We start from the raw sequence: 43440 nt of genomic DNA, 5'->3' as shown, positions 1-43440 counted from the left end.
AGCGCACGGCGGGTGCGGCTCCCGCACCGAACCGCGCCCCGCACCGCGCCGCGCGGTCCGCACCGCGCGCGTCGGCGCCTGGGCGCGCGGCCTGACGGTCTGTGGTGTCGATCACGGACATTCCGGGAGGACAAGGCCCACGACCTGGGCGAATCGGGCGGGACAACACGCTGGTCAAGGGGTTCGGACAAGGGGTTCGGTCAGGCCGCGGACAAGGGGTGGTGTGCATCGTCGGCCGCACCCGGGCGCTGGTCCGGGTGCCGGAGCCGACCACCGTGCCGGATCCGGCTTCCTGCTGACGGAAGGCCAGTTCGATGACCACCACCTCGCTCGCCGCGCCCGGACCGGACGATGGCGACCAGGCTGCCGACCACCCGACCGACCACCCGGCGAAGGCCTCGCCCGGCCGGGACAAGGGGCCCGGCACCGCCTCCACGGTCACCCCCGCCGGCACCTCCGTGCCCCCGACGGCCGCTGAGCCTGTTTCCGCAGGCCAGCAGCTTCGGACACGGGGCCGAGCCCGTGGCGACAACCCTCTTCCTGCCGCTGCCGCTGCCGCTGCCGCTGCCGCTGCCGAGGTGCGGTGGAAGGCGGACTCGACGGAACCAGGGCGGCGTGGGGTCTTGGTGTCGCTTGCCCTGTTCCAGCGCGCCACGGCGAGGGAGCTCTGGCACCTGGTCCTGCCCGGACAGCGCAACGACAAGGCGACCCGCGACGCCCTCGTCGACCTGGAGGCCGCCGACCGGTGCGCGAGGAGCGGCGCCTGCCGGACAACCGCAAGCTGTGGTGCCTGACCGCGGCCGGGCGCCGCGAGGCCGCCGGGCTGCTCCCGGCCGGGACGAAGCTGTCCAAGCCGCGCCCGAGCGCGACGGCCGACCGACGGCGTTCTCCGAGCACGCCTTGGACGTCGCCGCCACCGCCGGCCTCCTCGCTCGCGCCAGGTTCGGGCACCTGGAGGCGTTCACGACCGAGGTCGAGCACCCGATCCCGCACCGCCGCTCGCTCTTCACCGACCTGGTGCTGCGCGACCCCGGTACGAACGTGCCGGTGCTCCTGGTCGAGGTCGACCGTGAGAACGAGGGCGTCGGCACGCTCGTGGAGAAGCTCACCTCGCACCGGGCCTGGTGCGAGCTCCCGGCCAAGGGCACGGCGAAGGCCGCGTTCGAGGCCTCGCTGCGCCGCCCCGGGCACCGGACGCACGAGCTGCGGCTGTGGCCGACCATCTACCCGCCGACCGGCCGCGAGGGGCTGCCGCCGGTCGCCCTGGTCCTGGAGGCCGGCCGCAAGCGCGACCAGCCCGGAACCAAGCGGCTCACCCCGCAGCAGAAGGCGGAGAAAGCCGAGCGGGACCACGAGCGACAGTAGCTGCACAGAGGTCCCGCGATCCGATCGACCGGATCGCGGGACCTCTGCGCAGTCTTGGCTGGATGTGTTGTGGCTGTGGCGGGCCAGCTTTCCAGTGGTGGTGGGTGGTGATGGCCCCCCATCCGGTTGGATCCGTCGGGCGTCGGTGGATGGGGTGCGCGTTGCTCGCAGCTGGTTCAGGGAGTGGTCGCTGCTGCGCTGTCCCGGCGGACGTCATCGAGGGCAGGGTGGCTGGGCCTGTGGAAGGATGGCCATGTCGGTGCCCCGGCCCGATTACGGCGGGCCGGGGCTCCACGGTATGCCGTTGGATCAGTTCTTCTTGTCGTGCTCGCCGAAGCCGAGGTCGTGGTGCACGATCCGGAAGCTGCCGACGACGCCGTCCTCGACCTCGAGACCCTCGGTGTGGCGCGGGCGCACGCCATCGCTGAAGCTGTGCGGCCCGACGGTGGCGATGGGGGCGCCGTTGTCGCAGACCGCGCCGCTGAAGAGCTCGATGGTCCGGTGGCTGTCGTTGCGGACGTTGAGCGACTTGGCGCCCAGGCCGCTGACCACGGTGATGCAGCCGAAGTCGTCGGCGGAGAACGTCCGCTCGTTGATGTGGATGACGCCCCGGTGCTCGCGGCGCTCGTCGCCCTTGCTCGTGGTGTTCTTCGTGCCGCCGTCGAGCGGCAGGGCGGGAGCGGCCGCCAGGGCGGCCTTCTCGACGACCGGGGCCGACTTTGTCACGGGCTCGGAAGCGGCTGACGCGTAGGTGATACCGGTCACGGCAACGGCCGCCGACGCCGCGAGGACAATGGCGGTGGTCATCTTGTTCATGGACCTTCTCCTGATTTCCTGTTTCTGGACTGGGTCGGCTTGGCGCCGACAGGAATGAACGTACGGACCGTCTAAGTGACTGTCATATTATTCAGCGCCAAATGGTTGACGCCGTGGTCTAAGTAGACGTCAGATGAGCTGCCGAACCGCTTCCCAGGGCTGGTTTCGGCTGGCTTGCCCATCTACTTAAATCGCTTGGAATTTAAGGGAGTTGACGATTCGAGGTAAAGCCATTGGTGTGATGTCTGACTTCCGCTCACTCATCTGGCCTCATCTCGGCATTCGTCCGGGGAAGTGGGGGTCTGAATGACGGTCAGCCAGGTCGCTGGATCGGGCGGATGCGTCGAGGGGCGGGCGGCCGCGGCGGCCCTGCCGGGCTCCGTGCCGGTGGAGGACTCGGCCTCCTCAGGGCGGGCCCGAAGCATCCCGTTGGCGTGTACGCGCTGGGCTGTTCGGCTTTCGCTGCGGTTGAGAGGCCCACCGCAGCCTGAGGGCGCTCGGAGGCCTGTCTGCCACCCCGTCCGCCCTTGGTGCGATACTCGCCGGCCTCACCCGCAGTGAACAACTCTCTTGCTTTCACGGAGCATTGACGGGGGTCCCTGTCTTGATGACCGAAGGTTGGGCTGGGCCGGACGAGCAGGGCGGCCTGACGAGGCGCGGGCGTGGGCTGGGCGCCCGGGTCGGATCGCTTCAGTCGTCGATCTGCCCGGCGCATTCGGCCGGAAGGGCTGAATGCGTACAGATTGAGGATGTCGGGCGGATCAGCGAGGCCGGGGCCGCCGGCCTGGACCCAGGCGGTGATGTCGCGGATGGCGTCGGGGTCGTTGACCAGACCCAGCCAGACGGGTCGTCCGCTGGCCTTGCGGCCTTCGGCGGAGGGCTGGACGACGATCACGTTGGCCTGCTCGCAGGCGTCCAGGCAGTCGGTGGGCCGCACGGTCGCCACGCCGGCGAGGGATTCGCGCCGCCTGGAGGAGCTGCGCGCCATCGCCACCCGGGCCTGGCTCGCCCCGAAGTCGGCCGTCACGGCCAACGCCACCGCCTGACCCGGTCTGGGCACGGGTTGCCTCTGAGGTTGCTTCTGCCGGCTGATTCTCGGGCTTGCTACTCGGGGGTGCGTCAGGCGGTTGACAGCGGCCAGCAGGATTTGGCTCTGGCGCGAGTTCCGTGAAAGCGACCCAATGATCTTGATGATTGGCGATCATGTCGGGTGTCTGTTGCTGATCTTCTGGCCGTCCTGTTCCCTCAGTTTGCGCTGTTGCACGTCGAGTTGGTCAGATTGGCGGGCGGGGCGGTCCGTGTTCATGCCCGGAGCCGGGCGCCAGGTGCGCCGTGCCCGGGCTGCGGAGGCTGGTCCGAGCGCGTGCACAGCGGCTACGAGCGGCGGATCTGCGATTCGGCGGTTGGTGACCAGGAGCTCGTGTTGCAGCTGCGGGTCCGCCGGTTCTTCTGCGACGACGCCGAGTGTGGGAGGCGGACATTCGCCGAGCAAGTCCCGGGGCTGACCTTCCGGTACGGCCGGTGCACGATGGGGCTGCGGAAGGTCCGCGAGGCCGTCGCTCTGGCGCTGGGCGGCCGGGTCGGGGCTGCTCGAACCCCTCCAGGGCGGCGTGCCGGGCGGCGTCGATAGCGGCCGGCGACCACGGCGGCGGGGTGCGGGGAGCGCGGACGGTGTCCGAGAGGACCCGGCCGGCGCCGGGCCCGAGCGCGCGTCGGGGCCCGGCCGGTGACGCTCATCCGAGGGCATCGGCGGCGCGAGCCGCGTCGACGGTGGCGTTCATGAGGCGGCACAGCTGCGGCAGCGCGCCGACGCCCTGTACCACGGCGGTGGGGAAGGCGGTGGCGACGGCGGCGAGGGCGGCCAGGGCCACCGCCTCGACGCGGGACAGGTCCGGGCCTTTGTTCACGCCGGCCGGACCGAGCAGCACGTAGGCGGTGAGGCGGTGGCGGACCTCCTCACTCACCCCGCCCAGTTCACGGTCGGCGGGATCCAGGTCCGCTCCCGCGGCCGCGACGGCGCCGGCGAAGTCCTCCAGCACGGCGCGGTGCCCGGCCCGGGCCTGGCGCCGCGCGAGGTCGCGCACCCACAGCGCGGCCCGCGCCGCGGTCAGCCCCGCGCCCGTCAGCGCGCTGCGCTCATCGAGGACGCCCGGCTGCCCGACGCCGGTCCGGCCCACCTGCTTGGATGGGGAGAACGTGCTGCCGACGCAACCGCGCAGCGACGAAGAGGCTGTCATACCGGCTCAACCGAGGAAACGTCCGACCCGTCACGGGCAGCAGCCGCTGCAGCGTGCAGCACCGCTGCCGTCCGCTGCCCGAGCAGCGGCCGCTGATGTAGCAAGGGTGCCCTTGCTACACCCAGCAGCAGCGGGCCTGTAGCAAGGCGGCCCTTGCTGCGCCCGTCGGCGACCGGTGCTGCCCGCCGCTGCGACTGCGACCGCCCGCGCAGTCGTGCCGCCCGCACTGCGACGGCCGTCGCAGTGCGGGGTGTCGGGGTGCGCAGGCGCCGGTGAGTTCGGCGTCCCTCGGGTGCGACGCAAACTCCCCACCGCAGGTCACGGCCGGTGCGAACGGGATCGCACCCCGCCCGCCGCAGGCCTCGGCCCGGCCCGCCGCCCCGGTCGCCGGCGCCGCCGACGGAACTCGGTGCGCAGCGACGGACCCGGCCCGCTGCACACGCGCAGCGGCCGGTCGCAGCGCTGCACGCGCATCCGCGTGCAGCGCTGCGCATGCGCAAGGCCGATTGCGCAGCGCTGCGTAACTGCTGCGACGGGCCACTGCTGCCTGCCGGAGCGCGGTGTTCCACCCCGGGGCAAAAGTCGACACCGCGCCGAACTAGCATCCCGATCATGAGTTTCTCCCCGGGGCAGAAGTCGATGGCCGAGCCGATGCTGTTCGGCGCGCCGACCTGCACCGTGTGCGGGAAGGAGATGGAGCCGAGCGCTACGGGCCGCCCGAGGAAGTACTGCTCGAAGGCGTGCTCGTCGAAAGCGGACCGGGCGCGCGAGCGCGAGCGGCAGGAGCAGGCGCTCGCCGCGGCCACCGAAAACCCCCGGGGCGAAACTCCGCCCCCCGCCGTCCTGCCTGCCGACGGCCCGGCCGCCGGGCTGCTGGAGCTCGGCAAGGCACTGCGCCGGCACGACGAGCGCTTCCTCCGCCAGCTGGAGCGCGCGGAACGCGAGAGCGACGGAGCCTTTGCCCGCCAAGCCCTGGACGACCTTCTCCGTGCCGCCGACGGCCTGGCCGCGCGCCACCGGGAGCTCGCCGAGCGGATCCTGAGCGCCCACCCCACCCAGACCGCGGGCCCTGACGGACGTGCCCCGGAGCCCCTGGTTTCGCCCCGGGGCGAAACCACGGCCTCGTCCGGCACCCCCGTGAGTACGGACGCTGTCCTGTCCCGGTGAGCGTGGCGGAGTCTCGGTGATCGTGGCGAGTTCGGCCTCGTGCGTCTCGGTGAAGTTGGCGAAGATGGCAGATGCGCTGCCGTGCCGGCGGTGGGCTTCGGAACGTGGCTCGTCGATGCAATAACGGATGGCCTACTACGTCCTGCTTGGCTAGGCTCCGCGGATGCGACACGCAGAGTTCCGCGAACCGCGCCTGGTCCAGGTGTATGACGCTGAGTGCCCGTGGTCGCGCGAGGATGACTTCTTTCTGGCCGTCGTCAATGAGACCCCGGGTTCCCGCGTGCTGGATTTGGGCTGCGGAACGGGTCGGCTCGCGCTCGGTTTGATCGCTGCTGGCCATGAGGTGACAGGGGTCGATCCGGCGCGGGCGTCGCTCGAGGCGGCTCGTGCGAAGCCGAGCGCCGAGCGAGTGACCTGGATCGAGGGCACTTCATCGATCCTTCCTGCTGGATCGTTCGATGTGGCGGTCATGACCAGCCATGTCGCGCAGTTCTTCGTAGGAGACATCGAGTGGGCGGGTGCCCTTTCCGACCTCGGACGCTCTCTCGTGCCGGGTGGCCGGCTGGTGTTCGACAGTCGCGATCCCCAGGCTCGCCGGTGGGAGCGGTGGAATCCGGTCGACTCCCGGCGTCGCATCATGCTGCCAGACGGTCGTGCCGTTTCGGCGTGGACTGAAGTGACCGCAGTGCAGGGCGGTGCTGTCAGCTTCACCCATCACTACATCTTCCCGGACGGCGAACGCCTCATGAGCACCGCTACCCTCCGTTTCCGCACCGAGGAGCTGATCCGATCCTCGGTGGAGGCTGCGGGCTTCGCCATAGAGGCCATATACGGGGGATGGAACCGCGAACCCGTCGGAGTGGGAGATGGAGAGTTCCTCGTGATCGCACGCCGCAGCTGATCAGTGGCGTGCGCCACTCGTCTCGGTGAAGTTGGCGAAGTTGGGGGACAGGGGCCTCTGCGTCTGATCATCGCGGTGGCGTGACGGTCGCTCAGAGTGTTGCCGGTGGATTGCCGGCGGTAGTGCGGGGGTTCGAGGTCGCGTATGTCGACCGGGAGGGTGGCGAACACCGCGTGGCGTTGGCTGACGCTGCCGGGGTGCGGTTCGAGGATGGACGGCCGGTACGGTCGTTTCCCTCGTGGCGAGGGCAGCGCAACCATCCCGGGCTGTGGTGGTCTTCGACGTCCGGCCGGCACGTCGGCTACGAGTCATGGCTCGAGCGCGACCACGCGATGCTGCTGGACTTCGACCAGCAGGTCACCGGCTTCGCGTCGCAGCCGTTGTGGCTGTTCTGGCAGGAAAGCGGAAAGCGGAGGTCGCACGCGCCGGACTGGTTCGCCCGTCGTGCCGACGGCTCGGGGCTGGTGGTTGACTGCCGTCCGCTGGACCGGATCAAGCCGAGGGACGGGGAGGCCTTTGCGGCGACGGAGCGGGCCTGCCGCGAGATCGGCTGGTCCTACCAGGTGGCCGGAGTCGTGGAGCCGGTCGTGTTGGCCAACATCCGGTGGCTGGCCGGCTATCGCCATCCCCGGCATGCCGTGAGCCGGTTCGTGGAGCCGCTGCTCGGCATGTTCGTCCGGCCGACGCCGATCCGTTGGGCGGTGGAGCGGGTCGGTGATCCGATCGCGGTGCTGCCGGTGGTGTTCCACCTGCTGTGGTCCGGGGTGCTGGTCGCAGACTTGTCGGTGGTGCTCGGCGAGGCCGCGCTCGTCAGCGTGGCCGAGGGAGTCGGGCGGTGACGGGCCTGGCCCGGCCCGGCGTTCTGCGGGTGGGTGATCAGGTGCGCTTCGACGGCGGAGAGCACACCGTGGTGGCGATCGAGGGCATGTCGGTGAGGCTGTTGGGCACGGACGGCGCCTCGCGGGTGGTGCTGCTGCCGTTCCTGCTGGCGGACGAGGACTTCGCCCTGCTGGGGGCGGCCGGGCCTCTGCCGGTCTTGGCGCCGACGGGGCTGCTGGAGGCCGCGCCGGCCGAGGCGCTCGCGCAGGCACGGTTCTGGGAACGCCATGTTGTCGAGATCGAGACCGGCCTGCCGCCGGACTCCCCGCCCGGGGCGGTTCCGCGGCCGGGCTACGACCCGGCGACCACCACGCTCGCCGAGCGTCAGAGGACGAAGGCCGGGGAACTGGCGGCGGTCGGCCAGCCGGTCGGGGAACGCACGCTGCAGCGGATCCGCAGCCGCTACCGCGAGCAGGGCCTGCTCGGCCTGGTCGACCAGCGGACGATGCGTTCCTCCTCGCCGACCGGGCGGACCGATCCGCGGGTGGTCGAGGCACTGCTCCGGGCGATCGGCGAGGAGACCGAGGTGTCGACCGGCACCCGGGCGAGGCTGATGCGCCGGGTCGAGCGGGACCTGGCCGACGAGTACGGCGAGGAGGCGGTGCCGCTGCCGTCCCGGGCGGTGTTCTACCGCCTGGTCGACCGGCTCACGACCGGGCGGCACACTTTCGGGGCGGCCACGACCCGCCGGCAGAACGCGAACCGGCCCGAGGGCCCGTTCACACCGAGTGCCGCGGGCCGGCCGGGAGAGCAGGTGCAGATCGACACCACGAAGCTGGATGTCCTGGTGGTCCTCGATGATGGAAGCACCGGGCGCCCGGAGCTGACGATCGCCGTCGACATGGCGACGCGCACGATCTGCGCGGCCGTCCTGCGGCCGGAGACCACCAAGGCGGTTGACGCCGCACTGCTGCTGGCGCGGATGCTGGTGCCCGAGCCGATGCGGCCGACCTGGCCGCACGCACTGGCCGCATCGGCCTCCCTGCTGCCGCACGCCCGGCTCCTGCGGATCGACGCCCGGTTCGCGCAGGCCGCGGCCAAGCCGGTGATCGTCCCGGAGACCATCACCACCGACCACGGGGCGGTCTACCTCTCGCGGACCTTCACCGACGCCTGCCGGCAACTGGGCATCTCCGTTCAGCTCGCGCACCCGGGCACCCCGACGGACAAGGCCGTGGTCGAGCGGACATTCTCCTCAATTAACAGCCTGTTCTGCCAGCACGTCGCGAGCTACACCGGCCGGGACGTCAGCCGCCGGGGCACCAACCCCGCTCGCCGGGCCGCCTTCAGCCTGCCCGAACTCGACGACCTCCTCCAGGAATGGGTGATCGCCGGCTGGCAGTTGCGCCCGCACGAGGCGCTGGCCCATCCCTTCCTGCCGCGCCGGTCGCTGTCGCCCAACGACGCCTACGCGCTGCTGGTCGCATCGAGCGGCTACCTGCCCATGACCCTCGGCCCGACCGACTACATCGAGCTGCTGCCCGCGACCTGGCGGACCATCAACGACTACGGGATCCGCATCGACAACCGCACCTACGACGCGCCCGAACTCGTCCCCTACCGGCGCCAGCTCTCCGGGGTCAGCGCACAGCGGGGCCGCTGGGAAGTCCACTTCGACCCGCACGACGTCTCCCACGTCTTCGTACGCGACCACCGCGCCGGCGGCTGGATCACCGCCGAATGGACCCTGCGCAAGACGATCACCCGGCCGTTCTCCGACAGCCTCTGGCGCCAGGCCCGCCGGACGGTCGCCGCCCGCGGGCACGACGACACGGACCAGGCGCAAGTCGCCCGCGCGCTGGACGACCTGCTGCGGCGCGCCGGCCGCCGGCCGCACGCGTCGCGGCCTGCGGTTCCCGAACCCCGCCTGCCGCAGGTCCGGGTTGCCGGGGCCTTGCCCGCGACCGGGGCCGACCACGTCGACGAGGCGGACGTGGACGACGCTCCGCTGGCCGAGGTGATCCCGTTCGGCATCTTCGACCCGTTCAGCGAGGACGACTACCGATGAGCACGGAACAGGAACTCGCGCCCGGCCGGCCCGCCCTGACGACCAAGGAAGGATGGGCCAGGTTCGTCGACTACCTCCCCGCCACGGTCACGCTACTTCGGCCCAAGGAGTTGGCCGCTCTCAACGAGGTCGAACGCGCACTCTACGACGAGGCCCGGATCGAGCACCACACCGAGGTCCTGGTCGCCAAGACCCCCACGATGATGGAGATCATCCGCACCGGCCGCGAACTGACCCTGCTCAACCGGCGGCAGGTCTCCGCCCGGCGCGGGCTGATCGTCACCGGCGAGCCCGGCACCGGCAAGACCACCGCGATCACCCAGCTCGGCAAGGCGCACGAACAGCACGTCCGACGCCGCCTTCCTGCCGGGGCGGGCCCACGGATGCCCGTGGTCTACGTGACGGTGCCGCCCGCCGCGACCCCGAAGATGCTCGCGATGGAGTTCGCCCGCTTCCTCGGCATCCCTCTGGTCGGCGGTCAGAACCAGGCCCAGATCACGAACGCCGTCTGCGAGGTCTTGGCCGAACTGGGCTGCGAGCTGGTCCTGGTGGACGAGATCCACAACCTCAACCTCACGACCCGGGCCGGAGCGGAGGCTTCCGACCAGTTGAAGTACCTGTCCGAGCGGATCACCGCGACGTTCGTCTATGCCGGCATCGACGTCGAGCAGGCCGGCCTGTTCACCGGGACCCGGGGCAAGCAGATCGCCGGACGCTTCGTGAGCGTGGCAGCCAAGCCGTTCACGACCGCCACCGCAGCCCACAAGGCCCAGTGGCAGCAACTGCTGGCCACCATGGAGCAGTCGTTGCGGCTGCACCGGCACCGGCCCGGCACCCTCGTCGACCAGTCCGACCTCCTGCACCACCGCACCTCCGGGATGATCGGCAGCCTCGCGCACCTGGTGCGGGCCGCCGCGGTCAGGGCCATCCTCTCCGGCACCGAGCGGATCACCGTCCCGATCCTGGAAGACATCCCGCTCGACACCGCCGCGGAAGCGAGTGCCCCACGTCGACGGACGGCCAGAGCCGCCGGAACCCGCCAGCGCAAGGCCGCCGCATGAGCGACACGCGAAACGCCCACCAGGCCCCGGCCCGCTCGCTGCCGATCCCCATCCGCCCCTGGGGAGGCGAGTCGCTGACCTCGTTCGTCCAACGCCTCGCCGCTGCCAACCGCACCCGGGACACAATCCTCTGGAAGACCATCGCCAGACCGGAATCCTCGTCCCTGGGCAAGCACCTTGAGTTCTTCGAAGCCCTGCTCAACCCGCCGGCCGCAGAACGCTTGGCAGCGATCAGCGGCCTGCCCCTGGGGCGGCTGTCAGCGGCACTGCCGGCCCTGGGCTGGGCCCGCCAGCACGCGCCGGACCTCATGGAGAAGAAGACCCCGGCGGTCCGGTTCCAAGCCGCTATGGGCTACACCCGCCGGGCATGCCCCCACTGCGCGATCCGGCGCAACACCGCGCCGCCCCGCCTCCATCTGCCCATTACCCGGGTCATCTGCACCCGCCACCAGCACTGGCAGAGCGTCACCATCAGCGGGTCGTGGACGAATGCGACCGAACGGCCGCCGTTCCCGCCACCGGTCGATCTGAGCCCCCTCGCCGGCATGGCCGCCGCTCAGAGACGACTGGCCCAGATCCTCCGCCGCTACGGCCCCGACGTTCTGGTCATGAGCGTTCGCGACGCCCGCTCGATCGCCGAGAAGTGGACCACAGACCGATGGGCGGAACCAGCGATAGTGCAACGCTGGCAGACACGCGCACGCAAACTGGACTGGCCAGCCGAGGCGGAGACGATCACGCAGAACAGCGAGGCCGGCGCGATCGTCTCGCACCCTGAAGTCGCGACCCTGGCCGCCTTCCTGGCGCCCTTGACTGTCGCCCCGACCGAGTTCTTCTACGCGGAGAACAAGGACGAGATCCACGTGCTGGTCGACCGGACCAGAGCGGCACTCCGGCTGACACCCCTCACACACGCTGATTGCCAGTGGCCGTGCAGTGCCCCCCCGCAGGCCAGCTGATGCGATCTGGAACCACATCGACCAGATCCGACAGTCGCGCGGGCGTCACCGGTGGCGCCAACTAAGAAGTGCCATGATCCCTGAGCTCGCTATCCCCGATCCGTCTCACCAAACCTGGCAATCCGCAGCTCGACACAGCCGCGTCCGCCATGATCAGTGAGACCGGACACCAAGGCCAAGGCCCGCGAAGCAGCAACCGGTCCCGCTACACCGCCAGCTGCTCCGGACGCTGCACCCGGCCCCGCTGCTACACCGGACGGCGCTGCTGCACCCGCGGCCGCCATCCCGGCCGACGACGACCTCGCCCGCTGGGGAGAAGACGGCCGACACCCCCTCGGCCTGGCCGACGCGATGCGCCGCAAGCTCACCTCCTTCCTCCTGGAGATCGAAACCGGCGCCGACCCGGTCGCCGCCTTCGAGGAGCTGGCCGCGCGGCTGCCCTCCTACAGCACCCGCGCCTACATGGCCGCGCAGGAGATCCGGGACAAGGCCCGCTGGCCCGACCTCACCGACTCCGAGCGGCTTACCCGCCGCATGCTTGAGCGCGCCGCCCGGTGGGGCGACGACAGCGTCGACCCGGCCGACCAGGACGGTGACGGTTCCGCCTCGCGGGGCGAAACTGCGGCCGCCGACCACGACGACCAGGAGCAGCCCGGCCCGGCCGTCCCGGCCGCCTTGGCTGACGTCGAACCGGCCCGGCAGACACCGCCGGCGCTGCCGCGCCAGCAGGACGTGGGGCCGCTGCGCCCGCCGCCCCAGCCGTACCTGCGCGGCCTGGGCCGGTTCGACCTCATCCAGAACGTGGGAAGGCACGCTTCGACACTGCCGCCTGGGAGGGCGGCGAGAGGAGCGCCCCAAGCGGCTGAACCGCAAGGGGCTGAGTACCGTCGCGAAGGGTGCTGGCGGACCGGCTCGTAGTAGTGCTGAGGCTCCTGTAACGGGGGTGGAGCGAAGCGGCCGGGTCATCCGTGGCTGTGTGTATCTGGTCAACCGGACGTTCCCCGGGAGGAGCTCCCAGGCCGGGATCACCATCCAGCGCGTCCTGACCGACAACGGCTCCTGCTACCGCTCACGGCTCTGGCGCGATGCCCTCGCAACCGAGGGCATCGCGCACAAACGCACCCGCCCCTACCGGCCCCAGACCACGGCGAAGTCGAACTCTTCAACCGCACTCTGCTCGACGAATGGGCCTACGCACAGCCCTACCGCACCGAACAGGACACCTACAATCACCGCCGCGGACACACCGCGCTCAAGGGCCAGCCACCCGCCAGCCGCGTCCCCAACCTCACGGGTCAGAACAGCTAGTGCTTCAACGCGTCCTTGGCCTTCTGGCCGGCCTGCGCCATGTCGCCCTTGACCTGCTTGGCCTTGCCCTTCGCGACGAGGCGCTCGTTCCCGACAGCCTTGCCAGTGGCTTCCTTGATCTTGCCCTTGGCGGTCTCGGTCGTGTGTTTGATCTTCTTTCCCGCGCTCATGCGATCCTCCTCTGCCGAGCTGCGGTCCCTCTACATCACGGGAAGCACGGCCCGCCCCTGTCAGCGGTTGTCGTCGCCGTCCTCCTCTTCCTCCTCTTCCGGTCCTTCAGCGTCTTCCTCGAATTCGCTTTCGTAACCGCCCTCGTCGTCTTCCGCGTATTCGTCCTCGGGTTCGTCGTCCTCGTCGTCCTCGTCGTCCTCGTCGTACTCGAGTTCCTCGTCGTCGTACTCGCCCTCGGGTTCGCCGCCTTCGTCGTACTGCCCCTCGTCGTCCTCCTCGTCCCCGGGCTGGTTGTCCTGGGCGGCTTCTTCCTCCTCCATGGCCTCGTCGTGGGTACGGACGACTTCGCCGTCGCGGATTTCGCCGCGCCAGCCCTCCGCCTCGTCGTTGGTGAGGGAGACGTGCCGCTGGAAGTTCTTGAAGTCCAGGCGCAGGCGCCGGCCCTGGGCACGCCAGATGTTGCCGGTCTTCTCAAAGAACCCGCTGGGGTAGTACTCCACGACCAGGACGATGCGGGTCAGGGTCGGAGTGATCTCGTGGAAACTGACGGCCCCGCGGGTGCTGCCCTTGGCTCCTTCTGAGGTCCAGACGATGCGATCGTCCGGTATCTGCTCCTGGACGGTCGCCTTGAAGCTGCGTTTCGAGGGTCCCACTTTGACCTTCCAGTCGGTGGTCACCTCGTCACCCTGGGAGACGCTCTGGACGCCTTTGGCAAAGCCGCTGAAGTCCTCGTACTGCGTCCAGTGGTCGTAAGCGGTCCGCAGCGGCACGCCGACGTCCAGGGTCTCGACGATGTTCATCGTCTTCTTGCCGGCCTTGCGTCCGGGCTTTCCACCCCCGCCGAAGGTCTCTTTGATCTTGTCGACGGCGCTGTCCTTGACGGCTTTGGCCTTTTCCGCGAGGAACGCCTTCGCCGGTGAGTCGCCTTGCAGGACGCGGGCACCCGCTTTGGGCAGGACGCCGCCGTTCTCGACGACATCGCCCAGGGTGCCGGTGAGGTCCGATACCTTGTCGCCGGCCTTCTCGACCAGGTGCTCCAGCTGGGCGCCGAGGTAGTTGACGGCCTCTTCGCGCAGCCGGTCGACGCCCGACTTGTCCGTCGCCTTCTCTTCCGTGGCGGCCATGGGTCACCTCCGCCGGGTACGTGTCGACGGCTTGGTGGCGGTGCTCTTGGTCGCGGAGGTCTTCTTGGCTGCGGTCCTCTTCGTCGCCGGTGCCTTCTTGGCCGGCGCGCGTTTCGCCGGTGCGGCTGCCTTCTTGCTCGCGGGCTGCGAGGCGGCGGTCTTCGAGGCGGACGAGCGGGCTGGTGTCCGCTTGGCCGCGGACGTGGTCTTGGCCGGGGCCTTCTTCGCAGCCGGAGCCGCCTTCTTGGCCGCCGGCGCGGCCTTCTTGGCCGCCGGCGCGGCCTTCTTGGCGGGCCTGCGGGCGGCCTTCGGTGCGGACTCGGTGGATGTCGCTGCCCGGGAGGCCCGCGACCGCCCGCCCGTGGCGGGGCGGCGGCGGGACGCCCTGGCCGGACGCTCCTCCTCCTCGGGCGGCTCTTCCTCCTCCTCGTCCTCCGGTTCGTCCTCGGCCTCTTCCTCTTCTTCCGGCTCCTCGTCCTCGGGGCCGGCGTCCTCGGGTTCCTCCTCGTCGTCCTCCGACTCGTACTCGTCGTACGGCTCTTCGTCTTCCTCTTCCTGATCCTCGTCCGACTCCTGTTCCTCATCCGGCTTAGGCCTGCCGATGTTGAGGGTGCGCTCCCGCAGGGAGTCGGCGAAGTCGCCGATGCGACGGTCGGCTGCTGCGGCGATCGCCTTCTTGCCGGCTTCCAGCAGCTCGCCGCGGACCTGTTCGTTCAGCTCGGCGACCTGGGGGACCTCGTTGAGCCTGCGTAGGCCCTCGGTGGCGAGCTGGCGCGGGTCCAGTCCGAATCTGCGCCCGGCGAGGTAGGTGGCGGCGGCGAACGCGAGGCGGCCCTTCTTTGCCCGTCCCAGCACGTATCCACCTGCGATGGCGGCTGCCAGGGCAACCTTGGTGGTGTCCTTCATGGTCATCCCTTTCCGGCACTCGCCCCTGCTGGAGGGATCGGCACCAGCGAAGGGGCCCTTCTGACGTCGTGACCGGGCGCACGCACGACCTCAGAGCGTCCGGCCGGCGGGCGCACGCCCTGCCGGTGGTGCCTGCCTGCGGCAAGGCATCGGGCTGCAGCAGCCCCCGCCGCGTCCGGGGCTCTGGCCGGCGTGCTCCCGGGGGCGAGTCCTGTGCCCGCTTCGCAGGCCCTGGCGGCGTTGGCGTCCCGCCTTTCCAGTCTGGCAGCATGCCGGGCGGACGCACCTGGAGCCCCGCACCGGGCATTCCGCTTGGCGCTGCTCAACCGGACGCCCGGCTGAGCAGCGGGGCGCGCTGACGGCGTCGCGGCGCTGCCCTCAGCCAGGAGAGCCCGCCGAAGGTGCGGAGGAGCCCTTTTGCGGGAGTGGCCGACGGATAATATGGAACATATCGGGCATGTGCGAGCCTGATGGACACAGCAGGTCGTCTTCGATCCGAAGAAGGAACATGGCCGCAGGCAAGGAGGAGGGCGCGAGGCCCAGGAGGGCCGTCGCGCACTCGACCACCTCGCGCACCGGCGCCACTCGGCGCCAACCGAGCGAGGCCCCGAGGCACCCCCGCAGACCCGTCTCGGCGATGCGGGCGATGCGCAACGCCTCCGAGCAGCTGGCTGAACTCCTCGGCCGGGTACCCGAGTCGGTCTCGGCGCTCAAGCCCACCGAGGAGGGCTGGGAAGCCGATGTGGAGGTGGTGGAGCTGGAACGCGTTCCCGAGACGACCAGCGTTCTGGCCAGCTATCGGGTGACGCTCGACGAGGAGGGCGAACTGCAGTCGTACCAGCGAGTGCGCCGCTACACCCGCGGGCAGATCGACCGCCGCCCCTGAGAAACCCCCCCGCCGCGACGAAGTGAGCGCATCCGCGTCCACCGCGACGACGGGCCGACGAAGGGAGGCACCCCGTGACTGTGGTGCCGCAAGGCGCAGCCAGTGTTTCCCGGAGCGGGAACACCGGAAATCTCTACGACATCCTCGAGCTGATCCTTGACCGCGGCCTGGTCATCGACGTCTTCATTCGCGTCTCCCTGGTCGGTATTGAGATCCTCAAGATCGACATCCGTATCGTGGTCGCCAGCGTCGACACGTACCTGCGCTTCGCCGAGGCATGCAACCGCCTCGACCTGGAATCCGGACGCAAGGCCCCGACCCAGCTCACCGACATCGTCGGGGAGGTCACCGAGGGCGGCGCACACGGCAAGAGCAAGGGCGCGCTCACCGGCGCGGTCGAAGCCGTCACCGACTACATCGGACGCGACAAGGACGAGGACCGCGAGGAGGACGAGGAGCAGGCGGAGAAGGAGCCCGCGCCGAAGCGCACCAGGCCCACTCGTCGGCCCACCAGACGGCGGGAGGAGTGACATGGCCGTCTACGTCTACTCCATCACCGCGGCCGACCACACCCGCAACCTGGACGGTCTGGAGGGCGTGGGGCCCGCTCCGGCCCCACTTCGCACCGTCAGCGCTGGCCCACTGTGCGCCGTCGTCAGCGACGCCCCCCAGGAGCTGCGGGCCAAACGCCGCGACCTGATGGCCCATCAGGCCGTCCAGGAGCGCCTGATGGCCGACGGCACGGTCCTGCCGCTGCGCTTCGGCCTCACCGCCCCCGACGACGCCGCCGTACGCGCCGCCCTGGAGCAGCGCCGCGACGAGTACACCCAGCGCCTGGCCGACCTGGACGGCTGCGCCGAGTACCACCTCAAGGCCGCCGTCGACGAGGACGTCCTGCTCCGACAGATCCTGCAGGAATCGCCCACGGCCCGACAGCTCAACGACGACATCAAGGCCGGCAACGGCGGCCCTGACCTGCCGCTCGCCCTCGGCGAACTCGTCGCCCGGGAAGTCCTGGCCCGCCAGGAGGCCCTGGCCGCCGGCATCGTCGAGGCGCTGCGCCCCCACGCCCGCCAGGAGCGGGCCTCCGAACCCACCGGGGAGGACTTCCTGAACATCTCCTTCCTGGTGGACCACGCGCATCAGGAGCTGTTCCTCACCGCGGAGAAGGGCATCGCCGGCGAACTCGGCGCCGACTGCGACTTCCGGCTGAACGGCCCCCTGCCCGCCTACAGCTTCGTCTGAAAGGCGCGAGACCATGGGCCTGATCTCCCAGATCCTCACCCTCCCGCTGGCACCCGTGCGCGGCACCGTCTGGGTGCTCGAGCGCGTCGTCGAGACCGCCGAGAACGAGTACTACGACCCCGCACCCGTCGAACAGGAACTCGCCGCCCTGGAACGGGCTCTGCTGGCCGGGCAGATCGACGAGGAGACCTTCGACCGCCGTGAGGACGAACTCCTCGACCGTCTCGACGAGATCAGAGCCCACGCTCAGCACCGGAACCCGTGACCGCACGGCCGCGGGACGAGCAGAGGAGGGCAGCACACCGTGACAGACCCGATAGCCAACCGTCTCGGCTCCTTTCCCTCCCGGTCCGCCCCGCCCTACGACCAACCCTCCTCCGCCAACCTCGCCGACATCCTGGAACGGGTCCTGGACAAAGGCATCATCATCGCCGGCGACATCCAGATCAACCTCCTCGACATCGAACTGCTCACCATCAAGCTGCGCCTGCTCATCGCCTCCGTGGACAAGGCCAAGGAGATGGGCATCGACTGGTGGGAACACGACCCCTCGCTGTCATCCCGTGCCGGCAAGAGCCCCTCCTCCCTCGAACAGGAGAACCGGCGGCTGCGCGAGCAGATCGAGACCTTGCGCGCCGACGCCGCCCTGCCACCTGCGGGCACGGGCGAGGAGAGCGCCGCCGCGCCGTCCGAGACGACCAAACCGACCAGTCGCCCCCGGCCCACCACCCGTCCCCGGCGGACCCGAGGTGACCCATGACCAGCGGGTCGCTCACCTACGCCTACGCCGTCGCCCGGGACTGCGCCCTGCTGCACGCATCGGGCGCGATCACCGGCATCGCCGGCGCGCCCGTCGGTCTCGTGCCACCGGACCAGAACGCCGACCAGAACGCCGGCCTGGTCGCAGCCGTCAGCCCCGTCCCGGAGAACGACTTCCACGAAACGGCACTGCGCGAGCACCTCGAGGACCTCGGCTGGCTCGAGACCCTCGCCCGCGCACACCACAGCGTCATCGAGGAACTCGCGGCCCGCACGACCGTCCTCCCCTTGCGCCTGGCAACGGTCTATCTCGACGAGGACCGGGTGCGCGCCATGCTCCGCGAGCGCCAGGCGCTCTTCCTGGACAGACTGGAGCACCTGGCCGGCCACGTGGAGATGGGCGTCAAGCTCTACGTCGACCTCGCGCACGAGACAGCCGCGGCGCCGACGCCCTCCCCCGAGCAGCCGCTCAGCCCGGGGCGCGCCTACCTGCACCACCGCCGAGCCGAGCAGGACTCGCGCGACGACGCCCGCCGGGCAGCCGAACAGGCGGCCGAACGGATCGCGACGATCGCCCGCGACCACGCCGTGGAACGGGCCCGCCACCATATCCAGGAAGGCGAGCTGGCGACCGGACCGGGAGCCAACGTCAGCAACGACGCCTACCTCGTGCCCACCGCCCATGTCCCCGCCTTCCGCGCGGAATTGACGCGCGCCACCGACGGCCTCACCGGCGTCCGCGTCGACGTCACCGGCCCCTGGGCCCCCTACTCCTTCGCCACCCTGCCCGACCCGGGCGGGAGTTCGTCGTGAACCCCGAAGGCGTCCCGGCCGCCTCCAGGACGCCCCTGCCGCAGCAGCAGGTCGCCCTCATCGACCTGCTGGACCGGCTGCTCAGCGGCGGGGTGGTCGTCACCGGCGACCTCGTCCTGTCCATCGCCGACATCGACCTCGTGCGGATCTCGCTGCGCGCCCTCATCGTGTCGATCAGCGAACAGAATCCCGCCCCCTGGGGCATCACCGGCTCCACCAGGCGAACAGGGCCGCCATGACCGCCGGCCGACCCGCGCACCCGGACCGCCCCAGCCGCTACGACGAGATCGCCCAGGCCGCCGCCCGCGCGTTCCGGCTCCTGCCGGCCACCCCCCACGACAGCTTGCCCGCCGACGACGGCTCGCCGCAACCGATCCCGCGCAGGATCAGCACCGACCCCGAGACGGTCGAACGGGACCTCATGAAGCTGGTCCTCACCCTCGTCGAACTCCTGCGGCAGCTCATGGAGCGCCAGGCCCTCCACCGAGTCGAGGCCGGCGATCTCACCGAGGACCAGGAGGAGGACCTGGGCGCCACCCTCCTGGCCCTGCACGACCGCATGACCGAACTCTGCACCCGGTACGGACTGACCCTGCAGGACCTCAATCTCGACTTGGGACCGCTGGGTCCCCTCCTGCCACCGGGCGACTGACACGCGGCACTTCCGCCCGCGAAGACGAAGGGCTCAGTGATGTCAGTTGCGAAGCACCGGTGTGAGCCGGAGGTGTCGCCGGGGAGGGTGAAGCCGGGCAGAGCGGCGTTGTGGCGGACCAGCGGGTCGTAGGTCCAGGTGACGCGCCGCAGACCGCGGTCCAGCGCCCAAGGTCAGCAAGACTCCCGGAGGTTCGGACCACCATGGCGACCACAGGCGGCTATCTCCTGCGCACGTTCACCAGCGCGGTCGCGGTGGTGTAGCGTGGCCCGCCGACTCGCCGCGGACGAGGAGGTCGCCGCGGTGGCGACCGGCGATCTGCTGCGGCGACCGGCGGTGGTCGCCCGGGTCGCCCCGGTCGGGACACCAAGTCCGGGAAGAACGACCAGCGCCCGGAGCTGAAGGCGTGCGATGCCTTCCTGCAGCGCGGCGACACCTTGGTGGTGCCCGCGCTCGACCGCTACGGCCGCTCGCTCAAGGACTTGGTGAACATGGTCGGCGAGCTGCGCAACCGCGAGGTCGGGTTCACCTCGCTGCACGAGCAGCTCGACACCACCACCCCCGGCGGCCGGCTCGTCTTCCACGTCTTCGCCGCCCTGGCGGAGTTCATCCGCGAGCTGATCGTGGTCGGACCAACGAGGGCCTGGCCGCCGCCCGCGCCCGCGGCCGTACCGGCGGGCGGCCGACCGACGCCACCGAAGAGCTGATCCGCGCCGCGCGCGACATGCTGCCCAACCCGGAGAACAGCCTCGAGACGATCGCCAAGCTCCTCGGCGTCTCCGTCGGCACCCTTCTACAACCACATCCCGGACCTGCGTGGCATTAACGGCTCGAGTTGGCCCCACTCTTCCGGTCCGAGTTGGCCCCACCGGTGGGGCGTACGGGAGCGTTCGGGGGTTGTTCCGGCTTGAGTTGGCCCCACCCCGGCCGGTTGGCTGGGACGCTCGGTGCAGGTCGCCGTGAGGGGGCGATGCCGGGTGGCGTCCTCGAAGGAAGAGCTGTTCCTGCAGATCCGCCGAGACTCCTGGCGGCAGAGATCCACAATCTGGCCACCTGCGAGTGGATCAGGAAAGGCGAGCCGCTCTGCCTGATCGGCGACTCCGGCACCGGCAAGTCCCACCTGCTGATGTACCCGATGCTCGACGACCGCAACACGACCGACTCGAGCCACGAGATCACCGACATCGGCATCTGGGACCGCGCGACCAACATCCTGGCCTGGAAGTCGATCCTCGGTGACCGCGTGGGCACCGACGACGTGACGTCCTACTGCGCCGCCTCCCGGGCGACCGAGCTCGCCGGCCTGCCCCCGACTTTCATCGGGGTCGGTGAACTGGGCCTCTTCCGCGATGAGAACCTCGACTACGCGGCGCGCCTGCGCGCCCAGGGCGTCCCCGTGAAGCTGCACCTCTACCCCGGCGCCTACCACGCGTTCGACCTGTTCGCCCCGCAGTCCCAAGAGCTTCCACCACACGTTGAACGACTACATCGTCCGACACTTCGCGAAGGCTCCGGAAACGGCGATCGCGTAGCAACCCGCAGGCCTGAAGGCCTGCAGCCTGTGCGAAATCCCGCCGGCGCCTCCGATCCGATGACCCACACGGCTCGGCTCGCAGGCGCGTTTCCGAAATAAACTCGAGTAATCCCATGCGCATTGGAGTCCCTTGCAAACCAGCAGGGAGACATGCGTCGCCGCGACACTGGCGGAGGGTCGGACAACTGACAGCACTCGGGTACGACAGTGGTGATCGAGTCGGTGCCGGGTCACTCTCCGCCTTCGCCGATGAGTCGTACGTGGAGGCGGGGCGCGGATCGGCACGGGCGAGGAGGCGTGGGGCCCCGCTGACTTCCAATTCTGTCCGTCGCGAGTCCAGTTCGGCCGTCATAGGCCGTTGGTGGCCGCCAGGGCGAGGACGGTGGCCATGTCGTTGGTGGGGCGGCGGGTGGCGATGTAGCCGTCGGGGCGGATGAGGACGAGTTCGTCGCCGGTGGTTCCGTAGGCGTGGTGGGCGAGGTCATCGGCGTCGATGACGGTGTCGGCGCCGGTGGCGGTCAGGTCGGTGGTCACGCGGATGGTGCGCGGGCCGTCCGGGGTCTGCTGGACGGCGGTGCTCCCGAAGGAGAGGAGGGTCCAGTGGGGGCCGCGCAGCAGGTCGAACAGGCGGGTGGGGCGGCCGGTATCGGCGTTGCGGCAGGGTGCGTCGGGGGCGCGGACTCCCGTGCCGGGGCCGTGCGTGAGCGGGCTGTCGGTGTAGGCGACGCCCAGGCCGGTGGTGCGGTCGTCGGTGAGTCCCTGCTGGGCGGAGGCGCCGGCGCTCTCGGCGACCGCGCGCATTACGTTGGCGAGGCGGGTGGTGCTGTCGTCCAGGACGTTGCGGGCGACGGGGCGGCGCTCGTGCTCGTAGGTGTCGAGCAGGGCGGGGTCGGCACCGTCGAGGAGGGCGTCGAGTTTCCAGCCGAGGTTGTAGGCGTCCTGGATGCCGGTGTTCATGCCCTGGCCGCCGGCCGGGGAGTGGATGTGGGCGGCGTCGCCGGCCAGGAGTATCCGCCCGTTGCGGTAGTGGTCGGCGAGGAGCACGTTGATCCGGTAGAGGGAGAGCCAGGCGACATCCTGGATGACCACGCCGGGGACGCCGGCGCGCTCGGCGAAGACGCGGCGGAACAGTTCCAGCGACGGCTCCTCGGGCTCGGTCCGGTCGGCGGGAATGGAGGCCTGGAACTGCCACAGGTCGGTGCCGGGCAGCGGGAACAGGGATAGCAGGCCGTCTTCCTTGCTGGTCCACAGGTGCTGGCAGTGGCGGGACAGGCCGGTGACGCGGACATCGCCCAGGTGCCAGCGCTGGTCGGTCAGGGAGGTGCCGTGCAGTTCGATGCCGGCCAGTGCGCGCACGGTGCTGCGTCCGCCGTCGGCGCCGACGGCGTAGCGGGCGTGGACGGTGCGGCTGCCCGCGTCGGGCCCGGCGGCGACGGTGGCGGCGACGCCGTCACCGTCCTGCTGCAGGTCGGTGACCTCGCTACCCCAGCGGACGGTTCCGCCGAGCTCGGTCAGGCGGTCGCGCAGGATCTGCTCGAACCGCGGCTGGGAGAGCCAGACCGGCGGATAGGGGGCATCCGTGGTGTGCGCCCCTGCGGCGAGCTCCACCGCCTCGGAGACCACCCGGGCGCGGTCGTAGCGGCGGGTGGCGACGTTCACTCGGCCCTCGCTCAGGACGCGCCCGGCCACGCCGAGGTCGTCGGCGACCTCCATGGTGCGGGGCTGGATGGTCTTGGCGCGGGAGGCGGTGCTGGGTCTGGCGGAGCGCTCCAGGAGGAGGAAGCTGACGCCGCGTCGGGCCAGGTCGCAGGCCAGTGTCAGGCCGGTGGGGCCGGCGCCGATGATCAGGACGTCGGTCGTGGTGACGTTCGCGGCGGTGGGGGCGGGTTCGTTCATGACACTACTTACCTACCTTAGGTATCATGTTTGACGACGGCCCGATCTCCTGCGAGGTCGGCTTCCGAAAGAGACAATATACCTACGTTAGGTATCTATCAAGGGAGTGTGGGACGTGGATCCGCTCAGTGACGCGACTACCGGGCTGCTGCCGCACCTGCTCCAGCTGCGTACCCTGCTCAACCGCGGGCAGCTCTACGAGCAGGCCGTCAAGGACGCCGGAGTGGCACTGGACCGGCCTGCCATGACGATCCTGGTTATCCTGGACGCCGCCGAACGTCCGCTGCGGGTGGGTGAGATCGCCGCTCGCATGCAGGTTGTCGGACCCCACGTCACCCGCCACCTCAACAGCCTGGAAGAGCGGGCGATCATCAAGCGCGTCCCCGATCCCGAGGACCAAAGGGCCCGCCTGATCGCCCTGACACCCTCCGGGCAGCGGATCATCGACCGGTACACCGCCATCGTCAACGGCTGGTTCACCGCGGCGCTCGCCCAGTGGTCGGACCAGGACCGCACCGAACTCATCCGCCTGCTCACCCGCCTGACCCGCGACCTGACCACCCAATTCGACGCCGTCGCCGCCGCCGGTGGCACCCCGGCCCAGGGTGAAGACTGACCAAGGCACTGCGCCCGGCCCCACAGCCCCCTCGCCCGTCATCGCCGGCGGTGGGGCCCGGCAACTGGCTCCGGAATGGGGCCCGCAGCTCTTCAAGGCCAAAGATCACCGCCCGCCAGGATGCGGGGCAGCCTGACGCACTTCGACCAGCCGGTGAACTTCGATGTCTCACCCCGCGTCGGTGGTGCGCGGGTCGCGCAACGGCCGCATCCCGCCGGGTAACTCCGGGAGCTGGAAGGTGATTCAGCCGAGATGTCGACGTGGTGGCGCACGAAAGGTGAAAGCCAGGCCACGGGCTGGCGCCAGCGCATTGAGAGGATGTTCACAACGCTGACGTGCAGGTTTGCCAGCTGGTCAAGCAGTCGGAGGAGGTGCGGGCCGAGTACGACGAATTCGCGGTCGCCGAACGGGCCTGGCAGCGGATGGCCGTACAGCTCACCGCGGAAATGGCTGCGGCGGCACCGCCTGCTCCGCAGGTGGCGGGCGGCGCAGTGCCGCTGGTCCCGCCCCGCGAGCGCGGCGTGGCCGAGGATGCGCTGCCGCCGGACTACCAGAAAATCCGCTCGATTGTGCGGGGCGGGGAGGATCGGTTGCGACCAGCCGGGCTGGCGAGGTGCTGGGTCTGGAGGTGGCGGTGCGGGGCAAGCTGGAGCCGTTGCGAGGGAAGCTGTCCAAGCTCGCTGGACGGGGCTGGCTGCGCAAGCTGCCCGACGGCCGCTTCACCGTAACGCCCGGGCCCGGCGCGGCCACCGGCTGACGTAAGTTTGGTGCCCCCGGCGGCCGTTGAGCGAGTTCGAGCGCACCGTCAGAAAAGTACGAGCTCACCACCATCAGACGGCTAGAGCCGCATAAGGAATGCCTCTACGAAACCAGGGGATTGACATTACTGAGGGTGCCCACCGCATTCATGCCACTCCCTCCTGGCCTGTGGAGCTCACGTCGTCGGTGGTGGCGACGTGTTCGGCGGGTGCGATGAGGTGCCTGGTGGTGTCCAGGGCTTCCTGAAGGTGCTGGGCGAGTGAGTGTCGGTCGGGGTCGTTGACCCAGCGTTCGAAGGCGACCTTGAACGTGGCGATCCCGATTCCCGCGGCGAGTGCTGCGGTGGTGGTCTCCAGGCCGCGTTCGCGCAGCGCGTGGGCGAGCGTGGAGGTGAGTGCGGCGAGTTTGGCCAGTTCGCGTTCCTGGAGTTCGGGGTTGGCGGTGATGACGGCCTGACGCTGCCGTGCCAGGTCTGCGCGTTCTTCGAAGAGGGGAGCGGCTTCGGTCAGGGCGTGGGTGATCACCCCGAGCGGCGGGAGCGGGGCGGGGGCGGTGGCCGAGGCGTTCGCAAGGATCTCGGCGAGGGGGCTGTCGCCCGGGAAGAGGACTTCCCGCTTGTCGGCGAAGTGCCGGTAGAAGGTCCGTTCGGTGACCCCGGCGTGGGTGGCGATCTCCGCGACGGTGGTGGCGTCGAAGCCCTGGTGGCTGTAGAGCTCCAGCGCCGCTTTCTCCAGGCGGCCTCGTGCGTCGGGTTTCCATCGGCTCATGTTGCGATCCTACCCCGCGATGACAGGGTCTGACATCAGAGTGATGGCAGAGGCTGACGTCACTGCTACGGTGATGTCACGAACTGACATCAAGCTCCCCGCCCCGTTGGGGAGCCCACAGCAGGAAGGCACGCATCATGCGCGTATTCGCCACCGGAGCCTCCGGACACGTCGGCTCCGCCGTCGTTCCCGAGCTTCTCGAAGCGGGACACCAAGTCATCGGCCTGGCCCGCTCGGACAAGTCCGCCGCCGCGCTGACGGCTGCCGGAGCCGAGGTGCACCGAGGCGACCTCGACAATCTCGACGGCCTCGCCGCGGCCGCCGCCGCGGCCGACGGCGTCATCCACCTGGCCTTCAAGCACGACGCCATGTTCGCCGGCGACTTCGAGGGCGCGGTGGCAGCGGATCTGCGCGCCATCGAGACGCTCGCAAACGCGCTCGCCGGCACCGGCAAGCCTCTGGTGACCACGTCGGGAACCATGCTGCTCGCCTTCGCGGGGCTGGAAGACGCCGCCACCGAAGCCGACGCGATCGACGCAGGGCCGCGGATCGATGCCGAGAACGCAGTGGTCGCACTCGCGGAACGCGGCATCCGGTCGTCCGTCGTCCGGCTGGCTCCGACCGTGCACAGCACGCTGGACCACAACGGCTTCATGCCAACCCTGATCTCCCTCGCCCGGTCCAAGGGCGTCGCCGCCTACGTCGGCGACGGGGCCAACCGCTGGCCCGCCGTGCACACCCTCGACGCGGCACGCCTGTACCGGCTGGCGCTGGAATCCGCGCCCGCCGGGTCACGGCTGCACGGCGTCGACGACCAGGGCATCCCCTTCCGGGAGATCGCCGAGGCCATCGGCCGCAGGCTGAACCTGCCCGTGGTCAGCATCCCCTCGACCCAGGCCGACGCCTACTTCGGCTTCCTCAGCGCCCACGCCACAGCCGACAACCCGTCCTCGAACACGCTGACCCGCAACCTCCTCGGCTGGAAGCCCGTCCAGCCCGGCCTCATCGACGACCTCGGCCAAGGCCACTACTTCGACGTCCCGGCAACCCCCACCAACTGAGCCCACCCCCAACTCCATCCCACCCGGTCCCCGCGTCACCTCCCGGCCCTGCTCAGCTGGTCACCGAGCCACCTGGGCCCGCTCGAAGACCTGAGGTGCGGCGACCACCTTGCCGCACCGACGGCCTGCCCCCTCCCATGCCTTGACACAGACCCCACCCAGGAAGAAACCATGCCCCGCTTCCGTCCCGCGATCGACAGCGAACTCGCAGCAGCACTCCAGGCCATGCCGATCGGCCCCAACGGCGTCTTCGACCTGACCGACATCCCCGCCACGCGCGAGGCCGTCCGCACGCTCGCCGAAGTCATCGCCCGCACCATCCCCGACGAGCCCACCGTCACCGCCCACGAGATCCACGTGCCGCGCGCAGAAGCCCCCGATGTCCCAGTCCTCCTGCTACGTCCGCAGAACGCGCACGGACCACTGCCAGTCATCGTGTGGTTCCACGGCGGTGGGCAAGTGCTCGGCTTCGCCGCCCAGGACGCACCCTGGCTCAAGCAACTGTCTGCGGCACTCGGCTGCGCCGTCGTTGCCGTCGACTACCGCCTGGCCCCGGAAACCCCCGCGCCCGGCGCCGCCGAAGACGGATACACCGCCTACCGGTGGATCGGCGACAACGCCACCGATCTCGGCCTCGACCCCACCCGGGTCGGCCTGGCCGGCCAGAGCGGAGGCGGAGGCATCGCTGCCGCCACCGCCCTTCTGATCCGCGACCGCGGCGCAGCGACACCCCTGTTCCAGCTGCTGCAGTATCCGATGCTCGACGACCGCAACACGACCGACTCAAGTCGGGAGATCACCGACCTCGGCATATGGGACCGCTCGACCAACCTCCTTGCCTGGCAGGCGATCCTCGGCAGCCGCGTCGGCACCGAGGACGTCACGCCCTACGCCGCCGCCTCCCGGGGGACCGACCTCGCTGGCCTGCCCCCGACCTTCATCGGCGTCGGTGAACTAGACGTCTTCCGCGACGAGAGCCTCGACTACGCCGCGCGCCTGCACGCCCACGGCGTCCCCGTCGAACTGCACCTCTACCCCGGCGCCTACCACGCCTTCGACCTGTTCGCCCCGCAGTCCCAGCTCGCGGAGAGCTTCCGCCACACCTGGACCAGCTACCTCGCCCGGCACCTCACGAAGGCCCCGGCAACACCGACTGCTCCGTAACACGCAGGTCTGACGGCGTGCCGCTTGTCCGGAATCCCACCAGCGCCGCCGAGCCGAATGCCACCCTGTCGGCTCTGGCCGTCGCGCAGTCCCGCAAGGGACGCCGCCGACGCCCGCCTGCGGCGTCCACGCACAACACCTCGACGTACGGTACAGCCCCGTCCGCCCGGCCGGGTATGTCAAGTTAACGGCTGATCTTGGGCCGTGGAGTTGCGGCCGAAGGCCTGATCGCCGCCTCCGCCGGCACCGCTGGCGTCCACACCGGGCGACTTCCACGTGCCGGATTCGGCGGGGGTACGGGTAGCCGTCCCGTGAGGTGGGGGGCGTTAAGCGGGGTCGGCGGCGCGGTGTGTCGCCGGCCGGGAACCGGGCAGGCGCGTGGGAGGCATTTCCACACGTGAGGACCTCTGTCATGACTTCCAGGAAACCCAGTGCGCACAAGTCCATGGAGGATGGCCAGGCCAGCCGCCACGATGGCGAGCAGCACGGTTGGTCGGGCGACATCGACGCCGAGGAGCAGCAGAGCAACGACAGCGCGCACCGCTCCTTCCACCCCGACGAGTACGCTCCACGGCCCGGGCCCGGGCGCGAGCCCTCACCGGAGGAGGAGGGGGAGGTGCCCGGCCAGACGGTGAAAAGCGACGGGCCACGGGGCGAGGACCAGGGCCCGTCCCCGCACCGGCGCGATCACGGCCCGCAGGGCCCGTCCGGCCGTCCGGCCGGCGGCTACACCCAGGAAGCCCGGACAGGCGTGGACCCGCAGGAGCCGGACACGCCCTGATCTGGCATCGTCGTCCTGGCCGCGGACGGGGCGTCGAGCGTGGCGGACCGGCGGGCAACGACCGGCCGATCCGCCAGCACGCTGATGCAGCAGCCGGGCTGGGACCTGGCCGGGTGGCCCCGGGTCCCGGGCCTGTTCTACGTCCGCAAGGCCGACCGGGCACTCGCCTGGATCGAGCATGGTGCGGCCCGCCTGGACGGCTGGACCGTGGTGATCGAAGGCCGCTTCGTAGCCGACCCCGCCGACCGGAGCCGCCTGCTGGTCACCAGCACCGTCGAGCTGGCCGCCCTGCCGGTGCGCCGGGACGAGCGTGACCTGGCTGGAGTGGCGGCGCCCGGCCCGCTCGCGGGGCAGCGCCCTGCTGGTCACTGGGCCCTTCACCGGCCACGACGGTTTCGCCGGGGCCGCCCGCGCCCGCACCCTGCGGTTCCTGGTCGTCCCGCTGGCCGGCCTCGGCAGGTGAACCGGGCTGGTCAGGGCATCGGCAGGGCGCGCAGACAGGCGTGGCGACCGGGCGCCGGGTCGAGCGGGCGGGCCACCCCGTGGGCGACCTCGACCCGCAGCGTCCCGGCCGCATCCGTATAGACCGGTTCGCCGTCCGGGCTCACCTCGCCGGTAGCCTGCACGACCACGACCCTGGGCGGGGCATGGCTGCCGGTCGGCCCGGGCAGGGTGACGGCGTAGCGCAGCGGCACCTCCACGGTCCTCACCGTCCCTTCGGCCGAAAGCCGTCGGCGAGTGCGGCGGGGACGCTGGGGCGAATGGTGAACAGCTCCTGGGCGCCGGTGACGTCCAGCAGCCGCAGCAGCTGCGCGGTGGGGGCGGCCAGCAGCAGGAGCACGCCGGCGGCATCGGCGTCCAGGCGGGTCTGGAGCAGGGCGTTGAGTCCGGTGGAGTCGCAGAACGTCAGGCCGGACAGGTCGACGACCAGCCGGGGCGGGCCGACCTTGACGCCCTGGGCGAGCGCCTCGCGCAGCTGCAGTCGCCGGTGCTGGTCGACTTCGCCGTCCAGGCGCAGGATGCGGGCCTTGCCGGGGATGGTCGTGGTGGTGATCCGCAGCGGTGGCAGGGGCGTGCCGGTGTACGCGCGGAAGCCATGCCGGATGGACATGAGCGGGGCCTTCCTTCCGGCAGAGAAGCTGTCCGTCTTCGATCCTGCCTCGCCCCGCGCCGGCAGGCCACCCTCTGCCGGGTGCCGGCGGGGCCGGCCGCTCACAACCGAACCCCGCCGACACCCGGCGCCTGACCACGGCCCGGCTGCGCCAAACCCGCCCACGGCCAGGTCGTGTCGCTCGCCCCACCACCGGCCGCATGGGCGGGATGCTGTGCGGATGCCGCACCAACGACTTCGGCGAAGCCGCCGCCGCTCCCGCGCCAACGCCCTGGGCCTGTCCGTGGCCGAGCTGGAAGCCCGGCCCCGCACCCGGCCGGCGCCCACCGTTCCCGCCCAGCAGCCGCTGCCGGCCCGGGCCTTTGCACCCGGGTGCTGCCCGGTGGCCACCGAGCGGCGCGTCACTTCGGGCGGCACCATGATGTTCCTGCACCTGCACCATGTGGACTGCCCCGTCTGGTCACCGCGCGGCGCCGGCGGCTGAGCACCCGGCTCAGGCGCTGCGCCGGCGGGCGGGGGCGGCGTGTTCCAGGCCGTCGAGCCGTTCCTCGACGACCGCGACACCGTCGTCGCGGAGGAGGCACTGTGTGCCGCTCTGGTGTTCGCGGAACACCCCGGCCTGGCCGGGCACCGTGACAGCCTGGCCGACCGCGCCCGACGCCTCCTGCTCGTCTGCGACACACGGTGGCGTCGTTGGCAGGCCCTTGATGCCCTGACCGCGTGGGGCCACGACACCACCGGCTTTGCCCGGCCTGGCGACGACGACCGCAGCCCGTACCTCCCTAGTGCTGTGACCGCATACGTTCACCGGGTCGGTGATCCGTGACGTCAGGAGCCGAGCCTCTAGACACGAGCCACCATGTGTTCATGGCCCCTCCTACAGGCCGAACAAGCGACTCGGGGCGGCGGTCATCAAAGCGTGAGTTGGCCCCAGGTGCTCAGCCGACCGGTCCCGTCATCGTGTGCGGCCCTACCGCCGGTTCGAGCAGCGACAACGTCCGCTGCCGCGCATCGAGGCCGACGCGGATGCCGACCGGCATCGGCAGATTCGGGCCGGCATGCCCGAACTCGACGTTGCCCAGGACTGGGATGTCACGGTCGCCGAGGACGTCGAGGACGATCTCGGGCAGGGTCGGGGAGGTGCCGGGCTCGAGTCCACCGATCTCGCGTGGAACGCCCACGACCATGCCCGAGATCCGATCGAGGATGCCGCAGTGTCGCATCACCTGCAGATAGCTCCACACGTACGATGCCAGGCCGCCCATCTCCTCCCAGAACAGCACCGCGCCATTGAACTGTTCGAGCGGCAGCGCGAAACGCGTCGCCTGCGCCAGCACGATGCGGTTGATCACCCCGCCGATCAGTCGGCCTTCGACACGACCAGGACGCCAGCACTCCCATGATGGGCTCGCGGGCAGTGCACCGATCGCCTCGGTGCCGGTCAGCAACTTGGAGTAGAGCTTTTCGAGTTCTGCTTGGCGCGCCGCTGGCGCGGACTGCCAGTTCCCGCCAAAGCCAGGGACGGCCATGTCGGCATGGAACCCGACCAGGCCCGTGCGCGCGTAGAGCACCAGGTGCAGCAGTGAGATGTCGCTGTAGCCGAGGATGGGCTTGGGGTCGGCCCTGATCGCCTCGACGTCGATCAGGTCGAGGTAGCCGAGCGCCGTCTGGCCGCCGTCACTTGCGACGATTGCGCGCACCTCGGGATCGCGCAGAAGGCAGTTGAGCTCTCCGACGATCTCCGCCGGCGTGGCCGCGCTCCACCAATGATGGCGTCCTACTTCGAGTAGCGGAGCCCGACGCACGCGGAATCCCATCCGCTTGAGCACAACCACCGTCTGCTCGACGTTGGGCTCGTAAGCGGCTGGCAGCGGACCGGACAGCGAGGCGATGACAACGAGATCTCCGGACCTCAGGGCACGCGGTCGAAGCAGTTGAGGCAGCGCGGAACCGGTCATGGCGTCAGTGTCGCCGGTGCCATTCGTAGGGTCACGCGATTTTCGCTGGTCGTCCGCCCCAGCGGATGCCCTTCTCGCTGCGGATGCGGGCGCGTTCGCGGCGTTGGGCGGTCAGGAGTTCGGGGTGGCGGGCGTTGGCGTTGCGCCAGCGCAGGTAGGCGTGCAAGGCCCGGGTCTGGACCGTGTGGTTCGGGTGGTTCGAGTTGGCGAGGGTGAACTGCCGCAGTGGTCCGAAGTGCGCCTCGATCGGGTTGGCCCAGGAGGTGTTGGTGGGGGTGAAGCAGAGGTGGACGTTGTTGTTCTTCGCCCAGCGCAGGATCTTCTTGCCGTTGTGGGCGGAGAGGTTGTCCAGGATCACGTAGACCGGGGCGCCGTCCGGGCGTATGGCGCAACATCAACCCCTCCACCCTGTGGGAGGGCACGGGAGTTCGGGGCACTTCCCCCGATCCAGCGACCCCGGCACCGTGCTGATATCCCGCTACCAGCCGTAGCGGGGCTGTACAGCCAGCCGGTCCTAGAGCATGGGCCGGCCGCCGATCAGTAGAGGCCACCCTGGCCCCAGGCCGCCACTGAAAGAGACTGGCCCGCGACGGGCCGGGGCGATGTGTCCGGGTCGGCCGCTAACCTGTTGGAGGTGACCTACACATCGCTGCACCGCGCTCTGGGCGTCCCGGCTGGCTCTGTCACCGAGGAGATGATCGTCGCCGCCGTGGCCGCGAACGTCGTCGAGAGCGAGGACCTGGACTGGAAGCGGGATGTTGACGAGATCAAGGACGCGAAGGAGTTCGCCAAGGACGTGGCCGCGATGGCCAACACCGCTGGCGGCCTCATCGTCTTCGGTGTCGGCGAGGACGGCGCCGACCACGCGGACGAACTGGTCGGCATCGAGAACCCGAAGCCGCATGTCCAGAGCCTGCGAGGGAAGGCCGGCATGGTTCGGCCGTTCATCCCGGCGCTGCGTGTCTACAGCATGCCCCTGACCGCGCTGCCGGGCCGGCACCTCATCGTGGTCGACGTGCCACGAAGCCCCGAGGCTCCCCACCTGGTTCCGCAATCGAAGGAGTCGTGGGGGCTGCCCCGGCGCCGCGACAGCGACACCGACTGGCTGGGGGAAAGCGACCTGGAGGCCGCGTATGCGGGCCGGTTCCGGCGCCGACGCGCCGCAGAAGAGCACCTGGCAGCGCTGGCGGAGGAACTGGACGACCGCCTCTGGGGGAAGGAGCACGAAATCTGGGTCACCGTCACCGCTGCCTGCTCAATGCCCTCGATCGCCGACACAGAACAAGCTGTCAACCAGACTGCTCCCGAGCCGAGCATGCTCGACGCGATCCAACTCCTCCAGGACGACGGCGAACTGCGCCAAGCCTTCGACGGTGGCACCGCAATACCGAAGGTCGGTCTGCGACGTGCGGTGGTCAGCAGCAGCTCGCCCTACGCCGGCTTGAGCGACAAAGGGCATCTCGAGCTCTTCCACGACGGCGCCTTCGCCGGCGCCTTGAACGTGGCTCACACGCCTCCTGTCGGAGGAATTCGCTACCTGGCTCAGAGCCGAATGGAGGGCGCGATCCGGGACCTGGTGACGGTAGTGGCCCTGCATGCTCACCGCCGCCAGGCCGACGGAGTTCTGCAGATCCGCGCGACCATAAACGTCCCCCCACCTGGGCAAGTCTCCGCTAGACGCCTCGCCCTTACCCACCAGCACTACATGACGAGTACACCGGAACCCGCCCCCGCCAGCATCGTGCTTGAACGGGTTGCCCAGTGACCGGCGAGATCCCCTTGACCGACGCGGTCTCCTCGAACGAGGCGCGGATGCGGATGGTCCGCCAGCTCGCGCTCGACCTTATCCACCAGTTCGCGGTGGCCTCACTCAAGACTCTGTAGCTCCCGTCCCCGACCTCCTCGGCGACCAGCTGCTGGCTGAGCACGGCCCCCTCGGCCCCGTCTGGTGGCGCTACGGCCGCCCCGGCCGGCACTCCCGGCTCGACGCCCTGGAGAGCCCGAACAACCGCGCCGCCTACAACCAGCGCCAGAAGGCCCGGGAGAAGAAGGCCCGCCAGGAGCACCGAGAGTGGATGCGCACCCTCGCCTGCGCCGACTGCGGCAACGTCCCGAAGAAGGAGAGCACCTGGCACTACGGCCGCGACGGACGACAGGTGGAGTGGACCCGCCAACCCGGCGGCCGCTGCTGGACCTGCCACCAGGAACACACCGAGCGCCTGGAACGGGAGGTCGAAGAGCAACTGGAGGCCGCCCGCACGGCCAACGCCGCGCTGCCGGGCAGGCCGAGGCGGAGCGGGCCGGGGCCGGGTCCCGTGCGCGGCTGGCGGCCGCGCTCCGGCGGATGCTCCCCTTCCTGGAACCATCCGCCGGCCAGCAACACCGGGCCCGGACCACCTGTCATCGAGATTTCATGACGATCACTCGCCACCTGCGGAAATGAGTGATCTTTCGCCGTTCTTCCGTGTCGGCCTGGCCCGTGCGGGATGATGCGAGGCCAAGGGGGGCAGTCGGAGCACGGACAAACCGGCACCGCACTGACGGCGCTCGACGGCGGAGCGGAACCCCGCGCGTGGCGAAATGCCGCGAGACGCGCGCAGCTTCGCGCTGCTGCCGGGGCCTCACACCTGCACGGCCGGCCCCCGCGGGGCCGGATGGCGCTTCCCAACGAGTGGAGTCGACGTGCACCAGGAGGGGCGAATGCTCGAAACGGGCGGGGTGCGATGATGCGGGACCAGCTCCTCGGGGGCCGCTACCGGTTGGTGCGGCAGCTCGGCGAGGGCGGCATGGGGCAGGTGTGGGAGGCCCTGGACGAGACGCTGGGCCGCAGCGTCGCGGTCAAGGTGATCTCCCTGCTCGCGGGCGACGGAAGCCGCGGCGACGAGGCCCGCGCCAGATTCCTGCGCGAGGCGCGCATCACCGCCCAACTGCAGCATCCCAACATCGTCACCATCCACGACCTCGGCGAGACCGGCACGGGCACCGAACGGGCCCCGATCCTGGTGATGGAACTCGTCCCGGGCGAGGACCTGGGCACGACGGTGCGCCGAGGTGCCGTCGCCCTCGCGGACGCGGCCCGGTGGGGCGCGCTGATATCGGACGCGCTCGCCGCGGCGCACGCGGCCGGGGTCACGCACCGGGACATCAAACCGTCCAACATCATCATCACGCCTTCCGGCACCGTGAAGGTCCTCGACTTCGGCATCGCGAGGGCGGCCGACCCCTACGCGACCGGGGACCGGCTCACCCAGACCGGCTTCATCGTGGGCACGCCCCCCTACATGGCGCCGGAGCAGGCACGCGGTTACCCGGAACCGCGCAGCGACCTGTACGCTCTCGGCTGCCTCCTCTTCGAGATGATCACCGGCCGGCTCCCCTTCCAGGCCCCCGACGCCGTGGGATACCTCACGGCACACCTCACCCAGGAGCCGCCCGCACCCAGCTCGGTGTCCACGGGTGTCCCCACCGCGTGGGACGACCTGGTGCTGAAGCTGCTGGAGAAGGACCCCGACCAGCGGTACGCGAGTGCCACTGACCTCTCCCAGGCGCTACGACGCCTGGAGGGCACGCCGGAGCCGGCCGGCGGCCTCGCGCCACTGGAACGGCCGGCCGTCCAGCCGTCCACGGCGGCGACGGCCCCGCTCCCGCCACCGGCCCCCACCCGCAGAGAGCACAGCCCCCGACCAAAGCCGGACGCCGAATCGACGCACGCGCTGGACCGCTACGACGTCGCGGCACGGTTCATTATCCTGGGGCAGGCCGTCCTCTCGATTGTGGTGTGGGCGTGGTTCCTCCTCACGGCTTTCGGTGTGGGCGGGCTCTTCGCCGTTCCGGTCGCCTGGATTTACACGGCGGTACTCAGGCCTCGCTCCACCGGTCTGACGCGCGGGACGGGGCGCATGGTGGCAGTTGCCGTCGTCACACAAATCCCGGTGTTCGTGATCGGGATAGCGGAAGGCCGTCCACCGGTCCCGTATCCGTGGCTCTACCTCCCGGTGTTCGTCCTGACCATCGCGGCGTACCTCTGCCGCGAAATAAAGACCAGACGAGCAGCGCCCATCGGAACTGCCACGACCGAGATCACACCACCTCATAATCCACCGCAGACAAGAGCCTTACCCACCGAGGTGCCTGACCCACCGGCCAGCTGGCTCTCCAGGCGCAGAACCGTGGTGGCAGTGGTGGCTCCCCTCCTGCTCGCGGCCGTCGCCGCATTCCCCTACGCGCTCTCCCGGGACCGCGGATCCGCTGGGCAGCAGCTGGGCGCAGCGAGCTCCCCGGCCACACTTTCTGAAATTCCCAGTGCGACACCGACACCGACACCGACACCAACACCAACACCAACACCAACACCAACACCAACACCGACGGTCACTGTGCGCTACCACAGGATCCCCGATATCTGCGGCGCAGTGGGCAGCCGATCCGGCACGATCATTCCCGATATGGACACCGGGACGGAAACTGACAAGTCGCCCGGCGCTGATCTCTTCACCGGCATCTCAGAGTCGCACGGCTGCCGGTGGGCCACGCAGGGCTACTGGGCCGACCATCCGTGGGGCGCCGACGTCGACGTTTCCATGTTCCGATTCTCGTCCGGCACCTACGGATCAGCGGCCTACGAAAAGGAGCGCACAGGCACCTTCTACGGGAGCGCCGTGCGGCTCCATGACTTCGCCGACGATCTGTGTCTGTCCAACCCGACAGGCAAAGACTACGGGTACGCCCACGTGATGTTCCGCATCGACAACCTGCTCGTGCAGGTGTGCTACGAGATACTCATAGAAACCTCGGGTCCGTCCGCCCCCTCGCCCTCGGAGGCGAGACCGCGCGGCCTGGACATAGCAAAATATGTATACGATGCACTGGCTGCCAGCCCGTAGCCGGGGTGCGGCGGGCCTTCAGGGACGACCGCTGCGCAACACGACCCACCGCCCTCCCCCTGGTCCTAGCCGCCCCCATCGCGCGGCACGATGTGGCTGCGCTGGACCCGGCATGACGGCATCCGCACCCTTCACCACGGCGCCAGCCTGGCCCGCGGCTGGGTGGAGAAGGACGTGGACGGCCTGGACGGCTGGGTGGCCCTGGTCGAGGGCCGGATCGTCCGCAGCGCCAGCCAGGGCCTCGCCGTGCCGGAGCTCGTCGTGCACGCCGAGGCGTGGGAGGCCGGCGCGACGCTGCACGCCGCCCTCGCCCAGCACCCCGCCAACGCCGACCACTACGACCCGTTCGCCGAGGACGGCGAGGACGAGCCCGACGACCAGGAGCACGGGCTGCTCGACGCCGTCCGCAGCCGGGTCCGCCGCCAAGCGGCCGGGATGACCCTGGAGAACATCCAGCAGGCCCTGCACCGGGCCCGGGACGACGAGCGCGCCGCCGACCGCCACGCCGACGCCGGAGACGAAGCCGCCTACGCCACCGCGGCCGACACCTGCGCCGAGTGGCAGCGCGTCCACGACCACACCGCCGAAACCCGGGCCGAGCGCTACGACCCCGACCACGACACCGCCCTCCAGCACGCGCTGCGCCGTGAGCGCCACCAGCAGGACGTCGCCGAATGCGCCCGCGAGGCTGCCCGCCAGGCTCGCCAGAGCACCGACGCCGCCCACCGCCGCCTCGCCGGCCCCACTGCCCAGCCGCTCTACACCGCCCTCGACCGCGCCGGCCTCTACACGCTGACCGACGACGACCACCAGGCCGTCCGCGACCTCACCCAGCACCTCGACCCCGCCACGCTGCGCCAGGTCACGAGCTGGCTGGAGCGCACCCGCGCCGCAGCCTTCGCGCTGCGCGGCACCGAGCAGGCCCCGCCCGCCCGTCCCAGGGCGCGCCGCAGCCAGTTCTGACGATGTCTGGGGGCTCGTCAGGCAAGCGCGGCACGCAGGTCAGGCGTCGGGGCCGGGGGTGCCGCTGGGAGTGAGCTTCGAGGTTCGCTTCCGGTTCGGCAGGGCGCGCGGCCGCCGAGATGCCGTCGCTGTACGAACTTGAGTGGCTACAGAAAGTAAGATAGCGGTATTGCCTTGCCGAGGCGGACGCGACGTCCCGCGCCCCGGCATCCGACCCGGAGGGCATCCGCCCTCCGCCCCCGGAGGGAATGCCATGAGCACCACCGAAAAGCAGGCCGCCGACGCGTTCACGTCCGGCGCCCCGATCATCCTGGCCCCCGGGCCGCGCACGACCGACCGCACCGCGCCCACGCCCGACGCCACCTGGGAACTCCCCCACGGCACCGCCCGGGTCTACTACGGCGAGGGCAACAGCAAGCTCACCCGCCCGGTCCTGATCGCGGACGGCTTCAGCTCCGGCCCCACCGACATCAACCTCACATGGGAACTCCTGGAGCACGGCCCGTACCCGCTGTTGAGCGAGATCCGCCGCCGGGGCCGCGACGTCGTCCTCATCGGCTACCACGAGCGCAGCGCCCCGATCCTGCAGAACGCCGAGACGGTGGTGGCCGCCGTCACCGAGGCGAACAACCGCCGCGACGGCGAGCACCCGCTGGCCGTCGGCGGCTTCAGCATGGGCGGCCTGGTCACCCGCTACGCCCTCGCCAAGATGGAGACCACCGGCGAGCAGCACCAGACGCAGCTGTACTTCTCCTGGGACAGCCCGCACACCGGCGCCTGGATCCCCATCGCGCTGCAGGCGTTCGCGCACTACATCAAGAAGATCAACCCGGCCTTCTCGGACCAGATCAACAGCCCGGCGGCCCAGGAGCTGCTCTCGCAGCACATCGCGAACTGGGACGACAAGCCCGCCCCCAGCGAGCGGCGCATCGCGTTCCTGCGCGCGCTGGAGGCGGTCGGGAACTGGCCCCGTGCGAGGGAGCTGCGGCTGATCGCCCTCGCCAACGGCCCGGACACCGGCGTCGGCAACGGCATCCGCCCCGGAGCCGACGCCCTCACCGGCAAGGGAGCCACCATCTCCGGCACGAAGCTGCGCACCCAGTCCGAGGGCGAGAGCCAGGTCGTCGCCAACCTCCGGGTCCTCACCGCCCCCAACCGGGAGGTCCTCACCAGCGGACTGCCCGACATCGACGGAGCGCCCGGCGGCACCCTGGCCGGCTTCGGCATCCTCGCCGACAAGCTGAACGAGCTCCCGCCCCTGCTGGGCTTCGGCGTCACCAACCCGATCCGCGAGCACTGCTTCGTCCCCGCCGTCAGCGCCATCGCCGCGCGGGAGCCGGCCACCCACGACGACCTCTACACCCCGATCAAGGACGAGGACCTGGACAGGTCGCCCTTTTTCGCCGTCAAGTTCGCCTCGCAGAGCGAGATGCACACCCTGGTCACCGAGGAGCTGTCCACCTGGTTCCTGGGCCAGCTGCCGTAAGCGCTATCGTCCCGCCGCCGAATCATGTCGGTCACCCACAGCGGGGCCGCGGCTCTCCGACTTCGCTAGGAGGTCGTTCAGGGGCCATCGGCAGGTGAGACCTCGTCGTGGGTGCCCGCTGCATGCGGGCACCCACGACGACAACACCCCTTGGGGTGCCCGGGTGACGTGCCTTACTTGACTTACTGCTCTCCAAGGCCCTGGCCAGCGAGAACGGGCCGGACCACCAGATAACTGACGGGCCGTCGGGGCCCCAGGCCCTGCCACTTCTGAGCGCGGCCAGCCGGAAGTCACCAGCTGGCCGCGTTGCAATCCGGTGCTGATCAGCCGCCAGGTGCCCAGGCGGAGCGACCGGAAGGGTCAGGCCTGAGCCACTCTTCGATCGTGTCGCAGACCGGCCTGGGGCAATCCCTTGCGGCGAGCACGTTGGTGGCGGCATAGGCGGTGGAGTACACCGCAGTAACGAAGGTGGTCTCGATCATCGAGCCGTTGGCGGGGGCGGAGGAGACTTTGATGAAGCCGCCCGGCTTGAACGGCAGGAAGTAGGTGTCGAGCAGCGACTTCGTGGTGTGTGTGCCGCTGACCGACATCACGCGGTAGATGAGGTAGAGCGGACGGAAGTTCTCCTTGCCAAACCCCATCTGGGGCGCCCATTTACTCAGGGAGTCGATGATCTCTGAGACCGGTAGCCCCTGTGCCTCCAGCTCGCCGAAGCTAGCGATCACGGCGTCGAGGTCGAGCCCTGTCGGGGTGAGCTGCGGGACGTGCGGTATCGCGTGCGGCGGCGTCGGTGGCTTGTCGGGGGCGCTCTCGTTTCGCTTGGCGATCCCGGAGTTGGCCCGCTCGACCTTGCGCACTCTCTTCCGTGCAGCCTTCTTGGCCGTGGCCAGCCACTCGTCGAAGTCCTTGGCCTCTTGATCGATCCCTTCGAGGCCGTGCCGGGCGGCCTGTGCCAGACGACGAACCGCCGGGTAGCCGCCGAAGTGGATGTACAGGCAGACGAGCCACGCCTCCATGTGGGCGCGGCCGAGAAGCCGGACCGCCAGTTCCTGGCCGGATTGGACCGCCGCCTCGATCTCGCGCAGCAACTGGGCGCAGTGCCGTAGTGCAGCAGCGTTGTAGGCGAGCCACTGGACTCGCTCGGTACCCGTATCCAGCAACTGCCAGCGCCTGGTGCTAAAGGCTGCGTCGATCTCCGAGAGGATCAGGCGAGTCGCTTCGCTGAGGTGTTCCATCGTTGGCGCGGGCGAGTCGGCATCCATGCAGAAAGGCTAGACCAAACGGGGACATAGAGGTCCGAGCATTCCGGAGGCTGCTGGTCGCCCTGCTTTGGGCCCCGGACGATCCGTCGTGGGAGGAGCGGGTGCTGCACGCGAAGCTCTACCTGACGAAGAATCGGAGGGCATGACCTGGGTGACGAAATCCCGTCATGGTTGGACAGGTGAGGTACGGCGGAGAGTCCGGATTTCGGTAGGCCCCGCTTTCATGCCGGACAACTACACACGAGTGCAGAAAAATACCGTGTGTAACACGGCCGCGTACCTGGACGAACTGGTCGTTTAGTACCGCCCGCCGAGGCCTGTCCGGGAGTGGCGGGCAGCGCTAAACGACCGTTCTAGGCTCTGTCCATCTTCCACCAGGCGTTGGTTCTGCTGGTGTCTGGTGGCCTGTCCAGGAAGGGGTTCGTGGTGGCAGAGGACCGTAGTCGTGCGGGTGGGCTGGCGCATCGCTCGCGGCGTTCGCAGACGCCGGCTGGTGGCGTGCTTGTGCCTTACCGCTGGTTGGCGGGGGTTGTTGATGCCGGGGTGGCGGGTGGGCTGGTGTGGAGCGGGTTGAGCCCGTTTCAGGCGTGCCTACTCGCCGTCGGGCTGCTGGTTGTGCCCGGGTTGGTCGTTCGGGGTGTGCTGGCCCGGGGAGCCTCCGGGGCGCAGCACTGAGTTGGCCTGCGCCGACTGCGGCAACGTCCCGAAGGAGGAGAGCACCTGGCAGTACGGCAACCACGGCAACGAGCAGTGGACCCGTCGGCCCGGCGGCCGCTGTTGGACTTGCCACCAGGAACACACCGAGCGGCTGGAACGGGAGGCCGAAGAACAGCTGGAGGCCGCCCGCACGGCCAACGCCGCGCTGCGCCCGTGCTGGACGTGCCGGGGCTCGATCGGGGGGGAAGGAGGGCTCGAAGCTGGAGCTGACCGAGAAGGCCCGGCCGGACCGGCTGGAGTGCCCGACGTGTGTCCGCGCTCATTGATTGTGACCAGGCGTGGTGCGTCTGAGCTGGTGTTATCAGGTAGGTGATCGGTGCCTGTCCGTGGGGTTCCTCGTGTGGTGGCGGCGCTGCCGGTGCTCTGACCTGGTGTTGGTCAGTCGTGTTGAGCGTTGGTCAGATGAACTGGGAGCGGATAAGGCAGCGGTGGGATGCTGCGCGGTGGCATGTGACCTGCACTGTGCGGCTTGAGGGCTGAACCGCTTGAAATGGGGCAAATGGCCGCTACAACCAATATTTGTCTAGACCACATGTTCCCCTGCGCCGGGGCCGCCAGGCCCCCTTGCTGCGCACCGTCGTTCTGGCCCGCGCCGGGCCCGCACACCCTCACCGGTGACGACCACCATGCCGTCGTGAGCTGTGACCTGTGTTCGTGATCACGGAGCGAAGCGGCTTAAAACTGGGCAAAGCGCCACGATGGCGCGAAGTTGTCTAGACCGCAATGCCCTCTAGAGTGGATGTGCTGGGAGCCTCTGCTGGTGATTACGTTGCGTGTTGGGGCGGCCGGGGAGGCTGCCGTGGACAGGTGGTTAGGTGGTGTCGGTTTCCCGTTCGACTGTCGGGGGGCTTGTATTCGGGCGGGAATTCCGTTCGGTTGTTTTTGTGATGTGACTGGCTTTGGTGTTCTGAATTCGGTCCGGAATGGCCGGGGTAAGGGCCGGTGTGGAGGCCGGGGCGCGGGTCGCCGTCCGGGTCCGCCAGGTCCTCGTCCTGTTCCCGCCGTTGTCGTGCTGCCGTCCGGGCCGCCGGGCCCGGCGGGGGCGTGCTGTGCCCGCGCCTGGTGTCTGCCGCCGGGGTGGCCTGCTGTCGGCGTGCACGGGTACCCATGCACGCCGACACCTGCGGTCTGCTAGGGGTTGTGTCAGTTGGGATGACAGGGGCGGGAGTTGGGGCCGCGGACGACGACTGTCTCGGCGAAGAGACGGTATGTCGGCTCCCGGCTCGCCGGAGAAGATCGTGGCCGTGGCCGAGAGTCTAGGTTGGGGGCACAAGCAACCCGATCCCGATTGGCCCTGGTCAGATGGCTTACAGCTCCAATACCGTCCCGGCTCGCTCATCCTCGATCGCGCGGTGGCCGCGGCTCACCACCATGGCGGCCCTGGCCGTCCCGCTTGGACTGGCCTGCACCGTCTACGCGTTCTGGGCCCATGGCCACTACGTCGGCGGACTGATGTGCGTTCCCACCCCCGCGATACCCGTGTCCGCACAGGTTGCCGCATGGGCCGGCCCCGCCATCGGCATACTCGCCGCGCTCTTCCTCGCCATGCTGCTGTGGGCCGCGGCGCGGGGTCGGAACACCACGGCACGGCCTCTCAAGCCGCTGCTGATCACCGCGCTCGTCATCGACCTGCTGCTCATCGCGCCGGAGGTATCCAACCTTCACTCGGTCCTTCCGGACTTCAAGCCGCACAAGGTCACCGCCAGCTTCTGCAAGGAGGGCTACAGCTACTGAGATCTGCGAGCCCGCGGGCACCGGATTCGACCGCAGGCCGTACCGGCCGGTTCGCGGCCGCCAGGCCGCACCCTGCGCGAGGCGCAGTTCTGCGCCTCGGATGGTGGCCCCGGTGGCTGGTCTGCCCGCCAGCCGCGCCCCCGCCCGGCCGGCCAGCCTCGTGCTCGTCGCTGCGCCCCGGTCGCGCCGGTCCGCCGGCCTCGGCGCCTCCCCGCCCCGCGCTGCCCGCCCGCGCCGTCCGATGCCGCGCCCCGCTGCTGCGCCCTGGCCGCAGTCCTCGATCGCCGTCCGGGCCGCCGTCCCGGCCCCTGGGTTGCCCGGCCGTCTCCGGTCCGGCCTGGCCGCCGTCCTGGCCGTTGTCCTGTACCGTCCTGCCCGGTGTTCGGTTTGGTGGTGATGCTCCGGGAATTATCCCGGTGCCGCCTGGCGGTATTTCCTGGGCGCCTGGATTGGCGGTTGTGGTGTCGACGGCGAGGGCCGTAGGCCCCTTTTCGGAGCGCCTGAATTTGTTTTCTGGTCGCTGCGCCTCGCGGGGCTTTCTTATTTCCGCCTGAAAGAGAGTGGAGGGGAATTCGTATTCCCGCTTTGGGTGCGGCCGGATATAGCCTTGATGGACGATGGACGCGAGGTTGTCTGTTCGCGTCTCGGGCCCGTTCGAAGGTCGGTAGGATAGAGCTGTAAGGAGCTCTGGGAAACGCCGCCGGAAACCCTTCGGATGCTCGTCGGGATTCTGCGGTTGAGGTGCCGTCAGGGTCCGGCGCACGGGGCGCCCGTGAGGGCCCGCCACGGGGGCCGGAGAGGACCGAGCCGGACCGGCGGCCCAGAGGTGGCACCCCGAGGGCCGCAGGCCCCGCTCCGAGGGCGGTGGATGGGCCGACAGCCCAGCAACCAGGCGGCGGACCGGCCATCGGCCGGGACCGGGGAAGGGGGCCAGGGGTGAGGTTGTGACTGATACCCGAAGTCCACGACACATCGTCAACGCCCGGGGCCGCAGGCCCGGGCCGGCACCCCCGCCCGATCGGGGGAAGGGGCTGCTACCCGAATTTCGCGTCACATCGTCAACGCTCACCCCCGGGCGCAGCCCGGGAAAGGCTGCCAGCGAACCGGCCCGTAGGGCCGTGAAAAAGGCCAGCCCAAGAAAGCCAGAATGTCGACAGTTTGACGGGCCGTAGGCCCGGAACAATGCCATCGATAAGGCGGAGCGCAGCGACGCCGACGCCCGCCCACAACCACCCGCACGCGCCCACGAATTCGCCACCGGCGAATTCCCCCCACCCCCCACCCACCCCCCCCCCCCCCCCCCCGCCCCCCCCCCCCCCCCCCCCCCCCCCCCCCCCCCCCCCCCCCCCCCCCCCCCCTGCCCCGCCTGGCCGGGCTGGTGATCGAGGACACCCCGTCCGGCCCGCGCTGGACGATCAACAGCCAGTAACCCCATCTGACGATCGGGGTGATGGGTGGGCCGTACCGAACCGGTGCGGCCCTCCCGCATGA

Annotated in this window: 48 protein-coding genes and 4 pseudogenes; 37 read left to right on the top strand and 15 right to left on the bottom strand. The window is 70.2% G+C overall.

The window, feature by feature from the left end; all coding sequences use genetic code 11:
* Positions 1 to 314 precede the first annotated feature (314 nt).
* Together BG452_RS37480 and BG452_RS37475 are read left to right on the top strand one after the other, a co-directional pair.
* Positions 315 to 794 carry a hypothetical protein gene (locus BG452_RS37480; RefSeq protein WP_188308812.1) on the top strand — a complete coding sequence of 160 codons (480 nt, stop codon included), beginning with the start codon at positions 315 to 317 and terminating at the stop codon, positions 792 to 794.
* A 106-nt stretch (positions 795 to 900) separates the two neighbouring features.
* Positions 901 to 1365 carry a hypothetical protein gene (locus tag BG452_RS37475; RefSeq protein ID WP_188308811.1) on the top strand — a complete coding sequence of 155 codons (465 nt, stop codon included), beginning with the start codon at positions 901 to 903 and terminating at the stop codon, positions 1363 to 1365.
* A gap of 309 nt (positions 1366 to 1674) precedes the next feature.
* Here the strand turns inward: BG452_RS37475 and BG452_RS37470 are convergent, their stop codons facing one another.
* The gene (locus BG452_RS37470; protein WP_188308810.1) at positions 1675 to 2181 is read right to left on the bottom strand and encodes a hypothetical protein; all 507 of its coding nucleotides are present in this window, start codon (positions 2179 to 2181) and stop codon (positions 1675 to 1677) included.
* A 709-nt stretch (positions 2182 to 2890) separates the two neighbouring features.
* A pseudogene (locus tag BG452_RS46455) lies at positions 2891 to 3145 on the bottom strand ((2Fe-2S) ferredoxin domain-containing protein); the annotation flags it as partial.
* Positions 3146 to 3391: 246 nt separating this feature from the next.
* Between BG452_RS46455 and BG452_RS48275 the strand changes: the two are divergent.
* Positions 3392 to 3811 (top strand): transposase family protein, encoded by a 420-nt coding sequence (locus BG452_RS48275; RefSeq protein WP_411293080.1) that lies wholly within the window; start codon positions 3392 to 3394, stop codon positions 3809 to 3811.
* A gap of 103 nt (positions 3812 to 3914) precedes the next feature.
* On the opposite strand, the gene BG452_RS37455 is transcribed toward BG452_RS48275, so the two are convergent.
* Entirely contained in the window at positions 3915 to 4418 is a 504-nt protein-coding gene (locus BG452_RS37455; protein ID WP_188308807.1) for a hypothetical protein, read from the bottom strand.
* Positions 4419 to 5030: 612 nt separating this feature from the next.
* On the opposite strand from BG452_RS37455, the gene BG452_RS37450 reads away from it, so the two are divergent.
* From BG452_RS37450 to BG452_RS37415, 8 genes and pseudogenes are all read left to right on the top strand, one after another.
* Positions 5031 to 5585: a hypothetical protein gene (locus BG452_RS37450; protein ID WP_188308806.1), complete on the top strand. Its 555-nt coding sequence runs from the start codon at positions 5031 to 5033 to the stop codon at positions 5583 to 5585.
* A gap of 163 nt (positions 5586 to 5748) precedes the next feature.
* Entirely contained in the window at positions 5749 to 6486 is a 738-nt protein-coding gene (locus BG452_RS37445) for a class I SAM-dependent methyltransferase (protein WP_188308805.1), read from the top strand.
* Positions 6487 to 6566: 80 nt separating this feature from the next.
* Entirely contained in the window at positions 6567 to 7325 is a 759-nt protein-coding gene (locus tag BG452_RS37440) for a TnsA-like heteromeric transposase endonuclease subunit (protein ID WP_317621410.1), read from the top strand.
* Positions 7322 to 9373: a Mu transposase C-terminal domain-containing protein gene (locus BG452_RS37435; protein ID WP_317621409.1), complete on the top strand. Its 2052-nt coding sequence runs from the start codon at positions 7322 to 7324 to the stop codon at positions 9371 to 9373. Before BG452_RS37440 ends, BG452_RS37435 begins: the two co-directional genes overlap by 4 nt.
* Positions 9370 to 10434, top strand: coding sequence for an ATP-binding protein (locus BG452_RS37430; protein WP_188308804.1), 1065 nt, complete (start codon positions 9370 to 9372; stop codon positions 10432 to 10434). Before BG452_RS37435 ends, BG452_RS37430 begins: the two co-directional genes overlap by 4 nt.
* Entirely contained in the window at positions 10431 to 11393 is a 963-nt protein-coding gene (locus BG452_RS37425; protein WP_188308803.1) for a TniQ family protein, read from the top strand. Before BG452_RS37430 ends, BG452_RS37425 begins: the two co-directional genes overlap by 4 nt.
* Before the next feature lie 156 nt (positions 11394 to 11549).
* Positions 11550 to 12311 carry a hypothetical protein gene (locus BG452_RS37420; protein ID WP_188308802.1) on the top strand — a complete coding sequence of 254 codons (762 nt, stop codon included), beginning with the start codon at positions 11550 to 11552 and terminating at the stop codon, positions 12309 to 12311.
* A gap of 97 nt (positions 12312 to 12408) precedes the next feature.
* Positions 12409 to 12701 (top strand): annotated as a pseudogene (locus BG452_RS37415) (integrase core domain-containing protein); the annotation flags it as partial.
* Here BG452_RS37415 and BG452_RS37410 read toward each other — a convergent pair.
* From BG452_RS37410 to BG452_RS37400, 3 genes are read right to left on the bottom strand one after another with little or no spacing between them, the layout of a single operon-like run.
* Positions 12698 to 12871 carry a CsbD family protein gene (locus BG452_RS37410; RefSeq protein WP_188308801.1) on the bottom strand — a complete coding sequence of 58 codons (174 nt, stop codon included), beginning with the start codon at positions 12869 to 12871 and terminating at the stop codon, positions 12698 to 12700. The pseudogene BG452_RS37415 and the gene BG452_RS37410 sit on opposite strands and share 4 nt — an antisense overlap.
* 60 nt (positions 12872 to 12931) lie before the next feature.
* The gene (locus tag BG452_RS37405; protein ID WP_188308800.1) at positions 12932 to 13996 is read right to left on the bottom strand and encodes an SRPBCC family protein; all 1065 of its coding nucleotides are present in this window, start codon (positions 13994 to 13996) and stop codon (positions 12932 to 12934) included.
* A gap of 3 nt (positions 13997 to 13999) precedes the next feature.
* The gene (locus tag BG452_RS37400) at positions 14000 to 14902 is read right to left on the bottom strand and encodes a histone protein (protein ID WP_188308799.1); all 903 of its coding nucleotides are present in this window, start codon (positions 14900 to 14902) and stop codon (positions 14000 to 14002) included.
* A 508-nt stretch (positions 14903 to 15410) separates the two neighbouring features.
* Here BG452_RS37400 and BG452_RS37395 point away from each other — a divergent pair.
* The 8 genes from BG452_RS37395 (at position 15411) to BG452_RS37360 (ending at position 19257) form a co-directional block, all read left to right on the top strand.
* Positions 15411 to 15788, top strand: a complete 378-nt coding sequence (locus BG452_RS37395) for a gas vesicle protein (protein WP_188308798.1) — start codon at positions 15411 to 15413, stop codon at positions 15786 to 15788.
* 74 nt (positions 15789 to 15862) lie between these two features.
* Positions 15863 to 16318: a gas vesicle structural protein GvpA gene (locus BG452_RS37390; RefSeq protein WP_188308797.1), complete on the top strand. Its 456-nt coding sequence runs from the start codon at positions 15863 to 15865 to the stop codon at positions 16316 to 16318.
* Between the two features lies 1 nt (position 16319).
* A complete protein-coding gene (locus BG452_RS37385; protein ID WP_188308796.1) occupies positions 16320 to 17033 on the top strand; it encodes a GvpL/GvpF family gas vesicle protein in 714 nt (237 codons plus the stop codon).
* Between the two features lie 13 nt (positions 17034 to 17046).
* A complete protein-coding gene (locus tag BG452_RS37380; protein WP_188308795.1) occupies positions 17047 to 17298 on the top strand; it encodes a gas vesicle protein GvpG in 252 nt (83 codons plus the stop codon).
* A 39-nt stretch (positions 17299 to 17337) separates the two neighbouring features.
* Entirely contained in the window at positions 17338 to 17793 is a 456-nt protein-coding gene (locus tag BG452_RS37375; RefSeq protein ID WP_188308794.1) for a gas vesicle protein, read from the top strand.
* Positions 17790 to 18605: a GvpL/GvpF family gas vesicle protein gene (locus tag BG452_RS37370; protein ID WP_188308793.1), complete on the top strand. Its 816-nt coding sequence runs from the start codon at positions 17790 to 17792 to the stop codon at positions 18603 to 18605. The genes BG452_RS37375 and BG452_RS37370 overlap by 4 nt, the downstream gene beginning before the upstream one ends.
* Positions 18602 to 18844, top strand: coding sequence for a gas vesicle protein (locus BG452_RS37365; RefSeq protein WP_317621408.1), 243 nt, complete (start codon positions 18602 to 18604; stop codon positions 18842 to 18844). The genes BG452_RS37370 and BG452_RS37365 overlap by 4 nt, the downstream gene beginning before the upstream one ends.
* On the top strand, positions 18841 to 19257 hold the full coding sequence (locus tag BG452_RS37360; protein ID WP_188308792.1) for a gas vesicle protein K: 417 nt from the start codon (positions 18841 to 18843) through the stop codon (positions 19255 to 19257). Before BG452_RS37365 ends, BG452_RS37360 begins: the two co-directional genes overlap by 4 nt.
* 11 nt (positions 19258 to 19268) lie before the next feature.
* On the opposite strand, the pseudogene BG452_RS48270 reads toward BG452_RS37360, so the two are convergent.
* A pseudogene (locus BG452_RS48270) lies at positions 19269 to 19364 on the bottom strand (mandelate racemase/muconate lactonizing enzyme family protein); the annotation flags it as partial.
* A gap of 157 nt (positions 19365 to 19521) precedes the next feature.
* Between BG452_RS48270 and BG452_RS37355 the strand changes: the two are divergent.
* The 3 genes from BG452_RS37355 (at position 19522) to BG452_RS37345 (ending at position 20890) form a co-directional block, all read left to right on the top strand.
* Positions 19522 to 19659: a hypothetical protein gene (locus BG452_RS37355; protein WP_188308791.1), complete on the top strand. Its 138-nt coding sequence runs from the start codon at positions 19522 to 19524 to the stop codon at positions 19657 to 19659.
* A complete protein-coding gene (locus tag BG452_RS48265; protein WP_411293081.1) occupies positions 19656 to 19964 on the top strand; it encodes a recombinase family protein in 309 nt (102 codons plus the stop codon). Before BG452_RS37355 ends, BG452_RS48265 begins: the two co-directional genes overlap by 4 nt.
* Before the next feature lie 263 nt (positions 19965 to 20227).
* The gene (locus BG452_RS37345; protein ID WP_188308790.1) at positions 20228 to 20890 is read left to right on the top strand and encodes an alpha/beta hydrolase fold domain-containing protein; all 663 of its coding nucleotides are present in this window, start codon (positions 20228 to 20230) and stop codon (positions 20888 to 20890) included.
* Positions 20891 to 21139: 249 nt separating this feature from the next.
* On the opposite strand, the gene BG452_RS37340 is transcribed toward BG452_RS37345, so the two are convergent.
* A complete protein-coding gene (locus tag BG452_RS37340) occupies positions 21140 to 22687 on the bottom strand; it encodes an FAD-dependent oxidoreductase (RefSeq protein ID WP_188308789.1) in 1548 nt (515 codons plus the stop codon).
* Between the two features lie 115 nt (positions 22688 to 22802).
* Between BG452_RS37340 and BG452_RS37335 the strand changes: the two genes are divergently transcribed.
* Positions 22803 to 23303 (top strand): MarR family winged helix-turn-helix transcriptional regulator, encoded by a 501-nt coding sequence (locus tag BG452_RS37335; RefSeq protein ID WP_188308788.1) that lies wholly within the window; start codon positions 22803 to 22805, stop codon positions 23301 to 23303.
* Between the two features lie 613 nt (positions 23304 to 23916).
* On the top strand, positions 23917 to 24060 hold the full coding sequence (locus BG452_RS46445; protein WP_223243300.1) for a hypothetical protein: 144 nt from the start codon (positions 23917 to 23919) through the stop codon (positions 24058 to 24060).
* Positions 24061 to 24208: 148 nt separating this feature from the next.
* On the opposite strand, the gene BG452_RS37325 is transcribed toward BG452_RS46445, so the two are convergent.
* Positions 24209 to 24829 (bottom strand): TetR family transcriptional regulator, encoded by a 621-nt coding sequence (locus BG452_RS37325; RefSeq protein ID WP_188308787.1) that lies wholly within the window; start codon positions 24827 to 24829, stop codon positions 24209 to 24211.
* 137 nt (positions 24830 to 24966) lie between these two features.
* On the opposite strand from BG452_RS37325, the gene BG452_RS37320 reads away from it, so the two are divergent.
* From BG452_RS37320 to BG452_RS37305, 4 genes are all read left to right on the top strand, one after another.
* On the top strand, positions 24967 to 25890 hold the full coding sequence (locus tag BG452_RS37320; RefSeq protein WP_188308786.1) for an SDR family oxidoreductase: 924 nt from the start codon (positions 24967 to 24969) through the stop codon (positions 25888 to 25890).
* Positions 25891 to 26061: 171 nt separating this feature from the next.
* Positions 26062 to 27054: an alpha/beta hydrolase fold domain-containing protein gene (locus tag BG452_RS37315; protein WP_188308785.1), complete on the top strand. Its 993-nt coding sequence runs from the start codon at positions 26062 to 26064 to the stop codon at positions 27052 to 27054.
* Positions 27055 to 27466: 412 nt separating this feature from the next.
* The gene (locus BG452_RS37310) at positions 27467 to 27835 is read left to right on the top strand and encodes a hypothetical protein (protein ID WP_223243292.1); all 369 of its coding nucleotides are present in this window, start codon (positions 27467 to 27469) and stop codon (positions 27833 to 27835) included.
* Positions 27836 to 28145: 310 nt separating this feature from the next.
* The gene (locus BG452_RS37305) at positions 28146 to 28298 is read left to right on the top strand and encodes a hypothetical protein (RefSeq protein ID WP_188308784.1); all 153 of its coding nucleotides are present in this window, start codon (positions 28146 to 28148) and stop codon (positions 28296 to 28298) included.
* Between the two features lie 10 nt (positions 28299 to 28308).
* Here BG452_RS37305 and BG452_RS37300 read toward each other — a convergent pair whose 3' ends face one another.
* Together BG452_RS37300 and BG452_RS37295 are read right to left on the bottom strand one after the other, a co-directional pair.
* The gene (locus BG452_RS37300; RefSeq protein ID WP_188308783.1) at positions 28309 to 28536 is read right to left on the bottom strand and encodes a DUF6296 family protein; all 228 of its coding nucleotides are present in this window, start codon (positions 28534 to 28536) and stop codon (positions 28309 to 28311) included.
* 5 nt (positions 28537 to 28541) lie between these two features.
* Positions 28542 to 28946 carry an STAS domain-containing protein gene (locus BG452_RS37295; protein WP_188308782.1) on the bottom strand — a complete coding sequence of 135 codons (405 nt, stop codon included), beginning with the start codon at positions 28944 to 28946 and terminating at the stop codon, positions 28542 to 28544.
* A 220-nt stretch (positions 28947 to 29166) separates the two neighbouring features.
* On the opposite strand from BG452_RS37295, the gene BG452_RS37290 reads away from it, so the two are divergent.
* Together BG452_RS37290 and BG452_RS37285 are read left to right on the top strand one after the other, a co-directional pair.
* The gene (locus BG452_RS37290) at positions 29167 to 29430 is read left to right on the top strand and encodes a hypothetical protein (protein ID WP_188308781.1); all 264 of its coding nucleotides are present in this window, start codon (positions 29167 to 29169) and stop codon (positions 29428 to 29430) included.
* Between the two features lie 39 nt (positions 29431 to 29469).
* Positions 29470 to 29772 (top strand): hypothetical protein, encoded by a 303-nt coding sequence (locus BG452_RS37285; RefSeq protein WP_188308780.1) that lies wholly within the window; start codon positions 29470 to 29472, stop codon positions 29770 to 29772.
* 112 nt (positions 29773 to 29884) lie between these two features.
* Here the strand turns inward: BG452_RS37285 and BG452_RS37280 are convergent, their stop codons facing one another.
* Positions 29885 to 30904 carry an LD-carboxypeptidase gene (locus BG452_RS37280; protein WP_188308779.1) on the bottom strand — a complete coding sequence of 340 codons (1020 nt, stop codon included), beginning with the start codon at positions 30902 to 30904 and terminating at the stop codon, positions 29885 to 29887.
* A gap of 31 nt (positions 30905 to 30935) precedes the next feature.
* Positions 30936 to 31292 (bottom strand): annotated as a pseudogene (locus BG452_RS37275) (transposase); the annotation flags it as partial.
* A gap of 246 nt (positions 31293 to 31538) precedes the next feature.
* Between BG452_RS37275 and BG452_RS37270 the strand changes: the two are divergent.
* The 6 genes from BG452_RS37270 to BG452_RS37245 all read left to right on the top strand — a co-directional run bounded on the left by BG452_RS37270 (position 31539) and on the right by BG452_RS37245 (position 38236).
* A complete protein-coding gene (locus tag BG452_RS37270) occupies positions 31539 to 32669 on the top strand; it encodes a helix-turn-helix domain-containing protein (RefSeq protein ID WP_188308778.1) in 1131 nt (376 codons plus the stop codon).
* Positions 32666 to 32788: a hypothetical protein gene (locus BG452_RS47405; protein ID WP_262986103.1), complete on the top strand. Its 123-nt coding sequence runs from the start codon at positions 32666 to 32668 to the stop codon at positions 32786 to 32788. The genes BG452_RS37270 and BG452_RS47405 overlap by 4 nt, the downstream gene beginning before the upstream one ends.
* Positions 32789 to 32979: 191 nt before the next feature.
* On the top strand, positions 32980 to 33321 hold the full coding sequence (locus BG452_RS37265) for a hypothetical protein (protein WP_188308777.1): 342 nt from the start codon (positions 32980 to 32982) through the stop codon (positions 33319 to 33321).
* Positions 33322 to 33630: 309 nt separating this feature from the next.
* Positions 33631 to 35787 (top strand): serine/threonine-protein kinase, encoded by a 2157-nt coding sequence (locus BG452_RS46440; protein WP_223243291.1) that lies wholly within the window; start codon positions 33631 to 33633, stop codon positions 35785 to 35787.
* A gap of 90 nt (positions 35788 to 35877) precedes the next feature.
* On the top strand, positions 35878 to 36750 hold the full coding sequence (locus BG452_RS37250; RefSeq protein WP_188308776.1) for a hypothetical protein: 873 nt from the start codon (positions 35878 to 35880) through the stop codon (positions 36748 to 36750).
* A 253-nt stretch (positions 36751 to 37003) separates the two neighbouring features.
* On the top strand, positions 37004 to 38236 hold the full coding sequence (locus BG452_RS37245; protein WP_188308775.1) for an esterase/lipase family protein: 1233 nt from the start codon (positions 37004 to 37006) through the stop codon (positions 38234 to 38236).
* Positions 38237 to 38559: 323 nt separating this feature from the next.
* Here BG452_RS37245 and BG452_RS37240 read toward each other — a convergent pair whose 3' ends face one another.
* Positions 38560 to 39498: a hypothetical protein gene (locus BG452_RS37240; RefSeq protein ID WP_188308774.1), complete on the bottom strand. Its 939-nt coding sequence runs from the start codon at positions 39496 to 39498 to the stop codon at positions 38560 to 38562.
* A gap of 591 nt (positions 39499 to 40089) precedes the next feature.
* Positions 40090 to 40233, bottom strand: a complete 144-nt coding sequence (locus BG452_RS37235; RefSeq protein ID WP_188308773.1) for a hypothetical protein — start codon at positions 40231 to 40233, stop codon at positions 40090 to 40092.
* 1284 nt (positions 40234 to 41517) lie between these two features.
* Between BG452_RS37235 and BG452_RS37230 the strand changes: the two genes are divergently transcribed.
* Positions 41518 to 41949 carry a hypothetical protein gene (locus BG452_RS37230; protein WP_188308772.1) on the top strand — a complete coding sequence of 144 codons (432 nt, stop codon included), beginning with the start codon at positions 41518 to 41520 and terminating at the stop codon, positions 41947 to 41949.
* Positions 41950 to 43440: the final 1491 nt, after the last annotated feature.

Origin of the sequence: Streptomyces sp. CBMA123 (assembly GCF_014596465.1) — a bacterium.
Taxonomy (GTDB): domain Bacteria; phylum Actinomycetota; class Actinomycetes; order Streptomycetales; family Streptomycetaceae; genus Kitasatospora.
This window is presented reverse-complemented; position numbering and strand designations above follow the sequence as displayed.

Bases quoted from the DNA above. Each gene is read 5' to 3' on its own strand.
- BG452_RS37480 (WP_188308812.1), top strand. From the start codon at position 315: ATGACCACCACCTCGCTCGCCGCGCCCGGACCGGACGATGGCGACCAG.
- BG452_RS37470 (WP_188308810.1), bottom strand. From the start codon at position 2,181: ATGAACAAGATGACCACCGCCATTGTCCTCGCGGCGTCGGCGGCCGTT.
- BG452_RS37455 (WP_188308807.1), bottom strand. From the start codon at position 4,418: ATGACAGCCTCTTCGTCGCTGCGCGGTTGCGTCGGCAGCACGTTCTCC.
- BG452_RS37450 (WP_188308806.1), top strand. From the start codon at position 5,031: ATGAGTTTCTCCCCGGGGCAGAAGTCGATGGCCGAGCCGATGCTGTTC.
- BG452_RS37445 (WP_188308805.1), top strand. From the start codon at position 5,749: ATGCGACACGCAGAGTTCCGCGAACCGCGCCTGGTCCAGGTGTATGAC.
- BG452_RS37430 (WP_188308804.1), top strand. From the start codon at position 9,370: ATGAGCACGGAACAGGAACTCGCGCCCGGCCGGCCCGCCCTGACGACC.
- BG452_RS37425 (WP_188308803.1), top strand. From the start codon at position 10,431: ATGAGCGACACGCGAAACGCCCACCAGGCCCCGGCCCGCTCGCTGCCG.
- BG452_RS37410 (WP_188308801.1), bottom strand. From the start codon at position 12,871: ATGAGCGCGGGAAAGAAGATCAAACACACGACCGAGACCGCCAAGGGC.
- BG452_RS37405 (WP_188308800.1), bottom strand. From the start codon at position 13,996: ATGGCCGCCACGGAAGAGAAGGCGACGGACAAGTCGGGCGTCGACCGG.
- BG452_RS37400 (WP_188308799.1), bottom strand. From the start codon at position 14,902: ATGAAGGACACCACCAAGGTTGCCCTGGCAGCCGCCATCGCAGGTGGA.
- BG452_RS37395 (WP_188308798.1), top strand. From the start codon at position 15,411: ATGGCCGCAGGCAAGGAGGAGGGCGCGAGGCCCAGGAGGGCCGTCGCG.
- BG452_RS37385 (WP_188308796.1), top strand. From the start codon at position 16,320: ATGGCCGTCTACGTCTACTCCATCACCGCGGCCGACCACACCCGCAAC.
- BG452_RS37380 (WP_188308795.1), top strand. From the start codon at position 17,047: ATGGGCCTGATCTCCCAGATCCTCACCCTCCCGCTGGCACCCGTGCGC.
- BG452_RS37370 (WP_188308793.1), top strand. From the start codon at position 17,790: ATGACCAGCGGGTCGCTCACCTACGCCTACGCCGTCGCCCGGGACTGC.
- BG452_RS37360 (WP_188308792.1), top strand. From the start codon at position 18,841: ATGACCGCCGGCCGACCCGCGCACCCGGACCGCCCCAGCCGCTACGAC.
- BG452_RS37345 (WP_188308790.1), top strand. From the start codon at position 20,228: ATGCCGGGTGGCGTCCTCGAAGGAAGAGCTGTTCCTGCAGATCCGCCG.
- BG452_RS37340 (WP_188308789.1), bottom strand. From the start codon at position 22,687: ATGAACGAACCCGCCCCCACCGCCGCGAACGTCACCACGACCGACGTC.
- BG452_RS37325 (WP_188308787.1), bottom strand. From the start codon at position 24,829: ATGAGCCGATGGAAACCCGACGCACGAGGCCGCCTGGAGAAAGCGGCG.
- BG452_RS37320 (WP_188308786.1), top strand. From the start codon at position 24,967: ATGCGCGTATTCGCCACCGGAGCCTCCGGACACGTCGGCTCCGCCGTC.
- BG452_RS37315 (WP_188308785.1), top strand. From the start codon at position 26,062: ATGCCCCGCTTCCGTCCCGCGATCGACAGCGAACTCGCAGCAGCACTC.
- BG452_RS37310 (WP_223243292.1), top strand. From the start codon at position 27,467: ATGACTTCCAGGAAACCCAGTGCGCACAAGTCCATGGAGGATGGCCAG.
- BG452_RS37295 (WP_188308782.1), bottom strand. From the start codon at position 28,946: ATGTCCATCCGGCATGGCTTCCGCGCGTACACCGGCACGCCCCTGCCA.
- BG452_RS37290 (WP_188308781.1), top strand. From the start codon at position 29,167: ATGCCGCACCAACGACTTCGGCGAAGCCGCCGCCGCTCCCGCGCCAAC.
- BG452_RS37280 (WP_188308779.1), bottom strand. From the start codon at position 30,904: ATGACCGGTTCCGCGCTGCCTCAACTGCTTCGACCGCGTGCCCTGAGG.
- BG452_RS37265 (WP_188308777.1), top strand. From the start codon at position 32,980: ATGCGCACCCTCGCCTGCGCCGACTGCGGCAACGTCCCGAAGAAGGAG.
- BG452_RS46440 (WP_223243291.1), top strand. From the start codon at position 33,631: ATGCGGGACCAGCTCCTCGGGGGCCGCTACCGGTTGGTGCGGCAGCTC.
- BG452_RS37250 (WP_188308776.1), top strand. From the start codon at position 35,878: ATGTGGCTGCGCTGGACCCGGCATGACGGCATCCGCACCCTTCACCAC.
- BG452_RS37245 (WP_188308775.1), top strand. From the start codon at position 37,004: ATGAGCACCACCGAAAAGCAGGCCGCCGACGCGTTCACGTCCGGCGCC.
- BG452_RS37240 (WP_188308774.1), bottom strand. From the start codon at position 39,498: ATGGATGCCGACTCGCCCGCGCCAACGATGGAACACCTCAGCGAAGCG.
- BG452_RS37230 (WP_188308772.1), top strand. From the start codon at position 41,518: ATGGCTTACAGCTCCAATACCGTCCCGGCTCGCTCATCCTCGATCGCG.